The organism is Catenulispora yoronensis, from assembly GCF_039531695.1.
In the GTDB taxonomy this organism is placed as follows: domain Bacteria; phylum Actinomycetota; class Actinomycetes; order Streptomycetales; family Catenulisporaceae; genus Catenulispora; species Catenulispora yoronensis.
Genome location: NZ_BAAAQN010000005.1, coordinates 230037 through 287707, shown reverse-complemented (window position 1 = coordinate 287707; position 57671 = coordinate 230037). Strand labels below are relative to the sequence as shown.

The following is a 57671-nucleotide window of genomic DNA, read 5'->3' as shown; positions in this document are numbered from 1 at the left end:
AGGGCGCGCCGGTTGCTGAGCACGAAGGTCTCGATGGCGGTGATCTTCATGGCCGGCGGCCCCATCCCGTGTCCTCGTGCACTGATTCGCTCGGGGTGAACCGGAGCAGGTGCTCGGCGAGCGTGGTGTCGATCAGCGGCGCGTTCCCGTCGAACGGCCGGCGGCGCGGCACGTCGGGCGCGTACTCGTCGAGCAGCCGCCGGGTGGGCCGGTCCAGCAGGGTGTCCGCGGCGCTCAGGCCGATGACGTGCGCGCCGACGAGCGGCGCCCGGAGCGCGGCCTCGATCGCGCGCACCGCGTCGGTCATCGTCAGGTAGGCCCAGCCGGTGCGGACCATGCTTTTGGGATCGGCCTCGGCCACGCGCTTCTCCTGCCGCAGCACCGGCAGGGTCTTGACCAGCGGGAAGCGCAGGGCGACGACCTGCATGCCCCAGGTGCGGGAAGCCATCTGCGCGGTCAGCTCATCAGAGCGTTTCGACAGCGAATAGGGGTCCGCGATGTCGTAGGGCAGGTCCTCGTCCAACGGGAAGTACGCGGGCAGCGGCGTGTGCGGGTTCAGGCCGTAGCCGGGCGCGTGGATGCTGCTGGCGATCACCGCGCGGTGGATCGACGCCTCGCCGGCCTGGGACAGGACGTTGAAGGTGGAGGCGACGTTGTTGCGGTAGACCTCGTACGGGGTCCCGAGCGAGGGGTGGGCCAGCGCGGCCAGGTGCACCACGGCGTCGCAGCCCGTGAGCGCGTCGGCGACGGTGTCGACGTCGGCGGCGTCGCCGACCACGGTCCGGTCCGCCGGCGGCGGATCGGAGTCGGCGGGCAGCACCAAGGCCGTGACCGTGAAGCCGCGCTGCCGCAGATACGGCACGGCGGCCTGGCCGATGCCGCCCGCCGCGCCGGTCACCAGGACCCGGGACCAGCGGGTCGTCCTCGTCATCGCAAGACGTCCTTTCCGCTGTGCAGCACCAGTTCCGCGGCGCTGGGCAGCCCCTCCCAGTCGCCGTCGGAGGCGACGGAGAACCCGGCGACCCGCACCGCCTGGTCGATCTGCTGCTCGGCGTCGTGGCCGGCGAGGAAGGCGGCGAGGAACCCGGCCGCGAACGCGTCGCCCGCGCCGACCGTGTCGACCACGCGCACCGCGATCGCGTCGCGCCGGAACCGGCCGTCCGGGCAGGACAGCAGGCTCCCGTCGGCGCCGGACTTGATGACGACCGTCGGCGGGCCCGCCGCGTGCAGGGCCTTGGCCATGTCGGCCGGGTCCTGAAGACCGGTCAGCAGCGCCGCTTCGTCGGCGGTGGCGAACACGATGTCGGCGGCCGCGATCAGCGGCCGGGCCAGCTGCGCGAACTCCTCCGGCGTCGCCAGCGCGGAGCGGTAGTTGAGGTCGACGGAGACCGGCACCCCGGCCGCGCGCGCCAGCTCCACCGCGTGCGTCACGGCCTCGGCCGGTCCGGGCCCCAGGCACAGCAGGATGCCGGTCACGTGCAGCAGCGAGGCGGCGGCCACCAGGGTGCCGTCGACGTCGGCGGCCGACAGTCCGACGCCCGCGGCGTCCTTGCGGTAGTACCAGATCCGGGTGGTGCCGCTGGTGCGCTGCTCGGACAGGATCAGGCCGGTCGGCCGGTCCGGGTCGACGCGGACCCGGGCCTGGACGCCCTCGGCGCGCAGTTCGCGGCGGATCATGTCGGCCAGGGCGTCCGGCCCCAGGTGCCCGATCCAGGTCGCCGGGATCCCGAGCCGGCGCATGCCGATCGCCACGTTCGTCTCGGCGCCGGCGAAGCTCAGGCCCAGGCGGGCGCCGTGTTCCAGCGGCCGTTCGGTGCGGCTGCGGATGACGGCCATGGTCTGGCCGATGGTGACCAGCCCGAGGCCCCTCATTTCACCGCTCCCGAGGTCATGCCGGAGACGACCTGCCGCTGGAAGATCAGGAACAGCACGAACAGCGGCAGCACGCCGAGCAGCGCGGCCGGGAAGAGTTGGGTGGGCTGCAAGGTGTGGGGGTCGGCGAAGGAGTAGGCGTTGGCCATGACGGTGCTCTTGCCGGGGTCCTGGAGGAAGACCAGTGGGATGACCAAGTTGTTCCAGACTTGAAGCGAGACGAAGGTGAGCAGTGTCCCGGTGACGGGGCGCATCAGCGGAAAGATGATGGTGAAGAAGGTGCGCAGCGGTCCGCAGCCGTCGATGGCCGCGGCCTCCTCCAGCTCGGCGGGGATCTGCCGCACGAAGCTGGTGTAGAAGAAGACTGATACCGGCAGGTTGAGCGCGGTGTAGATGACGACCAGCCCGAAGCGGCTGTCGAGCAGGTGCAGGTCACGGATCAGCAGATACAGCGGGCCGATGATCACGAACACCGGGACGGTGAGCCCGAGGATGAACATCCGGTACATCGCAGTGCTCAGACGCGAGGTGATCCGGGCCAGCGGATAGGCCGCCATCGAGCCGACCACCGAGATCGCCAGGCAGGAGAAGACGGTCAGCAGCACGGCGTTCCAGGCGCTGGAGAAGTAGTGGATCTCCTGGACCGAGGTCTTGTAGTTGTCCAGGGTGAGATGGCGCGGCAGGCCCAGCGGGTCGGCGGCGATGTCGCCGGCGGTCCGGAACGAGGCGAGCAGCGTGAACAGGAACGGGCCGACGTAGACCAGGGCCGCGACGACGAGCAGGATCTCGATCAGCCGGCGCCGGGTGCGCCGCCGGATTCTCGGGCGGTCGCCGCCGCTCACCACGACGTCGGCGCCCAAAACCCGGGCCGGGGGCACGGACGGATGCCGCGTGGTGCTCATATCGCTGCTCATATCGCGCGCTCCCGTCGGCGCAGCAGCGATCCCGCCGCGCTGGAGACCACCAGGACGAGCACGAGCAGCACGACCGCCGCGGCGGCGCCCTGGCCGAAGTCGGTCCGAGTGAAGATGTCCCGGTAGATGAGCATGGTCAGGGTGCTGGTGGAGCCCATCGGGCCGCCGCCGGTCAGCACGAAGGGGAAGTCGAAGACGCCCAGGGTGCCGATCAGGCTGAGCGTCACGTTCACCGTGAGCGCGGGCGCCAGCATCGGCCACTCGATGCCGCGGAACCGCTGCCAGCCGTTGGCGCCGTCGATCGCGGCGGCGTCCAGCGCGTCCTGCGGGATGCCGGCGTATCCGGCGAGGAAGATCACGCAGGAGTAGCCGACGAACATCCAGATGTTGACCGCGGCGACCGCGAACAGCGCGATCGACGGATCGCCGAGCCAGACCTGCTGGAGGCGGCCCAGGCCGATATCGCCGAGGAAGGCGTTGATCCCGCCGTCCGGCCGGTAGAGGTAGGACCAGATGAACGAGGCCATGACCGGCGAGATCAGGGCGGGGAGCAGCAGGATGTTGCTGACCACGCGGCGCACGCGCGGGCGCCGGGCCAGGATCGAGGCGGCCAGCAGGCCCAGGCCGGTCTGGACGACGAGCACGACGGCCGCGTACAGCACCGTGTGCTTGAGGGCGTCGACGACCTGGGGATCGTCGAACAGCTTCCGGTACTGCTCGGTCCCCACGAAGTTCGAGCTCGGGCCGCCGGTGTTGTCGGTGAAGCTGAGCAGGACTCCGCGGACCAGGGGATAGAGGATGAAGGTGCCGTAGATGGCCGTGGCCGGCAGCAGGAACAAGACCCAGGTACGACGGCTGCGCTGGAGCAAAGTGCTGTCCTTTCGGGGCGTGGCGGGCGGCCCGGCGCGGGGCCGCCCGCCACCGCGGTGGTGCGCGGGGCTCAGGATCCGGGGGCGGCGGCCTTCTGGAACGCCTGCAAGGTGGCGTTCACGTCGCTCTTGCCGAGCAGGAAGCCCTGCAGCGCGGACCGGATCTGGGTCTCCGGGGCGTTCAGCAGCCAGGTGTTGATCGGCATCAGCGTGAACTTGCCCGAGGCGAAGGTGGAGGCCATGGTCGCCAGGAAGGGGCTGGTGCCGCCGGCGCCGCCGAACGGGCTGATGGCCGCCTCGGCCTGCACATAGGGCGCCAGGTTCTCCGACTTCGCCCAGAAGTCCAGATACGCCTTCGCGGCGTCGGAGACCTTGGTCTTGGCGTTGACCGACCACATCGTCCCGGGGAAGACCAGGGCGCTCGGCGCCACCCCGGCCTCGCCGCCGGGCCACGGGATGAAGGCCAGCTTGAAGCCGCCCTTCTGGATCGCCGCGGCCTGCCACGAGCCGCCCGCGTAGAACGCGGACTTGCCGGCCAGGAAGTCGGGCTCGCCGGTGGTGACCTCGTCGGTGCCGACCGAGCCCTTCAGATCCACCAGGCCGCGGGTGCCCAGCGCCTGGATCTGCTCCAGCGGCTTCTGGAACGACTGCGGGAAGGTGACCTTGCCGGCCATGAACTGCTGGTCCCAGTCCGGCGTCTGGCCGTAGACCGTGGTGGCCGCCGACAACAGCATGACGAACTCGGCCATGTAGCCCTGGGCGTCGGGCAGCGAGTAGCCGGGCAGGCCCTTGGCCTTCAGCTTCGCCAGGTCGTCGAGGAAGGTCGGGAAGTCGGTCGGGGCGCTGTCGATCCCGGCCTTGGCCAGGATGTCCAAGTTGGTGTAGATACCCACCGGGCTCAGCTCCATCGGCGCGGCCAGCACCTTGCCCTGGTAGCTGACGAACGGCTTCAGGTTGGCCGGGACGCCGGAGGTCCAGCCCTGCTGCGTCAGGTCCGCGAGGTACCCGGACTTGCCCCAGGTCTGGACCTTCTGCGGGTCGACCATGATGACGTCCGCGGCGTCGCCGGCGATCAGCTGGGACTGGAGTTTCTGCAGGTAGACGTCGTTCGGCGGGACGAAGCTGTAGTCCAGCTTGATGTTCGGGTGCGCGGCCTGGAAGGCGGCGTTCACCTGGGCCACGTTGGCCGGCTCGGCGCCGCCGCCCTTCCAGCCCTCGACCTTCAGGGTCACGGTCCCGGAGGACCCGCCCGAGGAGGACGACGAGGACGAACCGGAACCGCACCCCGCCAGAACACCCACGGCGAGGGCCGCCGAGGTCAGCGCGCAGAGTGCGCGGTTGAGATGTCTCATACCAGGATCCTTCGGGTAGAATCGGCGTTAGGAAACCGGTTAACTGGCCGCGAACGCTAGCTCGATCCCTGATACGGTGTCAAGGAATTTCGCGGCGACCAGGCAAAGGGGTAGCGGTGCCACCAGAACCCGGCAAAGGGGCGCAGAACGGCCTCCACGGGAGTCGCGCACGGCTGGCCGACGTGGCCCGCGCGGCGGGGGTGTCCAAGGCCGCCGCGTCCAAGGTCCTCAACAGCGATCCGGACTTCTCAGCCCGCCCCGAGACCCGGCTGCGGATCATGGAGGCCGCGCAGGCGCTCGGCTACCGGCCGCACGTCGCGGCCCGGGCGCTGGCGACGTCGCACGCGCGCACCGTGGCCCTGCTGGTGCCGAAGCTGACCAACATGACCTACGTGACCATCGCCCGCGGGGCCTTCGAGCGGGCCCGGGAGCGGGACTACGTCTCGGTGATGTCGGAGGACTACGACGAGTACTCGGCCATGGCCGCCTTCCGCGACCTGGTGGACGTCGGCCGGGTGGACGGGCTGATCGTGGCCTCGGCCCGGCCCGACCACACGTTGATCGGCGCCCTGTCGGAGTCGCGGATCCCGCATGTGTTCCTCAACCGCGCGGTCGCCGGGTCGGGGCGCAACGTGGTCATGGACGTCGCGAAGTCGAGCCGCCTGGCGGTGCGGCACTTCGCCGAGCTGGGCCACCGGTACGTGGCGCATGTGGCCGGGCCCCGAGGCATCGCGCCGAGCGACGAGCGGGCGCGGGCCTTCCTGGAATACGCCCCGGAATTCGGGCTCGAAGTGTGCCAGGTGGAGCACGTCGAATTCTCGGAAGCCGGCGGCGCCGCGGGCGCGGCCGCCATTCTCGAAGCCGGCCGGGCGACCGCCATCTATGCCAGTTCCCTGGCTCAGGCGATCGGTGCCATGCACGGTGCCCGGGAGGCCGGGCGGCGAATTCCCGAGGACGTCTCGATCATCGGCAACGACGATTTCCCGATCGCCGCATACCTCTCGCCGCCGCTGACGACGGTAGCTATGCCGCTGCGCGAGCTGGGACGGTTTGGGGCGGACGCGATCATCGATCAGCTTGAGGGAAAGCATCCGGTCGATCTGGTGATTCCGACGGAGCCGACGCTCGCGGTTCGTTCGTCGACGGCTCCGCCTTCGTAGGATTTCGGTTTTTTATCTCTTCAGCCGTTGCGCATTGCGAACGGGTTGTAGACCGGCGCTGTGGAGGACAAGGAATTCGAGTAGCCGACAGCGTGCACTATCGACGCGCCGGGCGTGGTCGTAACTCCGGAGAGAGTGGTCGGCAAGCCGGGAGCGTTCGGGCTGGGGACGATGCTCCAGGTGCTGCCGTTCCAGTGCAGCGTCAACGACTGGCGCTGGGTCGTGCCGGGGATGACGCTGTCGCCGACCGCCCAGACGCTGTTGGCGGCGTTGGCAGTGGTCACGGCATGGAGCAGCGGGTCGGTACCCGTGTTGGGACTCGGGACCTTGGTCCACACAGTGCCGTTCCAGTGCTCGATCAGGGTGCTGTAACTACCGGTCGTGCCGATGACGCCGGCGGTACCGACGGCCCACACGTCAGTCGGGCTGTTCGCCTTGAGCCCGTAGAGGTTGTCGACCGCGTTGACGTTGCTGCTGCCGACAGTGGGCATGGGGACGAGGCTCCAGGCGCTGCCGTTCCAGTGCACCGAGTACGGCTCGTACTGGTAGGCGTTGGCGCCGATCTGCTCCAGGGCCGAGCCGGTCATCCACACGTCGTCGGGACCGTCGGCGGAGATCGCGGTGAGGGCGCCGCCCATGTTGTTGTTGTCGGGCTGCGGCGGCGAGAAGTTGGTCCACGCGGTGCCGTCCCAGTGCGCGGCCTGGCCGTCGTGGGTCCAGGTGCCGAAGGCGTAGGCGTCGGTCGGGCTGATGTCGGCGACGCCGACGACCGTGGTGCTTCCCAGGACGCTGATGCTGACCGGGCTCCAGGCACTCCCGTTCCAGTGCAGGGCCAACGGATTGAACTGATAGCGCTGCTGCCGCATCTGCCCCACGGCCCAGGCGTCGTTCGGCCCGCTGGCGCTCACCGCGTCGAGGCCGGCGGTCGGGAAGGCGATGGCCGGCGCGGTCGCCTGGGTCCAGGCGGAGCCGTTCCAGTGGTCGATCAGGACCTTGGAGCCGAGGTTGGTGGTGGCGGCGCCGCCCTGGCTGCCGACGGCCCAGGCGTCGGCGTCGGCGGTCGAGGCGGCGGCGACCAGGAAGGCGTTCTGGCCTTGCGGTGGTGCGCTGACGGCTGTCCAGCCGGTGGCCGTCGGGGCCGCGTCGGCGGACGCTGGGGCCGCTGGGGCCACTGTGGCCGCTGTGGCCGCTGTGGCCGCGCCGGCCGGGATCGCTGAAGCGGCCGGAACCGCGGCGAGCACCAGCGCGGCGGCGATGGCGATGCCTCCGCCGATTTTCGAACCGTGCATCGTTCCCCCTTGCGAGTGGTGGCTTCTGGGGGCAACGGTGGGGGTTCGAGGTCGGTTCGACGGATCACGCAGGGACGCGGCAGTCTGGCTTGATATCAGCGGCGCAGGAGGGCGCAGACGAAGTCCTCCTGGATACCGCGCATCTTGTCGAACAGCTGCGGGTTGGTTTTCGGAGTGAGCGTCTCGTTGACAGAGAACGTGAGCGAGCGGCTGCCGTCCGCGGTGGCGAGGGCGAGCTGCGTGTAGCCCAGCGTGTTGCCGGTGTGGCCGTACACCACGCCGCAGCGGGTCGTGTAGCGGAAGATCGCCAGTCCGGCGGCGTTGGTGCCGGGGCCGGGCGGCTCGGAACTGCCCGCGACCACTTTCTGCTGCTCCTTGCGGATCGACCGGGAGAGCAGCTCAGGGCCCGCATACGCCTTGATGAAGGTGTCGAGGTCGTTCGGCGTCGACACGATTCCGCCCGACGCCCAGGCTCCGGAGGCGCCCACCTCCGTGCTGACGTCCTCGGGCGCGCCGGTCGGCGGGACGGCGTAGCCGTGCAGGAAGGGCTTGGGCAGTGCGTAGCCCGAGGGCAAGCTGGTCCGACGCAGGCCGAGGCGGCCGGTGACGAGGCTCTTGAGCAAGTCCTCGTAACGGCGGCCGGTCGCCGCCTCCGCCATGAGCGCGACGGCGACGTTGTCCGAATTCGAGTACTGGTATCGGGTGCCCGGGGCGAACAGCAGCGGCCGGTCGGCGACGAAGGTCAGCAACGAGTGCGGGGCGAAGTAGCGCCGGGGATCGGCCTGCAACAGCTTGATGAACGCGTCCGAGCCGGAGTAGTCGGGCAGGCCGCTGGTGTGCTGCAACAGCTCACGGAGGGTGACGGCGCCCCAGGCGGCGGGCAGGTGCGGCAGCCGGTACGCGATGGTGTCGTCCAGACGCAGGGTGCCCCGGTCCACCAGCCGCAGGGCCACCGCGCCGCTGAAAGCCTTGGCGACGCTGGCGATCCGCATGTGATCGTTCGCGCTCGGACGGCGCGGGTCGATCACCGCGAGGCCGGAGTGGTAGACCGTCCGACGGCCCTGCCGGTCGAGGACGACGATGGCGCCGGGCGGGCCGCCCTTGACCGCGGTGAGCGAGTCCAGTTCCAACTGCAAGCGGTTGCCTGAGGCTGCCGCCGGGCTCGCGGTCGCTGGGGGCGCTGCGGTCACTGGGGTCATCGCAGGCGCTGGGGCCGTCGCCGCCGTCGCCGCGACGGATGTGAGCAGGCAGGCCACGACCGCGGTCGCGCACGCCAGGCTGGAACGCAGTTTGCCGGCCATCGGCGGGACCTCCCGGGTCTGCATATGTCAATGCATGGAGACCTAGCCCCGCCGCCCGGATGCCAAACCCGCCGCCGCCGACAACCAGCCATTCGGGCTAGCGCGGGAGCGGGAAGGATGCTCAGGCCAGCGCGTCGGCCTCAAGTTCGACGACCTGCGCCGGCCCGGCCCGGAACGCCGGGCTGGCGGCGTCGGCGGCGACCATGTGCGGGGTGGCGTCGTGCGCCGCCAGCGCGTCGCGCGACTCCCACAGCTCCACGAGCACGAACCGGTCCGGGTCTCCGACGACCCGGTGCAGGTCGTACTGCAGACAGCCCGGCTCCGCACGGACGATCGGCGCGAGGTTCTCGTAGGCGTCGATCTGTTCCTGGGCGTGGCCGGGCTGGGTGGTGATGAGGATGTGGAGTCGTATGGGTTGTGACATGCGCGCGAGCGTAGATCATCCGCTCCGGTCGACGCGGCGGAGTCCACGCTCCGCGTGCTCCGCGTGCTCCGCGTGTTCAGCGCGGCGCGGCGCCTGAGGATGGGCCTCAGGCGGTGCGCCTCCGGGCTCCACTGCGCAGCAGCACCCAGGCGGCCAGCGCCGCGACGGCGAGCAGGCCGGCGCCGCAGCGCAAGGCCAGGTGCAGGGCGTCAGTGAACGAAGTATCGACCGTCGTACGCAGCGCGGCCGGCAGCGACTTGCTCGCCGCGATGCCTCCAGCACCACCCCGAGTCACCGCGCCGGTGACCTCGTGGCGCTGCCCGGCGTCGACCCCGAGATCGGTGAGGCGCGTCCGGAGCAGCCCGGTCATCCGGCTGGTGAGGATGGCGCCGAGCACCGCGATGCCGACGACCCCGCCGAGCTCACGCATGGTGTTGGTGACCGCCGACGCCATACCCGCCTTCGCAGCCGGGACCCGTTCCAGGACCGCGACCGAGACAGGCGCGAAGGACATGCCCATGCCGAGTCCGACGATCGGCAGTGTCCAGACATACTGCGTGTAGTGCGCGCCGACGCCGTAGAGCGAGAGTCCGGCGAGCGACGTCGCACACAGCGTCAGCCCGGTGACGAGCGCGGGCCGCGGGCCCAGCTTGCCGGTGATGGCGCCGGCGAACGGCGCGGCCAGGATGATGGCGCAGGTCGCGGGCAGCGAGCCGACGCCGGCCCGGGTCGGGGACCAGCCGTAGACGTCCTGCATGAGCAGCGGCAGGAAGAACAGCGCGCCGAACATGCCGAAGCTGACCATGAATCCGCTCATCAGGGCCCCGGCAACGACGGGGTCGCGGAAGAAGGACAAGTCGAGCATCGGCGCCCGGCGGCGGGCCTCGACGACGAGGAAGGCGATCAGGGCGAGCAGCGCGGCGGCGCCGGCGCCGAGCACCCGGGGGCTGGTCCAGCCCGCGTCCGGCCCCTCGATGAGCGCGAACACCATGGCGCCGAGCCCGAGCGCGCCCAGAAGCTGGCCGGCGATGTCGAACCGCTCGCGGCCGTCGTGGAACTCCGGCAGCACGCGCAGGCCGACGACCAGGGCCAGCACCCCGATCGGCACGTTGATCCAGAAGACGCTGGACCAGCCGAAGGCGTCCACCAACGGGCCGCCGATGGCCGGGCCGAGGGCCAGCCCGAGGCCGGAGATGCCGGACCACAGGCCGATGGCGCGGGCGCGCTCCCCGGGCTCGGGGAAGGTGTTGCGGATGATCGACAGACTGCCCGGGGTGAGCAGCGCCGCGCCGACGCCCTGGAGCATGCGGGCCGCGATGAGCTCGCCGATCGAGCCGGAGAGCGCGCAGAGCATCGAACCGAGCGTGAAGCCGACTATGCCGGTCAGGAAGACCCGCTTGCGGCCGAGCCGGTCGCCAAGCGTCCCGCCGGTGAGCAGGAGGGCCGCGTACACGAGGCTGTAGCCCTCGACGACCCATTGCAGACCGGTGAAGCCCGCGTGCAGCTCCGCACCGATGTTCGGCAGGGCTGTGTTGACCACGACATTGTCAAGCATGGCCATGAAGAGGGTGATGCACAACGTACCGAGAATCAGGGCTTTGGCACGCGCGGTACGGGGCTCGTGCTCGACGGCGCCGGCCGCCCCCTGGTCGGCGACAAGCGCCGTGGCTGTCCGACCGGAGTCGGCTCGCAGTCCTTGCTCATGTTGCTGCGCCATGACGTCGAAGCTCCAGACTAACGTCGTTAGGGACCATCTAACGCCGTTAGGGTATCCCTAACGGCGTTAGACTACAAACCTCGATGAGATGATGCAGCACAGGACGCCGACCGCCGGACAAAAGGCCCGGCGCCGACGACGACAGGCGACGAGGAGAGACCCCAGGTGGCTTCAGCACGAAAGGGTGCGCGACCAAGAACACCGGCCATCACCCGGGAAGCCCTGATCACCGCCGGCCTGGCCGTCCTCACCCGCGAAGGCTTCGACGCCCTGTCCATGCGCAAAGTGGCGGCCGAACTCGGCGTCCAGGCAGCCTCGCTCTACTGGCACGTCCAGGACAAGGAAGAACTCCTCGACCTCCTGGCCGACAGCCTCCTGTGGGACGCCCGCAAACTCAAAACCGACGGCGACTGGGCCGAGAACCTCCGCGCCATGGCCCACGCCTACCGCTGCCACATGAACACCCACCGCGACTCCGCCCGCGTCCTGGCCGGCCGCATCGTCCCAGGCCCCAACCTCCTCTACGTCCTGGACACCGCCCTGGGCTGGCTCCGCACCGCCGGCTTCTCCAACGCCGACGCCGCTTACGCGACACGCATGCTGGCCACCTACGTCCAAGGCTTCGTCCTCCAGGAGCAACTCCCCCGCTCCTCCCTAGGCCCCCACGGCGCCACCCCGGAGGCCATCGGCGAAGCCGTCACCGAAGCCTTCCGATCAGCACCGGTGGATCAGTACCCGAACGTGGTAGCCCTGGCCGACTTCGTCGGAAGCGGCAGCGCGGACGACCAGTTCGCGTACGGGGTCGACCGGCTGATCGAGGGGCTGCGGACGCGGTTGGTGGGTGGGGGGTAACGCGGGTCGGTCCGCGGGCTCAGCCCTTCAGGAGCCCTGGAATGAGCAGGACAGCCGTCAAAAGGAACACTCCGCTCAGCACGATCGAGATGCGGTAGGGCTTCCTTACCTGCGACTCCTCATCGTGCAGCAACGCGGACCGTTCGGCCGGCGTCAGTGTGTTGTCGATCACCGATCCGGCCGCCCGGTCCGCACTCTCGGCAAGCTGCGCCGCGTGGGCCATGAACGCGGCGTCGACCACCCAGATGACGGAGTCGAGAACGGTCGGCGCCCTGGCCGGATTCGGTGTGCCGGACAGGCCGGTGAGGAGGTTGATACCAGCACCGGCGGCCAGGCCGGAAGTGAAGTTCAAGAGCGACGGGGACAGCACGCTCACAGCTCCCGGGACCGCAGGCTGTGGCCTTCGAAGACCTCGGCCCAGAGCCGATCGACCAGGGTGGCCGCGGCGGGGGAGAACGAATTCTCAGCAAGCTGCGCTTCGACCTCGTCCCGCAGGTTCTTACGGTCGAGCCATTTGGCGAGCTGGTCCTCGATGAGCTCGCGCGTTCGGGCGTGGTTCCTGCCCCGGAGCGCAGCCTCGCGACTGGTGATGTTGGCCGTGATCTCTCTGCCGAGACGTTCCAAACGCCCGGTGAGCACCCGCCGTGCTTCTGTATCGAATGGTTCGGGCGTGACGACCACCGTCAGCTCCGTCGCCGAGGTGAGCGTCACGCGATCGATCTTCTCGATGGCATCCTTTTGAGCGGGGCCGGCTATTCGGGCCGACGGTTCGAAGTCCTGCAACAAGGCCTCCAGCTCACGCTGGACGATACTCTGCACGATCCACACCACCTGTTCGGCGACATACGGGATCTTGACGCTCTCCTCCGTGCCCGGGCTCCCTCCCCCACCCCCGTTCCCGACCCACGTCAGCAGGTCGACGATCACTGGATAGATCTCGCGGCGATCCGGCCCGGCCAGCATGATGGCCTCGGCCGCGGCGGCGCAGTCGATCTCTCGGCCCGGCAGGCGCCACTCCGGCATCTGCTCTTTGAGGTAGCTGTATCCGGAACGGATACAGTCGTCACTCGTCCGAACCCCCGCACGCAGCAAGGCCGTCATGCACATCGCCGTCGTGAGGACGTCGCTGTTCCAGGTCCCGGTACCGCTGTGCCACCTGCCCCCGAACGGGCCGACGCTGCTGAACGAATCACGCAGCCAGTTGCAGGCCCGCTCGACGGTCCCGCCAGGGGTGTGCCAGCTGTCGTCGCGCAGGTGCAACAGACCGCTGAGCACACGCGCAGTCAGCCATGGGACCCGCTCCGGGTAGAACGCGCCGTTGGGAAGCTGAGCCTTGCTGGCCATGTCCCTCAGTGAATCGGCGCGGCCCTGGTCCGGCACGATAGCGGTGTTCTCGAAGGTCAAAAGGACACCCAGCAGCCAGGTCCGGTAGAAACGGTCCATGTCGATGCTCTCCGCCGACTGCCTATCACGGCTGTTCCCCTGCGTCAGCATCGCCTCGTCCTCAGCGATCATGGCGTCGCGGATGTGCACGAAGTCGTCGCTGTCCGGAGAGGGCTGAGGGCCGAGGTTGTTCGGCAGATTCGACAGCGAGTCAAACCCCCACTGGCGTCGAACGTACTCAGCGCTTGCCTTCCAAGCTTCGCGCTCATCGGTCAGTGCGAGGGCGGCGGCGGCGAACGCCGCCGAGGCTATGTTGCCGCCCCAGGAGGGATCCCGCTTCACGGACTGGTCCCGGAGAAAGTGAATCAGTGCCCGGCGATGCGGCCAGACCTTGGCCAGGATCCGGTCCTCGCGTTGATTCGTGCGTCGGTTGTTCACCAGGTCGAGCTTCTCCAGGGTCGCCTGCACGGCGGACTTGCCAGAGCGGCGAAGATATTTGAAAGCCAGCTTCGACGGCCGCTCAAAAGGCTGATCCGGATCGTCGTCCCAGTGCCTGACCGCGTAGCGGACGATGGCGGCGGCCTTCGAGGGATGCCCGATGGACAACACTTCGTCGCTGTAGCTGATCAGCTTCATCGACATCAGTTCCTGAACCGGTGCGGCAAGACCCTCCGTCACGCAATACATCCGGTACACGCCGATCTCGAAGGCACCGAGGCTGGCGAACCAGTAGAGCGTCCGACGCGTCTCGGGTTCCGTGACCTGATCGGCATGTGTCACGGCCGCGATGGTCTCCGCGAGTTCGTCGTCGCTCGGCAATCGCCCGAACTGTTGGAAATACTTGAGAGCCGACTTCGCCAACAGCACATCGCCGCCCGACAGCTGGTCGATCTCAGTGGCCACCAGATCGGTCTGCTGGCTCTCGGCAAGCAGCATATGAATCACCTCGCTTCCCCAGACCGCGATGCGGGAGAAGGCGATCGGCAGCTCCATGACGAGGTCGTACGCGGACGGCCAACAAGTGGCCAGTGTGCGGATCGGCATGTTCAGGCCGTCACGCAGTCGCGTAATCAGATCGAAGATGGCGCGGGTCGCGGTGACGTTGGCCTGGAGATTGTCGATCACGACCAGATACCCGCGCGAGCTGGGCGCTTTAAGGAAAGCCAACAGTGTGGCCTCAGCGTTGTCGAACGCCTCCGTCAGATCCAGCCAGATCACATGATCCTCGTGATGCGACTTCCGACGCCGGGCCGCGGCGAAGATGCTCAGTGTCTTGCCGGATGCCGGCGGCCCCATGACCAGAACATCCTCGGCGCCGGCAAGCCTCTCGACGATCGTCTCGTCACGGTCGGTGCTCACGTAGCCGTCGATGTCCCGGATGAGGTCCCGCGGCATGGAGCCGGTTCCGACGTACCCGAAGGGGATCCACTCCTCGTCGTCCCAATGTGCCGTGCCCGTGAAGCTGGAGGCGACGGCGGCGAGCAGGGACGGCTCGAAATCCCTGCGGGACCGCGCCCACTCGGCGAGCTCCGGCAACGGCCGGCTGACGGTCCAGCCACGGCCGCTGGGAGCCCGGACGGAGAAGACGACCATGCCGGCCTGGAGCTCCCCGTGCACCGTCAGCGCGGGCAGTCCGACGATCCCGCTTTTCTGTTCCTGGACGACCTGCCGAATCACGATCTCCGCCGCGGCTGACGAATCGTCTCGGGCCAGCGCACTAAGCAGTTCCGACTGCCAGGTCATCGGCTTTGACCTCATCCCCCTGCGATATGCGCCCGTGAACTGGAGATCTCCCCGTGATCTATTGGCGGACTACCCAGGGGTCACGATCCATACACGCTCGCAATCGATATGAGACCTCTGCGATGTGTACCCTGTTCGAGGCGTCGATATCTGGCCGCCGGAGACGGCGCTAGCGCAATCGCTTTGCCTCAACACGCAGATATGACACTGGATACAGTTCACCCTGAACCTCTGCCCGCTCGTGCGTCAGGACTTCGAAGCCGCCTTCGGCGAAGGCTTCCATCACGGCGTGTTCGTCACCAAGGTCCTCGCTGCGCATGCGGCGTGCGTAGGCCTCGGCAGCTCGCACGATCCAGCCCTGTTCCGCGGCCAAAGCCTTTGGCAGATCTTGCGCATTACGGCACGCACGCGCAACAAAATCAGCGATGTCACCAGCAGGATCAGCTCTGAGATCATCGGTACCGTGCAGGCGGACGGTCGTGACCACGACTCCGTCGGCGGCGAGTAAGGCTCGCCAAAGTTCAAGGACCTTCGCGGTCTGTGCGGAACTGAATCGAGTAAGAAAGGCATCCGAGGCAATGACGTCGAACGAGGCGTCCTGCATGGGGTGCGTGAACAGATCGACAGCCCCGGCCTTGATATCCGCCGCCATGCGCCCGGCGAACCAACGGCAGGCCTGTACAGGGGTCGGGCATCGATCGATCATCGTGACGTCGACAGCGCCTGGCTCGCCCGCGCTATGCCAGATTTGCTCCAACATGGAGTAGTCCGCCGCGCCCGAGACGAGTACACGCGGCGCGCCGCCGCGTACGGCCTCATAACCTTTACGCAGTGCCTTGTCATAGAAGTCACGATGCCAAGCAGGCGAGCTGACCAGGGAGCACAGCCGTAGGTATTGCCAGGCCCCGTGGTACCAGGCGCACGACTCTCCACCCGGGCTCTCCGGCCAGCAGAGTGTCGACGCATCGCGCGCACTCAGCGGGGCCGACTCCGCGAGCAGGGAGAGCAGGCGATCTTCTCTGGCTCGATCCCTTGCCTCGTCGAAGAATTCGGTCATCGCCGGGGCTACTTCCGCAGCGCCGCGACGACCAGATGGCCACCGCTGTCGACTTCGTGCTCGATGGCCCAGCCAGCCGCCGCGAGAATGGCCTCGACGTCGCTGATCACGAACCTGCGGGACACGAAGCATCGAATCGGCCGCCCCGGCACCAGCTTTGTATCGTCGAGAACAACGTCACGTGTGACGTTGATGGTGCCGACGACCGCGTCGTCGACGACGTCAAGGGTGAGACGGATCGCGTCGAGCGGTACTCCGGCCATGGCGAAGATCTCCAGGACGGCCGCCTGGAAGACTTCTGTTTCATAGGGAGCAAGCATCAGGGAGTCGTCCTGGGGGCGGCTCGCGAGCGTGACACTCATCAAGAGCATATCGCCGACACGGGCGCTGAAGGCAATGTTCGCCAACACTGAAATCGGGTCTTCGACGTTCCCGAGTGTGTTTCCCAGAAGGCACAAGGTGACCGGCTCATCGTCATCACGCCAATTTTCGATCGCGGCGGTCGGCCCTTCCTCGATGTCCCACACTTCTCCCCTCAGGCTGAGGTCGGAAGCGCATCCGGCGCGGATCTGTGACAACGCGATGTCAAGCAGGGTTCTACTGAAGTCGACGGCCAAGTACCTACCGGCAGGCCGGTCGACAGTGAGGCCGCGGAGGAAACTATCGCTATGCACTCCGTTGCCGGGACCGATCTCCACGATCCGCAAAGGCCGATCGACGTCGCCGACGGCTCTCCGCCATACCGAGACTTCGTTCCGGACTTGACCGATGACCTGCTGGTATCCCGTCGAGCGGGCCAGTCGGTCGTGGGTGAGCGCAGCACTTCCGGTGTAAGCGAACTTCAGCGGTACGTAACCTGATTCGAGACACTCCGCGAGCTGGTGGCGATGCTCCGGACTCTCGAAGAACGAATTAGCTGAAGTAGCTGCCACTGGTATGCCCTTTCCCTTTCTGCGATCCCTCCTCGCCGTCGCGGCTCGGCCTGCGGTCAGACGTGATCGAATCGTGGTGTCGCTACGGGTGGGGCGCCCGTTGACGCTGTCGTCCGAGTCGCCTCAGGGTATCGCGAGTGGCTGAGAGTTGAGGATCGAACAATAAGGTCCAGTAGTCAAACGCGACTTTCGGCGCGCTCAATAGCGCGAATATGTGATCATGCACCAGCGCATTCGCCCTGGTAATCACGCCGCTGACATGCGTCGGCCGGGCACCGGTTGGATCGCCCGATGCCCGGCCGACGCCCGCACGACACCGTCGGCGCGACGAGTGCGTACCGTCCTATAACTCTTGCGTGTGACGGACGCGGCGCCAGATCGTCCGCGAGTGCCGTGCCTACTTGGCACGATTCGACACGACAGCTCGCAGACGACCACCTCACCACCGTGCAGGGAGAGGAGGCGTTCCCATCATGACACAGATAGCAGAATTTCTTCAATGACTAGACTGCACTGGCCCCGCCCGCGAGATCGGCAGCGATGGCCGTCCAGTTCGCCGCCAGGTGCTGAGCAGCTTCGGCGAGGGTGTCCAGGCAGTGGGTCGGCATGCCGGCGCGGATCGTTTGCCACTGGGTCTGGATGTTGCATTGCACGTCCAGCAGGCGGAGTACGGCCTTGCCCAGGTCCGAGTAGCGCAGTGACGGGTCTTTGCGCAGGCGTTCCAGCAGGGAGCTGAGTTGTTGTGGGGCGGGTTGGGGTCTCGAGGTGCTGGTGGGTGGTGGATAGACCGGTTCCTTCTCGGTGAAGAGGCGGAGCCGGACGTTGTAGGCCGTCGAGAGCGAGATGCCGGTCTTGCGGGCGACCTCGCGCAGCGAGATGTTCGGGTTCTGGGTCAGCAGCTCTACTGCCGCTTTGCGTCCGCTCTCCGTGGTGAGCGGCCTTGACCGGCCGTCCTGGCCGATGCGGGCTGCCGTCTGGTCGGTGAGGGTCAGGTTGCGGCGTAGTGTGCCGACGGTTTTGGCTGCCAGGCCTACTGATGCGGCGATCGCGCGGTCGGAGAGGTGGGGATGCGAGCCGATGATCCGGGCGGCGGCTGCGCGGCGTTCGGGGAGGCTCAGTGGTAGGCCGTGTGCCACGTTGGCGCGGACGCCGAGGCGGAAGGCTTCTTTGAGGCTTCCGGAAAAGAGGATGGCGTCGATCTCGGGCCGGCCTCTGAGTTTGGCCGCCGCCACGCGGTGCATGCCGTCGATGATCCGCATCGTCGGGTGATGCACCATGATCGGGGGCAACGGCCCTTCCACCTGGGCGAGCACGTGGGCGTGTGCGATGTCGACGCCGCTGCTCCGAGGCGAGTCGGCGTCATGCAGATCACTGATTCGCACGGTGATCACTCGCGGATCGCCCAGGAACCCGCCGGGCACGGCGTCCAGCGACCGGTGGTGGGAAAGCGGGACCAGGTCCTTGGGGCGGGCACGGGTCGGCACCGTCATGAAAACCCCTCTGCCAGAACGGGCTGCGGCCATACGGATTCCGGCTCCTGTCGGGCCGGTCGCCGGATGCCGAAACCATCCCGCCGAGGGTTCACAAGTCGGCTCCAGACAGCCTCCAAAGCCGTACCTCAGCAGCCGATCGCGCCGATTGAGGACCCTGATGCGGGTGGCAGAATCAGCACATGGACTTCCAACTGCTGGGCGACTTCCAGGCGGTTCACGACGACGCTGCCCTGGACCTCGGCGGCCGACGTCGTCAGGCAGTGCTCGCAGTGCTGCTGCTCAACGCCGGCCGGACCGTCTCCCGGCAGCAGATCGCCCAGTGGGCCTGGCCGGCCGATCCGCCAGGCTCCTCGGGGAACCTGCTCGCGAACTACGTCTCCGGACTGCGCCAAGCCCTGCGCCCGGCCGGATCGCTGATACGCCTGACGGCCCGGCCCCCGGGATTCCTTGCCGAACTCGACCCGGAGCTGATCGACGCCCATCGCTTCACCGAGCTGGTCCGCAAGGCCCACGGCGACCTGAACGGCAACGAGCCCCAGGCCGCCACGGCACGACTGCGCCAGGCCTTGGGCTTGTGGCGGGGCACGGCCCTGAGCGGCCTGGACACCCCTTACCTCGAAGGGCAACGCACCGAGCTGGAGAACGCCCGCAGATCCGCCGCCAGGCTGCTGGCCCGCGTCCATCTCGACAACGGGCAGCCCGACCAAGCCATCGATCTGTTGCGTCCGCTGGTGACCGAGGATTCCGGAAGCGAGTCGGCGGCAGTGCTACTCGTCCGGGCACTCACCGCCGTCGGGGACAGCTCCGCCGCGGCCGACTTGGCGCTGCACACCATCCGCAGGCTGCACAGCGAGGGCCGCGAACCCGGCCAGGCACTCAAGCAAGCTCAGAGCGACGCCCTTGGCGGAGGGAAAAGCAGCAACGGAGACACCGGCAGCCGCCCGCCCGGCGCAGCCGGGACCCGGCTCAACCAGCTCCCCTTCGACACCAGAGCCTTCACCGGACGCGACCACGAGCTCGCCCAACTGCTGGAGCTGGCCGACCAGCCCGGACCGGACGGCGCGCCCGGCACAGTGGTCATCTCAGCCATCGACGGCATGGGCGGCGTCGGCAAGACCGCCCTGGCCCTGCACGTCGCCCACATCCTCACCCGACGCTTCCCCGACGGCCAACTCTTCGTCGACCTGCACGGCGTCCACGAACGCACACCCCGCGACCCCGGCGACGTCCTGGCCGAATTCCTCCAAGCCTTCGGCACACCGCCCGGCGGCATCCCCGCCGAGACCGCCGCCCGCGCCGCCGCTTTCCGCGACCGCCTGGCCGGCACCAGCACCTTGCTGGTCCTGGACAACGCCAGCAGCGAGGATCAGATCAGACCACTGCTACCCGGCACGGCGGGATGCCTGGTCCTGATCACCAGCCGCCTGCGCCTCAAAGGCTTGGACGACGCCTACCCCCTGAACCTCGACGTCCTACCGACCGCGGACGCCATCGCCCTGTTCCGCAGCATCGCCACTCCCAGCCGTACCGCCGCAAACGACCCTTTGCTGGAGGAGATCGTCACGCTGTGCGGCCACCTACCCTTGGCCTTGCGAATCGCCGCCGCGCTCCTGCGCGGTCGACGCACTTGGACCCTGCAACACCTCGCCGCCCGACTCCGCACCACTCGCGCCAACCTGACCGGGTTCTCCGACGGCGACCGGGACCTCGCGTCAGTATTCGATCTCTCCTACCAAGCTCTCGACAGCGATCGTCAGATCATGTTCCGGTATCTGGGTCTGGTCCCCGGCCCGGATGTCGACGCCTACGCCGCCGCCGCACTGCTGGACGTCGATATCGACACGGCCGACCAGCTCCTGCAAGACCTCGTCGACCACAATCTCCTGGCCGAGATCGCTCCCGGCCGCTACCGTCTCCACGACCTGCTTCGCCTGCACGCCCGCACGACCGCCAACGCCGTCGACAACGCCGGGCACCGTGAAGCGGCCGTGGATCGGCTCCTGCACTACTACGCCCACACCGCCCAGGCTGCTTCCGCACGCATCGGACGTGTGCCTCGACAAGCCCACGACGGCCCGGCGCCCGCCTGCGCCCCCGACCTGGCCGAACCCGACCTCGCGCGGGCCTGGCTGCGTACCGAGCGTCCCAATCTCGACGCCGCCTGGGACCACGCCCACGCCGTCCAGCTCGACCACCACATCACCGCCCTGGCCACCGGCCTGGCGGAGTCGTTCCGCCACGACGGTCCTTGGACCCGCGCCCAGCTGGTCCACCAGGTCGCCGAGACCGTCGCTCGCAGCGGACCTTCCGTCGTTCATGCCAATGCCCTGACAGACCTAGGACGCGGACGGCGCCTTGCTGGCGACTATCGAGGAGCGGGCGAGGCGCTCGCACCGGCGCTGGAGATCTATCAGCGGATCGGCAATCAGCTCGGCGAGGCGGTCGCCCTCAGTGAACTCGGAGAAGCGCGGTATCTCACTGGGGACTATCTGAGAGCTGCGGAAGTCCAGGAACCGGCCCTGGAGATCTACCGGCGGATCGGCAACCGCCTCGGTGAGGCCACTGCCCTGAACGGCGTGGGACGGCTGCGTTTTGAGACCGGAGACATGTCGGGGGCGGCGGACGCCCAGGAGCAGGCTTTGGCGATCTATCGCGAGCTCGGCAACCGTTATGGGGAGGCGGCCGCGCAAACCAACCTCGGCGAGGTGCGGTATCAGACCGGAGACTATCCGGAGGCGGCCGAGGCTCTGGAACGCGCCCTGGAGATCTTCCGTCAGCTCGAAAATCGCCACGGGGAGGCCATCAACCTGACCGAGCTGGGACATGTGCGCGCTCAGATCGGCGACTTCTCAGGGGGTATCGACGCTCTGGAACTGGCCCTGGAGATCTTTCGTCAGCTCGGCAGCCGCCTCGGCGAGGCCGCATCGCTGAACAACCTGGGACGGGTACGGCACATGACCGGCGACTACTTGGGAGCGGCGGCGGCGCAGGAGCAGTCGTTGGAGATCTACCGGCAGATTGGCAGCCGGGGCAACGAGGGCTGGGCGTTGAACTCGTACGCGGCGAGTATCGCAGCACTCGGTGATCTTCCTCGCGCGCTCACGCTCTATCAGCAGGCTCTGGCGATCAATCGCGAGTTGAACATGCTTGCCGATGAAGCTATTTCCCTGGAAGGGATCGCAGACCACTACCTCACCGCTGACGAAAGTTCGCAGGGCATCACGTTTCTTAACGAGGCACTGGAGATCTATCGGCGTCTAGGCATGCGCGCGCACATCGACCGTGTCCAAGCCCGGCTGTCCGAGCCTGGAACACAGTAGCTGGAGCTGAAGCCGTACGTAGCTGTAGTGGTTCCTGTAGTGGTAGCTGGAGCTGGAGCCCGTCGGGTCAGTGGCCGGCGTTCGGGTGGTAAACGGTGAGCTGGCCGTAGGCCGACAGAGCGCTGGCCGGGTCGCCTGGCTGGTCTCGAAGGACGATGTCCAGGAAAGCGAGGGTGGCTCCGGCGACGACTCGTGGACTCTTGCTGCGGCCCAGGGAGCCGACTATCGAGGGCACAGGCGGCAGATACAGCGGGCCGTCCATGAAGGTGAGGTGTGCGGCGCCGGGGATCGTGAGGCGATAGCTCGTCGCGGTGCTGGAGTTGAGCGCGTCGGTGAGTCTGGATACGTAGCGCGGGTCGGTCCCCGAGGTGATGGCCTGAGTGAGGGCGAGCGTCGGCTGATCGAGGGATGGCGAGGCGGGGCCGTGCGGGAAGCCGTCGAGATCGATGACGGCCTCGAAGCGGCGGTCCTGTCGGGCGGCCTGGAGGGCGGCGGCTCCGCCCATGGAGTGGCCGGTCACCGCGACTCGGCCGGTGTCCAGGCGTCCGGTCAGCGGATCGGCGATCTCGCCTCCGTCCAGGCTGCCCAGTTGAGTGAGGACGAAGCTGAGGTCGGCCGCCCGAATCGCGGTCCAGCCGGCCGCCAGCTTCTCGTCCTTGTCCGCGTCGCCACTGGACGCTGTCGCGCTCTTGATTACTCGGCCATCGGTGAGGACGACGGCGGCGGAGTCGTAGGGATGATCGAGGGCTGCGACGACGTATCCGTGGCTGGCGAGTTCCTCTGCCCAGGCGGTGTTTTGGGTGCGCACTCCGCCAGATCCGGGCGAGAACAGGACGACAGGGAACCGTGCGCTCCCGGCGGCTACGGGGGCGTTGAAGACTGAGTGGGTGCGAGCTTGCGAGACGTCGTCGACCAGGAACGCGGGCAGACCGACTCCTTGAGCGAGAGCGTCGGAGACGATGCGCGCCTCATGCTCTGTGCGGCCGAGGTATTGGGCACGCGGCGCGCCTGCGGGGCTTTTCTGTGCGGGGTACCAGAGCTGCACGACGACGGTGCGGTGGTCGTTCGGGTCGGAGGTGAAGGTCTCGGGGCGGTGCGGGTCGGTCCACTGCACTACGCGGGTGCCGACCGCGAAGGTGCCCGACAGTTCGGGGAACGTGGGTATGGGGAAGGCCCAGGCAGCCACCGGGCTGGTGGCGATGATTCCGACGCAGGCCACTGATCCCGGTAGCGCCAGCCACCAACAGGCTCGCCACGCCGGCCGGCCGCTTCGGCGTCGCAGCAGCGGCGTGAGTGCAAACAGCAGCGAGAATGCCGCGCCTATCAGGACCGGCAGCATCTGCCAGCGGAACCCCACGACGCCCAGGACGATCGTGGAGAGCGCGAAGACCGCTGCCGCCGCGATCGTGACGCGGGGGCGGGGAGCCGGGGGAAGCCAGCGTGCCACCACCAGTGCGACGGCGGCCAGCAAGGCCAGGATTTCCAGAGGGGACATGTACAGTCCCGCGATGATCTCGGTCACGTGGCCATCGTCGGTGGCGGGGGTGGGTTGCCACATCGATCCCGGGTCGCCGTCGAGTTTGCCACTGGGGTGGCAAACGAGCAGGCCGGGGTGGGGGGCGGGTTGCGACCACGGGTGGTGGGTGGGCTCCTCCTGGGGTCGCATGGGGGCGTGGTGGGATCAGACGGTGGGCTCATGTGGGTTGTGGGGTGTGCGGCGTACGGTGGTTGGGTGGCGGGTCGGCTGAGCTGGGTGGTCGGTTCGGCTGGGTTGGGTTCGGCTCGGCTCGGCTCGGCTCGGCTCGGCTCGGCTCGGCTGGGTTCGGCTCGGCTCGGCTCCAGCGAGCTTTACGCGGTGGTGGTCCCGCGCGGGGGCACTGTGAGGATGAATCGACAGGAACGTGCAATGACCGAGGTGGCCGCTGACCGGGCCCGGATGCGGTGGGCGATGGCGACTACATGGCTGGCGAAGTACGTCGGCCTGGGCTGCGCACGTGCGGCGCGGCCATTGAGAGCCGCTGCGCGCTGGGGTTCACGGCAGCCGCCGGTGGTGTGGGACCTGCTTTTGGCGACGCTTCTTCTGGTGAACGTCATGGCCACGCGCATATCGCGAGAACTGCCGGTGGCCATGGTTCTTACGGTTGCTCTTGCACTGCCGCTGGTGTGGCGTCGCCGTGCTCCGTTGATGGTTTTCGGCGTTGTGGCGGTTGTTGCCTCCGTCCAGTTGCTGGTGAACCTTCAGCTGCCGGCCGACATCGCCTTGCTGGTGGCGTTATACAGCGTCGCCGCGAGCTCCAGGCGGAGGGTCACGCTTGTCGCCGGCGCCATTGTGGAGGTCGGGTTGCTTCTGGCCTGCCTGCGCTGGGAGACGGAGGGCGGGTTCCTGACGCTCTTTGTCACGGTCACCGCGATGGCCGTCGCCGCTGCCGTTCTCGGTATGAATGTGCGGACCACGCGTGCCTACCTCGCGACGCTGGAGGACCGGGCCGCACGCCAGAAGCAAGAGCAGGAGCAGCAGGCGCGCTTGGCCGTCGCTGAGGAGCGGACACGTATTACCAGGGAGATGCACGACATCGTCACCCACAACCTTTCGGTCATGGTCGCGCTCACTGATGCTGCTGTGTACGCGCAGCATCGGTCGCCGGACAAGGCGACCTCCGCCATGCTTCAGATCTCGGAGACGGGGCGGCAGGCTCTGACCGATATGCGGCGCTCTTTGGGGATTCTGCGCGCCGACGAGCCCGAAGCCGTACGCCACCCGCTGCCGGGCATCGCGCAGCTGCAAGACCTGTCCGATCACATGTGCGCCGCCGGGCTGCCCACGCGCCTCGAAGTGCACGGGGATCACACTCACATTCCGGCTACGGCGCAGCTGACGGTCTATCGACTGGTGCAGGAAGCCTTGACCAACACTCTCAAGCACACACCCGTCGGCACGCGGGCGGAGGTTCGGGTGGAGTGCTCGGCTGGGGCCGTCGAGGTGGACGTCAGCGACAGCGGCCCATCCTCGCCAATCGCCGGGAATGCGTTGCCTGGGCACGGTATCTCCGGCATGCGCGAGCGTGCGGCTGCGTACGGTGGGCGGTTGCGGGCCGGGCCGCTTCGGGGTGGTGGTTGGGGAGTTCAGACGCGGCTTGAGCTTGGCAGCGTCGGCGATGTGGGCGAGAGCGGCGGCGCTTGCATCGCTGGCAGGGTTGGCATCGGCTTTGTGGATGAGGTTTCAGCATGACGATCCGCATCCTCATCGTCGACGACGAAGCGTTGCTCCGTATGGCTTTCAGCACCGTTCTTGAGTCCCAACCCGATATGGCTCCGGTCGGCGAAGCGGCCGACGGCGCCGAGGCCGTCCGCCTTGCCAGAGAACTGCGACCCGACGTCGTGCTCATGGACGTCCGCATGCCGGGGACCGACGGAATCGAGGCGACGCGGCAGGTCATCCAGATCTCCCCGCAGAGCAGAGTACTGATTCTCACCACCTTCGATCTCGACGAATACGCCTTCGACGGCCTCCGAGCCGGCGCCTCGGGCTTTCTGCTGAAGAACACAAGACCCGAGGAACTGCTCACGGCGATACGAAACGTCGCGGCAGGCGACGCCGTAGTCTCACCGCGGATAACCCGCCGCCTGCTGGAGAACTTCTGCGCACACGTCCCCGACGCCAACAGCAGTACCGAACACGACGCGCGACTGAACCAACTCAGCGCCCGCGAGCGCGAGGTACTCGTCCACGTAGGCCGCGGCCTGTCCAACACCGAGATCGCAGCCGCCCTGAACCTCGCTGAGGCAACCGTGAAGTCCCATCTGGGACGGATCCTGCAAAAGCTTGAACTCCGCGACCGGGTACAAGTCGTAATCTTCGCCTACGAGAGCCGTCTCGTGCAGCCGAGCTAGCGCGTGAACTTAAGGTGACATGGGTCCACAAACAAGCTGGTCAGGGGCCGGGACCGCGTCTCGCGGTCGACGAAGCACGACACGGGCCATCCCGGTTCCCCGTATTCGAACCCACATTAACCGCCGCCGAGATCTCTGAGGTCGAGCACCAATGCGGCGTGGCACTCCCGGACGGATATCGAAGCTTCCTGATGGAGGTCGGAAGCGGAGGCCCAGGCCCCGCCCCCTTCGTCGAAACAGAGGACTGGCCAGCCAGACAGCAAGAAATCCTCCGCACCGCCGGACACGAACCAACCCACCCCGGACCCCAGCAACGACCACCTAGCCGACTTCGCCCAAGCATTCGCAGACCAAGGCACCAACACCTGGCTCCCCACCCGCGCCCGCGGCGCAATCCACATCAGCAACAACGGCTGCGGAATGACCACCTGGCTCATCCTCATCGGCCCCCACCGCGGAGAACTCCGCCACCGCGACTGCGGCACCAACCCGCCCTTCGAGCCACACTGTGACGCAGCCGGCAACCGCCACAACCTTCGGAGCTGGTACCTGGACTGGCTGGAAAGGAACGAGGCGGAGGTAGCGATGTGATGGATGACCCTCGTGCGGAGTTTGGTACGGAGGTGCGAAACATTCAGGGCGCGAATCCGTACTCGACCGGGCGCATCCGACGGCGATGAGCCGGCTGCCGACCTTGTGGTAAGTGGTGCGCTTGCGGGGCGTGGCCGTCCCTACCGGCGATGACGACTTGGTCACCGCCGTCGGGATCCGTCAGCATAAGACTTGTTCTGCCGTTAATATCTGCGCGGAGTTCGATGCCCGTCATCGCCAGCGCGTCGAAGGCACATATTCAGTGACCAGGAGAGTTTTCTCGCCGCGCGCGATGGAAGCTGTCTACAGCCTCCTGGAGTGCAGCCTGAAGGCCGGCGAGTGCCATCCTTCTTCGTTCGCGCACAACGTCGCGGGGGTCCCTGGTGTAATCGATCTCTTCAAAAACTCTCCACGCCTCATAGACAAGTCGAGTCTGCTCCATTGGAATTTCACGAAGGTGTGCAGACTTTACCATCTCCCAGCCTGCAGATTTCACGTTCCCCAGGTACCAAATATCATATTCCGCCTCCGCTGACACGAAGCGCCCGACCGCAGCACGCGTCTCAAAGTCAAGGTATTCGCAGGACAAGAGCCGGATTGAAATGTTCACTTCGGGGTACGGAGTGGGTTTTTGAATGTCGAGAGGCGCTTCCCATTCGTCGGGCATATCCCTTAACCACTCCCACTCTCGCGGCAAACCCATCGAGAACTTCCCCTCTGTCGACAAAAGCCTTTATCCAAACTGCTCGAAAAACCATGCCTGCGCGGCACGCGGAGTTGTCGGAACACCCTCAACGCCACCCGCACGCAGCACGTTCGCACAGTACGTCACACAACTTTGAGTTCTCAAGCTGTAACTCGGATAAGTCCCTGCCGCCGTCTTCTCCATCATGACTTCCGCATAGGCTAGAGCACCGTCTGCATTAGGAAGAGGAATCTTGATGTTAAATGTTTGGTCCGGATCAAGCCTCGTCGCCGGATTGAATACCTCTACCCCGGCACGAGGGTCCTTCACGCTGCCGAACTGGTGCGTGGGGAGCACCTCACCCGAGTCACTCCTGACTGTAATGAGTGCGTGATCCGGCACGCCGTTAACGATAGTCAAATGAACGGTCGCCTCCCCGCCACAGTTGTGCACCAATACCGGCGTGCCGCCCGCGACCACATAGTACGTGTGCAACCCGTCAATCGTGAGGTCGTAGGTGACCATCGCGGATGTGTAGTTGTGTACCGCGGCTACGGTAGCTGGTGTTGAGTCGTCCGACTGGAGGCGGTCGCCGGGCTTGAGCTGGGACGCGTTGGTGAAGCGGCCGGTGGTGGCGTCCCAGTAGGGGTGATTCTGGGTGCCTGTGATGATCTTTGGGCCGGAGGGTGTGGTGATGGTCAGGTCGGTGAAGTCGGTGTCTGTGAGGGTCTTGTGGACTTCGTCGACCTTGTGGTGCTCTGTGGCGCCGTCGGGTTGGGCGTTTTCGATCTCGTCGCCGGCCTTGACGTCCTCGATCGATTTCGTCAGGCCGTCAGCCATCAGGACGCGTGTACCGGGTGCGAAGCTGTGGGTGCAGGCTTCGGCGGGTTTGGTGATGAGGCGCTTGGCCGCGGCGCGGAGGCCGCCCTCCAGGAGATCCGCGTCCTTGGCCTTGCCTGCCGGGGAGAAGGTGGAGGCGATGTCGAGGAAGGTCGACACTGAGTTCATCTGGCGCTGCGAGGCTATGTGGTGCGAAACGATGAAGTTGTCGTAAGCCGACTCGGGCGAGATGGTTTGGGTCTCGACCTGCCCGGAGGGGGCGTTGGCGCCGCCGCTGGTGATGGTGTGGTCCACCGTCGCGGTCGCGCCGGCTGAGACGATTTTGTTGACGGGTGTGAGCTGGAAGGCCGTATTTGCCTGGTGGACCACCCAGTGGCCGGCGCCAGCGACGAACTCCCCGAAGCTTCCTTGTTCTTCGCCTGGCGGGTGGTACACGTTCCAGCCGGCGCTGCTCTCACCGGCGTACCTCAGGCCGGATGGGTCGCTGTTGTCGACAGGGTCGTTCCCCGCGTAGGAGTACCCTCCGATGGCTTGCGGATCGGCAGGCTGGAACTGCGGGTCAATCGAGATGAAGCGACCGGTCACCGGATCGTATTTGCGTGCCCCGATGTCGACGAGCGCGGTTGAGGCGTCAGTGGTTTTGCCAAGGAAGGTGTGGTCGTCGGTCCAGGCGGGAGAGGTTGTCTGGGTGGCCGGGGTGCCGCGGGTTTCGCCGAAGGGCTTGATGTACCGGCGGGCGATGACCTTGCCGGTGGCGGCGTTGATCGTGGTGCCGCCGGTGCCTTGGTTGTTGTTGACTTGGTAGGTGATGGCGCCGGTGCTGGTGACGATGATGCCTGGGGCGCCTGGGTAGTTGTAGTACCGGTTGGCGGTGACGGTGTTGGTCCCGGCCAGGTGGATCTCGGTGGTGCCCACGTACAGGGTGGTGCCTGCTGTGGTCCCGCCGGTGTCGCGCCGGATCAGTTGGTTGCCGTCGGCGTCGTAGAGGTAGTCGGCGGTGGTGCCGTTGTTATTGTCGACGTGCTTGAGGCGGCCTTCGGCGTCCCAGGTCAGCTGCTGGCCGAGGGCGGTGCCGTTCGGTCGCAGTGTGGTGTTGCCGGCGCCATCGTAGGAGTAGCCCTCGGTGCCGGTCGCGGCGCCGGACTTGGTGATCTGGCCGAGCAGGTGCGGGCCGGTGCCGGGGTTCGTGGCGCCGCCGATGTTGGTGGCGCCCGGTGCGGCGTAGGAGGAGGTGCGGGTGATGTTGTTGGCGGTGATGCCAGCCGGGTCGTGGTCGGTGACGGACGTGCGGTTGCCGCTTTGGGCATCGCTACCGGTATAGGTGTAGGACTGCCAGTACCGGGCCGGGCCACCGATCTGTGTCCTCGAGCTGGCGTCAGTGGGCGCATTGTTGGCGGTGGAGGAGGCGCAGGAGCCCAGGGCGCTGGTGGCGGTGGTGGGGCTGTTCGGGTTGGTGGTCGCCGACGGCGACTGGTCACCGGAATCGGACCAGGCATTGGTCAGGCGGCTGGCGTAGTCGTAGGTGTAACACTGGATGTCCCGCTGCGCCGGACCGGGGTTGTAGGACCCTGACACCGACCAGTTCTGGAGGTCGGCGGTAGAGGTCAGGCGGCCTGCGGCGTCGTAGGCGTAGGAGACCTCATCGATGCTGTAAGTGTTCAGCTGCGTCGGATTGACCGTGCTCTGACCGGCCGTGGTGTCGACGAACGTGTTGGTGACGCGGCCAGTTCCGGCGTCGTACAAGTTCTGCTGCACGATCTGGAACGGGTAGTCGCCCAGCGTCGTGGACAAGATCTTGCCGTCACGGTCGTAGGTGGTGGCAGCCAGGTAGTCGGCGTTGCCACCGGTGGCCATGAGGAGCCCGAACCGGTTGTAGGAGTTGTAGACCGTCTCCGGGCCGATCCCGGCGTTCGGAACGCTGGGTGTGTCGTAGTGGTCGATCAGACCAGTCTGAGACGTGTAGTAGTTGCTCGTCTGGTAGGTCCCGGCCAGCAGTCCCTCACTGGCGGGGATGACGGTCTTGGCGCCCAGCGGCCGGTAGTCGACGTCGTAGCCGGTGACCTGCTGTGTATAGGCGTTGCCGTTGGCTATGCGGGTCGAGGCATCCGGCTCACCCTTGTTCCCAGCCGGGTCGAAGGTCCACGCGGCCAGCTTCGCCGCGCCGTTGCCAGTCGCTTGGGCGCCCGCAGTGGCCACCGCGCCGACCGAGTGGTCGGCGGCGATACCGCCGTCGTACTCCCCCGTCCTGCGATTGAGCACGTCGTAGGTGTAGCCCAGCACGTGGCCCCGGCCGTCGGCGGTGGCCAACAGCAGGCCGGCGTTGTCGGAGTAGCTGGTGGAGGTTCCAGCGTCCGGGTCGGTTTTGATCACCTGGTGACCCAGCAGGTCGCTGGTGGTGGTCGTCCAGACGTTGTGGGCGGTGGCGTCGGTGACCGTGCTCGCGGTGCCCTCGGTGCCGCCCGGGTTGTAGGCGAACCCGTAGCTGGTGACGTCCGCGTCGTTGGCGTTGCCGGTCGGGCTCAGCGGGCTGTTCTTGTACGTCCACAAGGAAGTGGTGCGGCCACGGACATCCGTGAACGTCGACGTCGCCGACGAAGGCCCGACGCCGTTGCTCCCGGGACCGACCACATCGGTGCGGTCCACACCCGGGTAGGAGGTGGTCGTGACCATGCCGGCGATGGTCGAGCCGTTGTGCTTCTGCGTGACCGTGATCGGTCGGGACATGCCGTCGTAGGTGGTGACGGTCTGGGCCGGAAGGTTGTCGTTCCAGGAGGCCCACACTCCGGTCGGGATCGTGGCGCCCTGGTCGAAGTAGGGCAGGTTGGTCTCCATGACCCGGCCGAGCGTGTCGTACCGGGTGTTGACGATCATCCGGCCGTGCGACTCGTCCACCGCCGGCGACTGGGTCTGCACCACGTCGCCGAAGCCGTCGACGATGTTGAAGGTGGCCGCATAGCTGCCGTCCTCCAGCAGAGTCTCGGTCTCCGCGTAGCCGTTGGGCTGCGCCGGCTGCGTAGTGGTGGCCAGGTGCGGAGTCGTGCCGTTGAGCAGGTAGGTGAACCGGATATTGGGCAAGGTCCTGTTCGTCGTCCACGGGCGGTCCGGCTTCCACACCCCCTTCAACCGGCCCATCCCGTCGAGCATCTCAGTGGTGAGATGCCCGTTGACGTCCGTGGACGTCTCCGGGATGCCACGGCCCTGATCCAGGGTCGTCGTGGCGGCCCAGCCCGCCGGGTTGGTGACTTTGTAGCTGGAGGGGAGCGCGCCGCTGGACGGCGTGTAGTCGGTGTGAGTGGTGTGTTGATCCGCGTCGGTGACCGAGGTGACGCGGCCGTAGCTGCCGTCGAAGGTGGCGCCGGCCGTCGCCCAGGACTCGGCGTAGGTGCCGGTGGCCGGGTCTGTCAGATGAATGGAGCCGGCCGTCCTCACGGTGGTCGGATCGCCCGGCCCCGGCAGTTCGCTGGTGTTCGGAGACCCGTCGAACAGCGTCACCGTGTCGGAGACCAGGTTGGAGTCGGTGAGCTTCACTCCGTACACGCAGGGTCCCAGCAACTTCGTGCTCTGCCACGGGATGGCGGTGCGCTGGGTATTTGCAGCTTGCAGCGCGTAGCCCGTCACGGAGCACAGCTCTTGCACCGTGCCATCGCCCTTGTCGTCGGTCATCAACAGCCGACCGTTGCCGCCCGACGAGCCGATGACCGGGTTGGGCAGGGTGTTGTCATAGTCGTAGTCGACCTCGCTGCGCCGGGTGCCGGTGCTGACCTTCTGATAGGTGACCGTCTTCGAGGTGTGTGAGAAATGCGCACGCTGCGTCGGCAATCCCGAACCGCGGTCATGCGCGGCGGTGACCATGTTCCCCGGGTCTGGGCCACCAGTGTGCAGATTCACCGCGCTCGACGGACCCGAACTGGTCGGGTCGACCGGCACGTTCACCACGTCGGAAACCACATTGCTGCTGCCGGACGAGGCGTAGGTCTGCGTCTCCAACACCTGCCCCGCCAGGGAATTGTCATCGCGCAAGCCGGGAACGCCGGGCGCGAAGACATCACCATGGCCGTCCACGACCCATACGTGCTTGTTGGCGTCCTGGAACGGATAGGTGGCGTTGCCGTCTTGATCCATGCCCCGGAAGTACGTGGCCACCTGCTTGGTGTTGCTGTTGTCGATCTCGCTGCCGACAACTGTCTGCACCTGTGCGTAGCCCCGGAACTGGTCGAACGTCCGGTACTGGGTTTCAGTCTGTTCGGAGTCGTTGGTGTGCCACACCGGCGTGCCCAGATAGGTGTAGCTCACCCGGCGCGCAGCGGCCAACAGCGTGTCGTCATAACGCATCACGGACGTCACGGTGTACTTGTTGAACCAGTCCAGGACCGGTGTGGTGCCGCCGGGGATCGTCCAATACTCCGGGTAGCACAGCGTGGAGTTCGCCGTGATCGTCGGCGCGGTCGGACCCGGGCACAGGGTACTCGGATCCGAGTAGGACACGTCGACCTCGGAGCCGGTGGTGTCCGTGATCGCGGCCAGGCGCAGCCGGTTGTAGTCCGAGGCGTTGTTGGTCGCGTTGAACGAGTGGGTCGCGGCCCGATTCGGGAGGAACTGGCCGTAGGTGTAGACGGTCGGATCGTCGGCTTGGGCCGTGGTGCCGTCCTGGTTCACCACCCAGCCGCTGTGCTTGATCCCGGCCAGCCACAATGTCGGCTGATTGCCTGCCGTGGAGGGGTCGGGAACCGCGTTGAACTGGTGCATCAACGTGTACTGATCCACGCGGCGGTAGGCGGATCCGGTCCAGACGTTCGTCGTCACCGAGTCCAGCCGCTCGGTGTTGAAGAACGAAGGTATGTAGTTCACGCACTTGGCGCCGCCGGCCGTCCCGTCCTTCGTACCGGCCGAAGTGCACGCCTGGTCCCAGGGCGTGTCCACGAACGACGGCGCGTTCGCCGCGTTGATGCCGGTCTGCGCCAAGCCACCGGAAACCGGCACGGTGCCCACAGGGCAGCGGCTGTCATGCCCGGCCTGGGTGGTGTCGCTGATGCACCGCGCCACCGGGTTGAACGTCACGGAGGCGGCGGGGTGCACTGCGGTGTTGTAGTAATCGTTGCTGCGCCAGCCGTAGTCGATCTGCCGCAAGAAGCCGCCGGCCTGGTATTCGGTCGGGCTGTTCGACGTCCCGCGCAGGTAGAAGTTCTCCTCGCGGGCGTAGGTGTAGCGCGTCAGGTTGTGGTGCGGGTCGACGACGAAGTCCAGGTTCCAGCGCCATCCGGTCCGACAGTCAGCGGCCACCGCCGTCGTGGGACTCGCGCACTTCGAACCGGCCGGGCTTCCGGTACCGAACACCGGCACGCCCCACGCCGAGAAGGTGGGCGGTTCATTGGGGCTGTTCGTGCCCTCATCGGCCTGCGGCAGTCGGTTCGCGCCGAAGTAGTACTCGGTGCCGTCGGTCGTGGTCAGCTTCCAATAGGCGCCGCCATCACCGGCGTTGCCGTTGGTCGCACCCGTCAGCTGCTCGACCCGCGTGCCGTCGTCACCGGCGATCCGCCAGGCTCCCGTCGCGTCGTCGCGGACCAGCTCGCCGCTGTGCCCTGGCAACGACAACGTCGCGTTCGGGATGCCCCAGCACTCGTCGGCGGAGGCGGGGAAACCGGCCTTGGAACACGGTTTGTACGAGCGCTCGATGAAGCCCGGGTTGTAGTCCCAGCCGTCGCCGACCCACGAGCCCTGCGCGTTGGAGGCCGCCGTACGGCCATCGACGCTGGCCGAGTTGTAGGCCAAGGCGACGGAGGGCGCCGCGCCGCCCAGCGAGGCCGGTGTCGTGATCGGATAGGTGTAGGCGAACGAGCCCTCGTTGCCCGCGCCGTTCCAGGTGTCCGAGGGCGTCAACGACGTCGCGGTGTAGGAGCCGTTCATCCCCGACGGAGTGGAGCTCGCCGCCAACACCAACGCCGCGGACGCAGCCTTCGATGAAACGGAGGCCGCAGCCGGAATCTGCACCGTTGCCACCAGCTTGTGATGCTGGCGATCGTTGGTGAACGGCACCGGTGTCTGCTGACGGCAGGACGGATCGTCGGGGGTGGTCAGCGAACAGGCCGGAAGCGCCACCAGCGCCATACGGTCGGCGAAGTCGCCGCCGAAAGCTGTCGCGAAGCTGGAGTAGTCCACCGCGACTGTCGCGGGCGCGGCAGCCGCACCGCTGTCTGCGCGCACCGCGGTCACGATCATGCCCGCGACACCGGCCTGCTGCGCCGCGTCGTGCGAGGTAACGCTCAGCGTCACCTTGGCGGCGGGCGCTGCCTGCGGTGGCGACGCGCCGGACCCTGTCGCAGTGCGGGTTGCGTTTGCGTCTGCGGTATCGCTGGGTGCTGCGATGCTGACCGGCATCCCGGCGATCGCGGCCAAACCTGCGGCGGCGTCGATGGCTCCGCCGGCAGCAAACGCCTTCGCCGGCGCGACAGCCGCAGGGGCCAAGGCCACAGTCGCGGTCGCAGCCACCGGCCACGCCGGAGCTGGCGCGACGTAGCCCGGCAGGCTCTGCGGCGTGGAACGCTTCGTCGCCAACCCGCCCTGCGACGGCACCGCGACTTCCTTCACCACCGGTCGCGGCTGCCAGATCTTGCCCTTGTGCCCGTGGCCCGTCGCATCGGCCGCCGGCGCCGACATCAACGGCAGCGCCATGGCGATTGCGGTCGCCGCGGCAGTCCACGTCGCGATGGCGCGTACTCGTCTGACTCGACGCGCCGAGTCCGTCGACGCCATTGAACGCCAAGTCTTCATGAGACCCCCGAAAATCGCACACCTGACGAACGCCGACACTCCATGCGGCGGCAGCAGCGGCACCGTATTCGAGCCCTGGGATGATGTCGATGGACCGACTTCGGTGGTTCTCAGTTTTGATTACGACTCAATGACGAGCCATAGTAAGATCGCCACCTAGCGTGACGGGCGAGGCGTCGACTGGCATCGGATGGTGCCGAAATGTCTGACTCATCGCTGCCGATTCTCACGGCAGGGAGTTACTCAGGCGACGCTGTTCATAACGTTTCGATTAACTTGCCGACGTTGACCCAGAGTTCTGCGACTTCTAAGGTCCGCTGGCGCGCAGTTCACGCGTACTCCCTACACCAATGCGGGGGAAGGCGTTTCAATGCACCATGCCTTGATAAGACGCAGGCAGGACAGAAGACTGCTGGCGTCGGCACTCATCGCCGGGCTGACCGGCTCGCTCCTACTCACTGGCGGCCAAGCCTGGGCTCAGACCGCCACGGCTCCGCCGTCGCCGCACTCGACTCCGTCGCCTTCGGCGGCCGACTCCACGTCGGCGGACGGCAAGAGCCCCACCGCCACCAAGCCCGGAACCAACAGCCCGAGCAAGGAGACCAGTACCAGGCCGGTACAGAAGCTTCCCACTGGATCGCCGGAGAAGCTGGCGGCGCAGAAGGACCTCGCCGACGCCACTGCGAAGGCCAAGGCGACCGGCAAGGCAGCTCCGGTCGACTCGCAGACCACTATCTACGCAACCACTGTGGCCAACCCTGATGGCTCGTTCACCTCGACCGAGAACATCGCGCCGCAGCGGGTCAAGCAGAACAACGCCTGGGTCCCGGTCGACACCACCCTGAAGCAGGCAGCCGACGGCACCTGGCAGACCAAGGCCTCCGTGTTCGGCGTCACCATCTCCGGCGGCGGCACCGCCCCACTGGCCGTCGAAGACGACCGTTCCGGGCATGTGCTGACCATTACCTGGCCCACCGCACTACCCAAGCCGCAGGTCAGCGGCAGCACCGCCACCTACCCGGCGATCCTTCCGGGCGTGGATCTGAAGCTGACCGCCACCGCCTACGGCGTCAGCGACGTTCTGGTCATCCACGACGCCAAAGCCGCCGCCAACCCGGCGCTGAAGACGCTGCACCTGGGCATGTCCAGCCCCGGACTGACGGTAACGGCCACCGAGTCCGGCGGGCTGAAGGCCACCGACAAGGACGGCAAGGACCGCTTCACCGGCAGCACGCCGATGATGTGGGACTCCGCGACGGCACCGGCCGCCAAAGCCGCCGGCACGCCGGATCAGAGCTCGAACACGGCAGCCCCGGACACCAACGACATCACCAAATCCCCAGCCATGACCTCGCATCTGGCCAAGATGCCGATCACGGCTGGCGGCAACGGCGTCGACTTCCGCCCCGACGCCACAATGCTCGGCGACCCCGGCACCGTCTACCCGGTGTATCTGGACCCGGACATCACTCCGGTGTACTCCAATGAGCGCGCCGAGATCTGGCAGTGCGGGGACACCGAATACATCAACGGCGCCGGCCAGACGGGCAGCCTCACGATGCGGGTGGGCTGGAACTCCTGCGGCGGGCTAGTGCGCGGCATGCTCCAGTTCGACTCCCGCCAACTGTGGACTGTGGAGAACGTGCCCGAGGACATCGACTGGGCCAACATCAGCATCCTCAATCAGTTCCAGTGCACGCCTGTGACGGTGTACCGCACCGGACCGATCCAAAGCGGCGTCACCTGGAGCAACCAGGGCAGCAAGGCCATCTGGTCCGGCAACGGCGCCGGCCCCATCCCGGGCGGCTCCCTGGGCTGTCCTTCCAACAACAAGGACCAGACCTGGACCTTCAGCGACCTCCAGCAGGCTCGCGACGCCGCCTCCCACGACTGGTCCACCATCACCCTGGGCTTCCAGGCCACCAACGAAGCCAACCACTCGACCGCCAACTACATGGCCTACTACGCCTCCAGTACCGGCTACTGGGGCACCGGCGAGCCCAAGCTGACCGCTCACTGGTGGGCATCACCGACCCTGGCCAGCTACAGCGCCGACACCGCGCCGATCGGCAACCACAGCGACACCACCCCGATCTGCGGATCCGGCTCGAACGGCACCCACTACCTGCCGATCACCAGCACCCCCATCAACCTGCACCTCGGAGTCACCGACCAGGACGCCGGACATCCGCTCACCCTCGGCTACGAACTCCAGCGGTACGACGGCACCGACATCACACCGCCCAACGGCTGGAACGAGACCATCTCGTACGACACCCCCGGCGTGGTGAAAAACTTTGACGTCCCCTTGGCCTACAACTTCACCGACGGCCAGAGCTACCGCGTCATCCCCTACGTCGGCGACCCCCTCACCGGCGTGAGCTACTACCCACTTCCCACCTACCCCGGCGCAGCAGGGTGCTACTTCACCGCAGCCACATCCCCACCCAACCAACCCACCTTCAGCACCACCACCTACCAGCGCACCGGCCAGCACCTGGCCTCCTACCCCACCGTCGGCACCGGCGGCACCCTCACTGTCAACGCCACCGCACCGAACACTCCGATCGTCCGCTTCGACTGGGCCCTGAACACCGCCTCCACCAACGAAGGCGATGGCCACTGCACCAGGGCCGGCAACAACTGCGGGTCGGTCAACGCCGGGAACACCACAAACACCAGCGCCACCATCTCGATCCCGGCTGGTGCCGGTAATGGTGAGCACTGGGGCAACAACTACATCTACGTCAGTGCTGTTGACGCTGCTGGCAACGTCTCGGCCTATGCCCGCTTCGACTTCTTCGAGGCACAGGCCTTCCAGCCGGTGTCGTTCGGGAACGTCACCGGTGACGGCACGCCGAACATCATGTCCACCGACAGTGCCGGGAACCTGGTCATCTATCCGGCCAACCGCGACATGTCCAAGAGCACTGACCCGAACGCGACCGCGGCCGCTAATGCCATTCAGGTCGCGCCGGCCAACACTGCGCCTAATGGCAGTTCGTGGACCAGTGCTCTGTACACCCACCGGGGTGCGGAGGTTGTTCAGCCGACTGATGACCTGTTTGCCTTCGATCACACCGGTGATGGGGCCGGTCACATGTACTACTACCGCAACGCCCAGACCGCATCAGCGTCCACGCAGCCCGGCTACCACCCGCCGGACACCGTCAACGCCTACAGCCAGACCCAGCAGATCCAGGTTCAGCGGCCCACCTGTGCTCCGGCGACTGGTCCTCAGTGTGCCGGCTACAACCAGACCAGCTGGAACGACGTCAAGAAGGTCATCTCGCTCGGGCCGGTGAACGGCGGCTGCGACATCGTCCATCCGACCATCGCCTGCAAGACCAACCTGATCACGGTCGAGACCGATGGGCACAGTCCGGCGCGGGTGTGGCTGTTCACCCCGGCCGGTGTCGGGCAGCTGCGCAGCCCGGTCCTGCTGTCCACCTCGACGCCGACGTGGGACTGGGCCTCGGACCGCCTGACGCTCATCGCTCCCGGCAACGCCTCGCACCACCCGGCTCCGACCGGGGCGCCGGCGGCCGGTGGCATGCCGGACCTGTGGGCCGACTACGACGGCACGCTGTGGCAGTTCACCAACCACTCCGACACCGGCGTGCTTGGCGCGGGGCTGGGCGACCTCAGCGCCAAGACCCGGCTCGGCAGCACCGACCAGTTCCGTGCCTACGACTGGGTCTCCTCCGCCGGCGACCTTGACGGGGACGGCAATCCCGATCTGTGGACCATGGCCAACGGGCGCCTGGACGTTCTGTTCGGGCCGCTCACCGGCACCATCGATCTGTCCGAGCAGTCGCAGACCACTGCCACGCTGATGGAATGGGGCGCCAGCCTCGGCGTCACCAGCCTGCAAGGCAGCAAGGTCACTCCCGGGTCGGTCGGGCAGGTCGTCTCCGACATCACTGGTGGGGCCGGCGGCCAGATGTGCTTGGACAACGCGTACGGCACGCAGAGCAACGGCAATGTCGTCGACATCTACCAGTGCAACGGCACCCGGCCGCAGAAGTGGAAGTTCGCCGCCGACGGCACGATCCGGACGTTGGACGGCTCGGGTGCGACCACCATGTGCCTGGACACCGGCGGGCCGGCTGTTCAGGGCTCGAAGATCATCATCTACACCTGCACGAACAACGACGTCTGGCAGAACTGGCGCACCATCCCGTCCCCGTCCGCACCCGGCCACTTCTGGATCTACAGCCCGGCCACCGGCATGTGTCTGGACGACACCGGCCTGTCCAACGCCAACCTGACCCAGTTCCAGAGCTGGCCCTGCCTGGACAACACTCATGCGCCGGCACCGCAGCAGACCTTCGCGCTGCCCGGCACCACCAGCCAGTCCCAGGTCATCGAGGCCGAGGACCTCGGCGCACCGTGGGGCAGCAACAGCGGCGGCACCCCTCAGGTGCAGTCCCACTGCTGCGGCGGATCCTGGTCCAACGGCGCCCAGCTGATGCTCGCCAACACCACCGTCGGCTCCACGATGACCATCAACTACGACCTGGCCGCGGGCGCGACCTACCAGGTCGCGCCGATCATGACCAAAGCAGCCGACTACGGCACCGTCACGGTGACCGTGGACGGCGCCAACACCCCTCTGCCCACCGTTTTCGACGGATATCAGAGCTCGGGGGTCTCCACGACGCAGGTGCCGTTCGGCACGGCCACCCTGGCCGCCGGCCTCCACAGCTTCACGTTCAAGGTCGTGGGCACCAGCCCGAACAGCGTCAACGCCCGCTACAACCTCGGCATCGACAAACTCGTCCTCATCCCGACCGGCAGCTCGGCACCGAGCCCGGCGCTGAACGCGCCGACCACCGGACTCATCCGCGTGCCGGTCGCCGCGGACGCCAGCGGCACCTACCCCGGCGCCGCCCCGATCACCGGCTACACCTTCGACTTCGGTGACGGCACCGCCGCCGTCCAGCAGTCGGCGGCCACGGCCACCCACACCTACCTCATCGCAGGCACCTACCAGATCACGGCGACCGTCTCCGACGGCACCAACACCATCACCACCACCTCGGCCATCACGGTCGCCAACGGCTCGACCAACGAGTGGAAACTCAACGACGTCAGCGGAACCACCGCACCGGACTCGGGCAACGGCCCCGGCAAGAACGGCACGCTGAGCACGCCCGGTGTCACCGCCAACCCGGCCGGATACGCGAGCTTCGCGAGCAGCGGCGGCACCATCTCCACCAGCGCGCCCACCGTGGACACCACCAAGAGCTTCTCGGTGTCCGCATGGGTCAACCTCGCCGCCACCAACACCGGATACCAATCCATGGTGGTGCAGCGCGGCACCCTGCACTCCGCGTTCTACCTGGAATACAACGGCACCACCTGGCAATTCGCCCGCGCTCTGGCTGACACCCCGGGTATCAGCCCGGCCCGGATCACGGCGACCGCACCGGCGGTCGCCAAAACGTGGACGCACCTGACCGGCACCTACGACGTCATCCAGGGCACGATGGCGTTCTACGTCAACGGCCAACTCGTCGGCACCGCGACCGACACCACCCCGATGGCCTCCACCGGCCCCCTCGTCATCGGCGAGGGCTTCGTCGACGGCGGGGCCAACAACTACTTCGACGGGAGCATCGCCGACGTCGCGGTCTACCAGCAAACCCTGACCCCCGACCAGACCCAATATCTCTACCAGAACAGCACCTTCGCCAAGCCGCCGGTCGCGGGCATGGCCGGATCCCTCGTCTCCGGGAACACGGACCCCAACAGCGCGGGCCGCCAGCTGTGCCTGGACGACCTCAACGGCAGCCTGGCCAACACAACCACCGTCATCGACGTCTACGACTGCAACGCCACCTGGCCGCAGCAGTGGTCCTTCGGCGCCGACGGCACCGTCCGCCTGATGGGCGCCAACCCCGCCAGCCCGCCCAACAAGTGCCTGGACACCGGCGGGTACAACACTCAGGGCTCGAAGGTCACCCTGTACGACTGCCAGGCCGGAAACCTCAACCAGGTGTGGAAGGTCCTCCCCTCCCCCACCAGCGCCGGACAGATATCGCTGCAGAACCCGCTGACCGGGCTGTGCCTGGACAACACGAACGGCGCCGTCAACAACACCAACCCCTTCCAGCTATGGAGCTGCCTGGACAATCCCAACCAGCACTTCACCGCACCCACCGCCGTCGGCGACGTGCAGCGGGCCGAAGCCGAGAGCATCTGGGGCAGCGCCACCGGCGGCACCATGGTCAAGCAGGGCGGCTGCTGCAACATCGCCTGGTCCAACAACGCGCAGGAGCAGTTCATCTCGACCGCTGCCGGCTCGACCATGACCCTGGACTACTACGTGCCCAACGCCGGGCTGTACCAGGTCACCCCGACCATGAGCAAGGCCGTCGACTTCGGGACCGTGGCGGTGGCCGTGGACGGAGCCGCACTCGCCACCACCATGGACGGCTACAACAGCACCCTCATCGCCACACCGTTCACCTTCGGCACCGTCAACCTGACAGCCGGAATACACCACTTCACCTTCAAGATCACCGGAACGAACGCGGCCTCCACCGGCAACAGGTACAACGCCGGGGTCGACGTGCTCAAGCTCGTTCCCACAGCGACATGACCGTCAAACGCTGGGACTGAACGGCTGATCAGGTAACGGGAGCGGGTCGACGCAACGACTGCGTCGGCCCGCTCGCGTGCCGATGACGTGTCGTCGGACTCTTGGAGCAGCCAGGGTGTTCGACTGGGGATATCCGCACTCGAACACGGTCGGCTTCAGGCCGCCACGACACGAGAGCCCTGGGAGTGATCCGCACCGCGCGCGGCCTCCGGCGACCGCGCCCATTCAGAGTGCTGATGGTGGTGGCAAAATCAGAGCATGGACTTCCAGCTGCTGGGCGAGTTCCGGGCGATGTGCGACGGTGCCGAGCTGGACCTTGGGGGGCGGCGCCGCCGGGCGGTGCTGGCGGTGCTGCTGCTCAACGCGGGGCGGACGGTTTCGCGGCAGCAGATCGCGGAGTGGGCGTGGCCTGGTGATCCGCCGGATTCGTCGGGGAATTTGATCGCCAACTATGTCTCCACGCTACGGCAGGGTTTGCGCCCGGCCGAGTCCTCGATTCGCCTGGTCGCCCGGCCGCCGGGATTCGCCGCGGAGGTGGAGCTGGATCTGGTCGACGCCCACCGGTTCGCCGGTCTGGTCCGCCGTGCCCGCGCCGACCTGGATGGCAGGGAGCCCCAGGCTGCCATTGCCGGGCTGCGGCAAGCGCTGGGGCTGTGGCGTGGCACTGCGCTGTACGGTTTGGAAACTCCGTACCTCGAACAACGTCGTGCCGAGTTGGAGAACGCGCGCAGGTCCGCCACGCTCCTGCTCGCCAGGACGTACCTTGACCAGGGTGAACCTGATCTGGCCGTCGACCTGCTGCGGGCGCTGCTGGCCGAGGACTCCGGTAGTGAGCCTTTCGCGACGCTGCTCGTCCAGGCGCTCACCGCGGCCGGCGACGGCACGGCTGCTGCCGATCTGGCCATGCAGACTATTCGAACCCTGCGTCGCGAAGGTCGCGAACCTGGCCAGGCACTGAAGCAAGCCCAGAGCGATGCCTTGAGTGGACACGCCGCAGGCGGTGCGAGCACCGTTCGTCGCACGCCCAGAGCAGCGGTCTCACGGCTCAAGCAGCTTCCGTTGGACACCAGGGCGTTCACGGGACGCGAGCACGAGCTCGCGCAGCTGCTGGACCTGGCGGAATCCTCGGAATCGGACGGTCCGCCGAGCACTGTGGTGATCTCCGCCATCGACGGTATGGGCGGTGTCGGCAAGACCGCTTTGGCGTTGCACGCCGCCCACACCCTCGCGCATCAGTTCCCTGACGGCCAGTTGTTCGCCGACCTGCAAGGCGTTCATGAGCGCACGCCCCGGGAACCGGGCGACGTCCTGGCCGACTTCCTTCACGCCTTCGGCCTGCCTCCCGGTGGAATTCCCGCCGAGACCTCGGCCCGGGCCGCTGTCTTCCGGGACCAGCTGGCCGGCACGCGCACTTTGGTCGTGCTGGACAACGCCGGCAGCGAGGAACAGATCCGGCCGCTGCTTCCGGGTACCGGCGGGTGCCTGGTCCTGATCACCAGCCGCCGACGCCTCAAAGGCTTGGACGACGCCTATCCCCTCAACCTCGATGTCCTGCCGACCGTGGATGCTGTCGCGTTGTTCCGCAGTGTCGCCACTCCGGGCCGCGCCCCCGCGGGGGATCCGCGCCTGGAGGAGATTGTGGAGTTGTGCGGGCACCTGCCGCTGGCTCTGAGGATCGCCGGCGCGCTTCTTCGCAGTCGGCGTACCTGGAACCTTCAGCACCTGGCGGCAAGGCTCCAAGCCAGCGGCGCCAACCTGACGGGGTTCTCCGACGGCGACCGGGACCTCGTATCAGTCTTCGATCTCTCCTACCAGGCCCTCGCGAGCGATCGCCAAGACCTGTTCCGCTACCTGGGCCTGGCCCCGGGCCCGGACATCGACACGTACGCCGCCGCCGCGCTGCTGGGCACCGACCTGGCCACGGCCGACGCCATCCTTCAGGACCTCACCGACCACAACCTTCTGACCGAGATCAGCCCCGGCCGCTTCCGCCTCCACGATCTGCTCCGCCGCTACGCCGTCACGATCGCCGGAACCGTCGACCCCGCCGACGCGCGCGAGGCGGCTCTGGACCGCCTCCTGAACTACTACGCCCACACCGCACGAATCGCCTCCGAGCCCATCGGACGCCTGCCGCAACCCGCGTCCGTCAGCCCGGCGCCCGCCCACGCCCCCGATCTGAGCGACGCCGACGCCGCTCGCGCCTGGCTGCGCACCGAGCGTCCGAATCTCGACGCCGCCTGGGATTACGCGCATACCAGCCACCTGGACCACCACACCGTCGCCCTGGCCGCCGGCCTGGCCGAATGTCTGCGCCATCACGGTCCCAGGCCTCGTGCTCTGCGAATTCACCAGGCCGCTGAGACAGTCGCACGCACCGGGTCGCCCGGAGCTCACGCCAACGCCTTGACCGACTTGGGCCGGGGGCAGCGTGCGGCGGGTGACTATCCGGGCGCGGTGGAGACCTTGGAACGAGCCCTGAGAATCCACCGGCAGATCGGCAACGGCCTCGGCGAGGCCGTCGCCCTCAACGAGTTCGGGGCAGTACAGCTTCTGACCGGAGACTATCTCGGCGCGGCGACGGCGTTCGAGCCGGCTCTGGAGATCTTCCGGCGGATCGGAAGCCGTCTCGGCGAGGCCACCGCGCTGAGCAGCTTGGGGCAGGTGCGATTCAAGACCGGCGACTTGCCAGGGGCGACAGACGCCCAAGAGCAAGCCCTGGAGATATACCGGCAGCTCGGAAACAGTTACGGCGAGGGCGCCGCCCTGACCAGCCTGGGCGAAGTGCGGTGCGTGAGCGGGGACCTGCCCGGAGCGGCGGACGCGCTGGAGCAGGGCCTGGAAAGCTTCCGACAGCTCGAAAACCGCAATGGTGAGGCCATCGTCCTCACCGGCCTGGGAGAGGTCCGGTCGCTGCTCGGCGACTGCCCCGGGGGAACGAACGCCCTGGAGCAGGCGTTGGAGATCTACCGGCAGCTGGGCAGCCGCCACGGCGAAGCCGCCGTCCTGAACAACCTGGGACGGGTACGGTATCTGGCCCGCGACTATCCGGGAGCCGCGGAGGTTCAGGAGCGAGCGCTACAGCTCTACCGTGAGATCGGCAGCTGCGGCGACGAGAGCTGGGCGCTGAACTCCTACGCCGCCACTGTCGCGGCGCTCGGCCATCGTGATCGCGCCCTCACGTTCTACCAGCGGGCCATGACCATCAGCCGAGAACTGAACCAGCCCGACGAGGAAGCCATCGCCCTGGAAGGAATCGCCGCCCACCACGCCGCCATGGGCGAATCCGCTCAGGAGCGCGAGTACTTGAACGAGGCTCTGGAGATCTACCGACGTCTAGGGATGATGAGCACGGACTGCGAGCGTGTTCAAGGCCTGCTTTCCAAGTTGGGGAGGAAGTAGCCACCCTCCCCTTGGGCTGGTCACTCCCCGGCGTGGTACCGATCGATCAGCAGCTGCGCCTCGGGCTCGTGCCCGGACAAGACACCGGCCTCCCGGATCTGCGCGGCGGTCAACGCCGGGGCCATGCCGTCGGCCTCCCGGAAACCGTCGGAGATCCCACGATCCAGAGTGCTGAGGAACCACCGCACCGCCTGGACGGGATCCCGCTCGATCAGCGGACTCCCGTCACGGTAGGTGGCACCGACCGTCAGGGCCGAGGGGATGTTGCCCAGTTCCGCCGCCTTGATGTGCCAGAGCCAGGCCTCCTCCGGCTTCCGCTGCCGGTCCAGCACCTCGGCATACTGGGCGCAGGCGTCGTTGTGGCACAGTTCGGCGGCCCGCCGCAGCCATTCGAGGTAGCTCTTGGCGTTGATCCGCACACCCCGGCCCTTGCTGTAGCACTGAGCGAGGTTGAAGGCGCTGACCGCGTCCCCGAGTTCCGCGCTCTGGCGGAACAGCTCAGCGGCCCTGGGCTCGTCCGCGGGCATCCCGAGGCCGTTGGCGAGCAAGTGGCCGAGGCCACGCATCCCCGCCGCGGAACCGCCGTCCACCGCTTCGACAAAGAGTTGCACGGCTTGCTCCGGCGCCCTGTCGTATTCCAGGAGCAAACCGCCCAGCAGAGCCTTCGCCTCGACGTCGCCGGCGGCCGCGGCTGCTTCAACCCTGGGACGTAGCGTCTGAACGTTCTCCCCGGCACTGCCGTAATAGCGACGCGCCATCCTGACATACCAATTGACCGCGGCGACCACATCGTCGACTGCCAATGCCATTTCCGCTTGCTCTGTCATCGCGGCACGATCCAGCCGCACGCAGAGATCGCGCCAATCAGCCCGGGACTCGCTCACCAGATGTACTTCCCCTCATCGCGGCCGATCGGCGAACACGCGGGATGGACCGACGGATTCAACGACCGACGGATTCAACGACCCGCCCCGGTCTGCACGGAAACGCCGACCGGGCGGTCCAGTAGGAACCACCCGGCCGGCACAGCCTATCAAGTCACCCTAGCATCGGCGTCAGTCCAGCAGCGCCCGCCAATGACCCCGGAACCACGACGGATAATCGTGCGTCTGATAGACACCGTCGGAGTTGAAGACGTGGATGAATACCGGGTCCGACACGATCGTCGGCATGCCTATGTGCTTGGCATAGGGCCCCATATTCATCACACATACATCGCACATCTCGCGGTCCACCGACTGTGAGGCTCCCGGCTGGAGCGCCGCCAGTTGCGGCTCGGCGTGCGACAGATGGAACGCGCCGTCGCCGGCGTTGTTGTCTTTGTAACGCGGAACCTGTGTGTAGGAACTGCCGTGGGCCGTGTACGTGTCGACCGGGGAGGACCGGGAGTATCCCTGCGGGTAGCTCGAGTCCCATCCGCTCTGGGTGAACGTCGTGGAGTCATGGGCGTAGGACGAAGTCCGCGAGGGCTTGTCCTTCGCCGGGTAGGCCACGTCGTCCGGATGCGGACCGGCCAGCAGCGCGGCCTTCGTCGGGCACATCGTGTTGTGCACGAGGACCGCGACGTCGCCGGCCACCACGAAGTAGGTGTGCAGCCCGTCGACGGTCAGGTCGTGCGTCACCATCGCCGAGGTGTAGTTGCGCACCGAGACCACCGTGACGACGGTGCCGTCCGCGGTCTGCAACTCGTCGCCGGGCTTCAGCTTCGAAGCGTCGGTGAACTCGCCGGTGGTGACGTCGTAGTACGGGTGGTTCTGCGTCCCCGTGATGGTCTCGGGGCCGTGTTCGGTCCGGACCGTGAGGTCGGTGAAGTCCTTGTCGTCGGGCGTCTCATGGACGACCTCGACGCGGTGCCCCTCCACTCCCCCGCCGGGCTCGGCGTTCGCGACCTGGTCGCCGACCTTGACGTCGGCGATCGGCTCCTTCGTCCCGTCGGCCATCAGGACCTTGGTGTCGCCGGAGAAGCTGTGGCAGCCCCCTCCGCCGGACCGGGAGGTGCCGTAGTCCTCGGTGCCGTCGCCGCCACCGGCGAACGCCGTCGCCGCCCGACCCGCGATCGCCACACCCGTGGCGATCGCCCCGGCCCCGGCCGCTTCCGCACTGGCCGAGACCACCACCCCGCCGGCCGCGACGGCGGCCGGGATCGCGATCTCGCCGATGGTCGTCGCGGTGGCGGCCGCTCCGGCCGCCGCGTTGAGGGCCGCCATGCCCGCGGCCACCGCCACCGGGGCGGCGACCACGGCGACGGTCACGACCGCGACCACCACGGTGACCGCGACGATGGCCTTGGCGTGCTTCTTGATCCAGGACGAGCCCCAGAACAGACCGGTGGGGTCCGTCTTGTTGACGGGGTCGTTGCCCGAATACGTGTAGCCGCCGATGTTCTGGGCGCCGTCGGAGCTGAAGACCGGGTCGCGGGAGATGAACCGTCCCGTGTCCGGTTCGTACTCCCGGGCCCCGATGGTGGTCAGCCCGGTGCTGCTGTCCGCGGTGCCGACGCCCAGCCAGCCCCGCTGGCCCGGCCAGGCGGCGGGTGCCGCGCCGCGGGTTCCGCCGTACGGGGTGTAGGAGCGGAAGGTCGCGGCGCTGGTGGTGGCGTCGACCGAGACGTCGCTGGACCCCTGGTGGTCCGGCATCAGATAGCTGAGATGCCCGGTGCCCGAGTCCACCGCGGCCACCACGTCGTCGCCGTGCTTGTAGTAGCGCGTGCCCGAGACGGTCCCGGCCACCGTGTCCAGCACCAGCTCGGTGTCGCCGATGAACAGCGTGGTCTTGCCGGGGTCCTTGCGCATCATCTGGTTGCCGTCGGCGTCGTACACGTAGTTCGTGACCTTGGCGCCGGCGGTGATGGACGTCAGACGGTTGCCCTCGTCCCAGTTCAGGGTCTGCGCGCCGGTCGCGGGCGTGGTGCGGCCGGTGGTGTTGCCGGCCGGGTCGTACCCGTAGCTCGCGGTGCCCGCGCCGGGGCCCGTGGTCGCGGTGCCGGCCAGGGTGTGCGGCTGGCCGGTGTTGTAGGTGTAGTTGGTGACGGTGTCGCCCCCGGTGGCACCGGGGACCGCGTGCTGGGTCTGCTGCTTGCGGTTGCCCGCGACGTCGTACGTCCAGTTGGTCCAGTACGGCGCCGCGGCCGCGCTGCCGACGGTGCCGTTTCCGGCGGCCGACGGGTCCGCCGCGCAGCTGTCGGTGGCGCTCCACGCCTGGGTCAGCTGGCTCAGGCCGTCGTACCGGAAGCACTGGGTGTCGTTGTTCAGCCCTTGTCGCAGATCACTGATCTTCGTGATCTGACCGCCCGTGTTGTACGAGTAGTCGATCTTGTCGATGGTCGGCGGCGCGGCCTGCTGGTCGATCCGGACCTCGGTCTCGCGGTGGGTCTGGTCGTCGAAGGCGTAGGTCTGCCAGACGGGGTTCGACGAAGGACCCTGGGTGTATTGCAGCGCCTCGCCGTACGGGGAGTACGTGGTCGCCGAGACGTAGTAGTTGTTGCCAGTGGTCGTCGCCGGGTTCGACAGACGGGTGTAGGTGGTCGTGACCGTTTCGGAGGCGAACGGACCGGCCGCGGGCTCGGTCACCGTCTGGATCTTGTTGGTGACCGGGGTGTAGCCGTAACTGGTGGTGTAGCTGCCGGACAGCGCGCCTTCGCCGGACGGGATGTCCGTGCGCACGCCGGTGGCCAGACCCGCGTTGTTGTAGCCGGTGGTGCTGGTGATGTACGCCTTGCCGTTCATGTAGCCGGCGGCGGCGGTCGGCTTGCCCTTCATCAGCGTGTCGTAGGTCCAGCGGGCGATCGCCGTGCCGGAGGTCGTCCCGACGTACTCGCCGAGCTTGCGGCCGAGGTTGTCGTACTTGTACGCCAGCACCTTGCCCCGCGAGTCCGTGGAGGTGAGCATCTCCCCGTCGTCGTCATAGGTGTAGGTGGTCTGGCCGGTGTCCGGGTCGGTCTGCGCCGTCTTGCGGCCGCGCAGGTCGTACGTGTACGTCCACGTATTCGTGCCGGTCGGGTCCGTCACGCGCGCCAGGTTCCCGGCGGGGTCGTACGCGTACTTCGTGCCCGCGCCGTTGATCTGGCCGGTCACCGTGTTCCCGGTGACCGTCGGCGCGGACAGGTACTGATCGACCTCGCGGTTGTTGCCGCGGACGTCGGTGATCGTCGTGGTCGCGGTGCCGCCGGCCGGCGGGATCACCGTGGTGCGGTCGCCGCCGTAGACGGTGGCGGTCTCCCAGGTGGCGTTCGCGTCGTGGTACTCGGTGTCTTTGACCGAGCGTCCCTGGCCGTCGAACGTGGTGATCGTCTGGTCCGGCACGGCCGAGTCGCCGACGTTGTAGATCGACGTGGCCGGCGCGCCGGTCGCGAAGTAGGAGTGGTTGGTCTTGATGACCCAGCCGTGGTTGTCGTAGACGGTGTCGCCGATGATCCGGCCGCCGCCCTCGGCGTCGTTCTGCGTCTGCCGCTGGCGCAGCAGCGCGTCATAGAGGACTTCCTGGACGACGTAGCTGTTGTCGTCGGCCAGGGACTGCGTGGTCACCACCGACGGTCCGGTGTTCGAGACCGAGTAGGTGTAGATCGTGTTCGGGGTCTGACCGCCGGACTTCGAACGGCCCGGGATCCACGCCTGGGTCAGCCGGCCCAGCGCGTCGAAGGTCGCGTCGTTGCGCAGCCCCGCGACGTCGATGGTCGCCGTCGTCAGGCCGCGCAGCGGCTCCATCACCGTGGTGGAGGAGCGGCTCAGCGGGTCGGTGGCCGTCAGTGTCGTCTCGACGACCTGCGTGACCGGACCGAGGGTGGCCGGGGTGTAGGCGGTCGCGGACGCCCGGCCCATCACGTCGGTCTTGGAGGTCCGGCGCCCGTAGGGGTCGAAGCCCGCGGCGGCGGTCACGTACGCGGTGATCCCGGCGACGCCGCCGGTGGTGCCGGACGCGGTGGCCACCGACGTCGGGTTGCCGACCGTGGGGGCGGCGCCCCAGGCCTGGTTGTCGTAGCTGGTCTTGGTGTCCGAGATCAGCGTGCCGTTCTGGTTCCCGCTCGGGCAGACCTCGGCGGTCTCGGTGAGCCGGGACACCAGCGTGAGCCAGGCGGTGCTGTTGGTGACGTAGCTGGTCCGGCTGCAATGCGGTGAGGAGCCGTCGCCCTGGTCGTCGACCTGGGTCGGCATGCCGAGGTTGTTGTAGGCGGTGCTGGTGACGGTGCGCGCCCAGCCGCCGGCCGCGAGCGCCTGCCGGCTGCGTTGCCTGGTCACCGAGGTCATCACGGCCACCAGCGGGTTCAAGCCGGTGCGGTTGCGGGTCGCGACCGGGGCCGAGACCGTGTAGTCGGAGACCGTGGCGTGGTCGATGGTGCCGCCGTCGGCGGTGTAGACGTCGCTCTCGAAGACGGAGCCGGCCAGCGCGTTCGCGTCGGCGACGCTCTCGTCGTTCTCCGTGTCCGAGATCTGCACCGAGCGCTTGCCGCTGGACAGCGTGTCGCCGTCCATGCCGCGGAAGTAGAGCGTCTCGGTGAGGGTGGTCGGGTTGATCCCCACCCGGGTCTGCACCTTGCCGTAGCCGCGGAACTCGCTGTAAGTCCGCTGACTTGCCTTGGACAACTCCGAGTCGTCGAAGTGCCAGGCCGCCGGGCCCAGGTAGGTGTAGCCGGTCACCTTGTTCGGCGCCCCGCCGGTCGGATCGGTCTCAGTGATCTGCTTGACCGTGTAGTGGTAGAAGTAGGACTTGATCGGGTCGGTCGCGCCCAGGGGGACCCAGTACTCCGGGAAGCAGTCCAGACCGTTCGTCTCGTCCGAGGCCGGCAGGTTGCTCGGAGAGCACGCCGGGGTGTTGTAGACCGCCTGGATCTGCTCGCCGGTCTCGGTGTCGACCTCGGACAGGCGCCACTTCTTGACGGCCGGCAGATAGCCGGGGGCCTGGCCGCTCACCGGAACCCGGTTGGCCATCATCTGCCCCAGGAACGACACGGCCGGGGTGCAGGTGGTGCCGTCGCTGCCGCAGTGCTGGATCGTGGCCAGCGCGAGGGCGAACGGGGTGCCGTCGCCGGTGTCGGGGTAGGACTGCGTCAGCTTGTAGACGTCGGCGTTCAGGTACGTCCCGCCGGAGTACACCTGCGTGGTGATCGTGGTGATGCGCTTGCGGGACCAGAAGGTGGGCGCGTAGTTCGAGCACGTCGCGCCCTGGTCGCAGTTCTGGTCCTGCGGGACGTCGTGCCAGTGGATCGCGTTCGCCGCGGTGAACTGCGAAGGGTCGCAGGAGAAACCGTTGCCGTTCTCGTTCGGGATGCAGCGCTCGGCCGGGGTGAACACGACCTTGTCGACCGCCGGGTTGGCGTAGACCGTGCCGTTGTCGTCGCGCAGACCGTATTCGATGTGGTCCAGCACACCGCCGCGGGTGTACTTCACGCTGGTGGTGCCGTTCGCCGCGTTGTTCGGCACGTAGTAGTTGGTCTCGGGCGTGTAGTAGTACATCGTGACGTTGCCGTGCATGTCCTCGACGTAGTCGAGGTTCCACCGCCAGGCCTGCTGGCACGACGCGTCCTTGAAGGTCGCGTTGTAGCACGGGTCCCCGGAGTGCGCGCCGTACACCGGCACGGTCCACGCCGAGTTCGTGTGGGTCTGGTTGGTGAAGCCCGGGCCGTGGTCGCGGCCGAAGTAGTACTGCGTACCGTCGGTCGTGGTGACCTTCCAGTACTCGCCGTTGTAGACGCCGTTGGAGGCGTTGGTCAGCAGCTGGATCCGCTCGCCGTTGTCGTCGGCCGGGTGCACCTGGCCGGTGACCGGGTCCCAGACCAGCGCCGAGGACTTCCCGCCCAGCGAGATGTTCAGGACCTGCCCGGCCCAGCACTGGTCCCCGGTCTGCTGCGCCTTCGGCAGGTCCGTGAAGTCCGAGCACGACTTGTAGGAGCGCTCGATGAATCCGCCCGCGCCGAGGTCGAACCCCTCGCCGATCGGCGAGGTCTGGTTGTTCGTGGAGTCGGTCCGGCCGTCCACGCTGCCGGAGTCGTAGGCCAGGCCGACGGTCGGCGCCTCGCCGGCGAACGGCTTCGGCGTGTCGATGGAGTACGACCAGGTGAAGTCGCCGGAGCTGGAGCCGGACTCCCACTGCGAGGAGGGCGAGAGCGAGGTCGCGGTGAAGGAGCCCGTCGATCCCGAGGCGTCGCCGGTCGCGGCGAGCACCACCGGTGCGGCGGACGACGCGGCCAGGGCGGCGGTTCGCGCTGTTCGCGGCGGCGACGCCGAGCTGTCGGAGGTCGGGGCGGCGGAGGCCGGAGTGGCGGAGGCCGGAGTGGCGGTGGAAGCCGGAGCGGCAGGGGCGGCTGGCGTGGCGGGGGAAGCCAGCGAGACATCGGCGGTCAGCGCGTGGGCCGACGGCGCGGCGACCTGTCCGGCCACGGGTGTCTGGATCCGGCAGGCTGCGATGTCGGGCGTCGTCAGCGCGCACGCCGGGAGCTGCACCAGGTGCAGGCGCGATCCGAAGTCGCCGCCGAACATCGACGCGAGCGCCGAGGTGTCCACGCCGACCGAGACGGAACCGTCCGAGGTGCCGGCCGGGGTGAGGGAGAACATCAGGCCATTGACACCAGCAGCCTGAGCGGCAGCGGGGTCGGCGACCGTCACCGAGACCTGATCGGCGGCCGTCGCGCGGCCGTCGGCCGGGGCGCCGAGCCGGATCGGCAGCGAACCGGCCTGGATCGAATCAGCCTGCGTGGAACCGGCTTGCGCCGCATTGTCAGAGCCTGGCGATCCCGCGCTCCGCAACGCCGTCTTCGCCGCCGCCCGCGGCACCGTCACCGTCGCGGTACCCGCGGCGATCCGGGACACCGGCGCGGTCGGCGCGGCCGTCGGCAGCGAGCCGAGGTGCGTCACGGCCCGGGTGGCCAGGGTCGTTCCCGGGACCGGCTTCTCCACCTGGGTCGAGGGCCGCTTGCCCTTGACCGTCGCGGCCGACGAGCTCGGCGGGTCGACCACCGACACCGCCAGCGCCACCGTCAGCACGGCGGCGGCACCGGATGTCAGCCGTCGCAGACGTCGGCGGCGAATTCCAGGACTGCCCAACCAGCGGCCCACAAGCCACTCCCTCCCCAAGATCACGCAAGTAGCTGAGGGAAGCTACCACCTGTATCCCGGCCCTGAGAAGGTCTTGACACAAGAAAGATCGAAAGCTCTGGAGCTGCGAGGTCAGGCCTCGCTAGATTGCTCGCGTCGTTTTTTGATCTTCCCAGGAGACATGATGCAAAGAACCGCCCGGATACGGGCACTGAGCGGCAGATCGGTCAGCCGCAGCCTCGCGGTGGCGACCGCCTGCACCCTGGCCGTCGGCCTCGGTCAGGTCCCCGCCCACGCCGCCGCACCGACGACGCAGGCAGCTCCGACAACGCAGACGGCCCCGACAACGCCGACTCCGGCACCGGACCCGTCGCAGCCCGCTTCGACAACGGCTTCCGGGTCGACTCGGCCCGAAACCGACCCGTACGGGCCCGAGACGCCGGTGTCCGACGCGTCCACCCCGGACCGGCTCGCCGCCGCCTCCGCCGCCGCGGCCAAGTCCGGCAAGCCGGTCCAGGTCGACGCCCTGATGTCGCAGACCTCGGCGACGGTGGCCAACCCGGACGGCAGCTTCACCACGTCGACCACCACGACCCCGACCCGGATCCGGCGAGGGGGGTCCTGGATCCCCGTCGACACCACGCTGAAGGCGAATGCGGACGGCACGCTGTCCCCGGCCGCGGTACCCAGCTCCGTGTCCCTGTCCGACGGCGGCACCGGGGCCCTGGCCACGCAGACCCAGGCCGGCATCACGTTCACCGTCTCCTGGCCCGGCACCCTGCCCAAGCCCGCGCTCGACGGCGACACCGCCACCTACTCCGAGGTGCTGCCCGGCGTCGACCTCAAGGTCACCGCCACCACGACCGGCGTCCGCCAGCAGGTGGTCGTCAAGGACCGGACGGCCGCGGCCAACCCCGCGCTGGCCGCGCTGGACTTCCCGGTCGCGGTCGCCGGCGGCACGGTGGCGACCGCCGCCGACGGCTCGCTGACCGTCTCCGACCCGGCCGGACGGCCGGTGCTCCACGGCGCCGCCCCCGCGATGTGGGACTCCTCCGGCAACCCGGTGGAGGCGGCCGCCGCCCCGGACCAGGCCCCGACCAGCGCCCGCCGGGCGCCGATGGGCCTGCGCGCGGCCGCGGCCCACAGCTCGGCGACCAAGGTCACCATGGTGCCGGACCGGAAGCTGATGACCGACCCGGCGGCGAAGTTCCCGATCATCCTGGACCCGGACACCTCGATCCAGGTCCTGGCGCACTACGACACGGTCTGGGACGTCGCCCCGAACAGCAACTACCTCGACAACGGGTCCTCGCTGCGGTCCGGCTACGTCTACGACAGCACCAACAGCCGGTACCAGACGAACCGGTCGTTCATGAACTTCGCCGGGCTGCGGAACGTGATCTCCGGCAAGAACATCAGGGCCGCGAGCCTGCTGCTGTACGACAGCTACTCCTCGTCCTGCACCGCGAGCTCGGTCGAGCTGTGGGCCACCGGCAGTATCGACGGCTCGACCACCTGGAAGCTCCAGCCGTCCTGGGCCTACCGCCTGGGCCCGGCCAAGACCTTCGCGCACGGGTACAACTCCAGCTGCCCCGGGGCGCAGGAGTCCTTCGACCCGACCCAGCAGGTGACCAACGCCGCCGCCAACGGCTGGGACGACATCACCATGGGGCTGAAGGCGACCAACGAGTCGGACGCCGCGGCCTGGAAGATCTTCGAGTCGGTCAAGCAGGGCCAGACCCCGAACCTGATCATCACCTGGACCTCCAACGCCGTCGCGCCCGCCTTGAAGTACGTGGCCTACGGCAACACCCAGGTGAACTGCGGCAACGGCTGGTTCGGGAAGGTCTCCGACATCAACGCCTCCCCGCTCCAGGTCAACGCCGACATCTTCGGCGACGCCCAGGGCAACTACGGCGGCGCCGACACCGTCCAGGTGTGGGCGAACGTCTCGGACAACCGCGGCCACTCCTGGTCCTCGGCGCCGGTCACGGTGCTCGGCAAGGGCATCGGCAGCCCCCAGAACTGGACGTCCTCCGGCGACCTCGCGGCGAACCAGAGCTGGATGCGGGCCGACGGCAACGCCATCACGGTCACCGTCAGCTCGAAGAACCTGATCAACCAGACCGCCACCTCCAGCCCGTGCACCTTCAACCTGGACGCGGTCTCCCCGGGCGTGCCGACGCTGGCATCCTGGGACTACCCGCGTGACGACTGGGGCCCGGACCTGGCCCACGGCGGCGCCTTCCACATCACGCCGGGCAATCCGGTCGGCAACCAGACCTGCTACCACATCGTCGCCGACGGCCAGGACGGCAACGGCGCCATGACCTACAACCAGTGCCCGACCGCGTGGGGCCAGGCGACCGGGTTCAGCTTCAACTGCCCCGGCTGCGCCTACAACCCCTTCAAGACGCCGGGCATGCACTGGCTGACGGCCGAGGCCTACTCCGTGGCCAACAACCGGTCCGGGCCATCAGCCCCCTACTATTTCTTCGTCTCGCCGAACGCGATCCAGACCAACAACGCCGTCGACCTGTCGCCGGGAACGGTCAACTCCACCGGCAAGACGGTGGGCACGCAGGCGATCACGGACGCCGACACGGGCGTCTCCTACACCCACGAGATGCTGTGGGGCGCGGAGAACGGCGCGCAGCTGACGCTCACCGACACGGTCGGCACCGGGATGCCCTCCGGCGCGGTGATGCCGCCGGGCACCGGGTACTTCGCCGTCGAGGGGGTGATGACGCGCGCCACCGACTACGGCAAGGTGACCTTGTCGATCGTCCCGGTCACCGATGACAGCGGCCACACGCCGGCCGATCAGACCCCGCAGATCCTGTCCCGCCCCTTTGACGGCTACCGGTCGAGCTGCTGCTCGGCTCCCGCCTTCGACTTCGGCGGCGCGACGCTGACCAAGGGCTGGACCTACAAGTTCGTGTTCACCGCCACCGGTACGAACCCGTCCAGCGTCTCGCCGTACTACAACATCGCGGTGGACCAGATCCGGCTGATTCCGCTGCACTTCACGTACAACGCCTCCGCCGACCCGAACGTCAACCTGGCGGCCTCGTTCAACAACATCGGCATCACCAGCGACGGTGCCGTCGCCGGCGGGCCGCAGGCCCTGGACTCCAACGGCTCCACCTTCGACAGCGCGAAGCTGGCCGCGGTCGGGTACGGCCGGGCCGCCAAGGTCACCGTGGCGGGTGTGCCGTACACGATGCCGGACAAGGACCCGAACACCCTGGACAACACGGTCGCGCAGGGCCAGACCATCGGTCTGGGCAGCGCCAAGGGCTCCGCGGTGGGGCTGCTCCTCACCTCGACCATGGGCGCCTCCCCGGCGATCTCCGGGACCATCCGCTACGCCGGTCTGTGCAACAACTCCGACCACCAGGACTACACCCTGGCCTCGATCCCCGACTGGGGCAACGCCACGGCGATCGCCGGCGAGCGGGCGGCGGTCACGGGACTCGGCGGCTTCGGCGGCGGAGCGGGGCGCGGCAACCGGCTCTACGCGGTGACCGTCCCGGTCGCGTGCCAGAACGTCCCGCTGGCCTCGATCGACCTGCCGGCGGTCAGCCCCGGGGTGTTCCCCAACATGGAGTCCTTGCACGTGTTCTCCATCGGGGTGCGGCCGGTGACCCAGGGCTCGTCGTGGACGTCCACCTGGGCCACGTCCCTGGACGCCACCGCGAGCGCCGGTGCAGGCACGATCCGCATGCCGGTCCACGCGACCCTCGCGGGCACCACGGTGCGCGTGCGGCTGGACAACCCGTACGCCACGGCGAGCGCGGTCGTCACGACGGCGAGCGTCGGCGTCCAGTCCTCGGGCGCGGCCACCACGGCGCCCCCGGTGGCGCTGAAGTTCGGGGGCCGGTCCTCGGTGACCATTCCGCCCGGCGGCCAGGTCTACAGCGATCCGGCCTCTCTCACCGTGCAGTCGGGTGTGTCCCTGCTGGTCAGCCTCAACCTGGCGAGCAGCGGCAGCTACGGCGCGCATGCCAAGACCCCGGCCACTATCTGGACGGCCAGTGGTGACGCCACCGGTTCCGCCGCGGCGTCCGGTTTCACCGCCGCCGCTCCGGGCACGGCCCAGAACCCGGGCTGGGTCCTGGTCGACGACGTCGAGATCACGCCGCCGGCCGGCAGCTTCAGCATGGGCACGCTGGCGGTGCTCGGCGACCAGATCGGCAACGGCGACGCCCTGCCCGCGGACGCCGGCCGGCTCAGCGACCGCCTCGGCGCGGACCTGGCCGACACCGCGGGCGTGGCGAACGTCAGCGTCTCCGGCAACAGCCTGCTGACCGACAAGGCGCCCGGCGCGGGCGGGCTGTCGGCGCTCAGCCGCCTGGACCGCGACGTGTGCGCGCTGCCGAATGTGGCCACGGTGGTGATCGAGGTCGGGGACAACGACCTGGCCGACGGCAAGGCCGACACCGACCTCGACGGGGCCGGCGGTCTGCCGGCTCTGATCCAGGCCGTCAAGGGCTGCGGGGCCACGCCGATCGTCGTCCCGGTGACGCCGTTCAGCGGCTCGGCGATCTGGAAGGCCGCCGGCGAACCGGGCTACTGGAACGGGGCGCGCGACTTCCTGGCCAACCGGCTCGACAAGTCGGTGCTGGTGGCGGACAACGGCGCGACCAGCGTCCTGTCCTCCGGTCCGAGCGCCGCCGCGACCGTTCTGGGCGCGGCCTTCGACAGCGGTGACAAGGTCAACCTGAACGCGGCCGGGACGACGACCCTGGCCGACACCATCGCGGCGGCCGCCAAATGGGCTGCCGCGCCCGACGGCATGACCGACCGGTTCACGCTGGCCGGGAACGCCGACGACTCGATCGACTACACCTTCGACGGCCAGGCCACCGACGTCGGCTGGATCACGAACGACCGCGGCACCCAGGCCGCGGCGCGGTTCAACGGATCGACGTCGAAGATCGTCATCCCGATCCCCGGCGGGCTGTCGGAGAACGGGCCGGTCGAGATCACGAACGGCTTCACCGTCGCGGCCTGGGTCAAGCTCGCCGCCGGCGCGAACACCGGCGGCAGCCAGACCGTCGTGGCGCAGAACGGCGACAACGAGCGGGGCTTCTTCCTCGGGTACGACCGGGGCACCCAGTCCTGGAAGTTCGACATGCAGCCGACCGACGGCGCCACGTTCAGCCCGGTCTCGGTGAAG

At 67.9% G+C, this 57671-nt stretch carries 31 protein-coding genes (2 of these 31 cut by a window edge); 11 read left to right on the top strand and 20 right to left on the bottom strand.

Annotation, left to right across the window (positions count from 1 at the left end):
• The 6 genes from dgoD to ABD481_RS06490 all read right to left on the bottom strand — a co-directional run.
• On the bottom strand, positions 1-50 hold the beginning of the coding sequence (gene dgoD / locus ABD481_RS06515) for a galactonate dehydratase (RefSeq protein WP_344664608.1). It extends 1096 nt beyond the left edge of the window; only the first 50 of its 1146 coding nucleotides appear in the window; the start codon lies at positions 48-50; the stop codon falls past the left edge of the window.
• The gene (locus ABD481_RS06510) at positions 47-931 is read right to left on the bottom strand and encodes an NAD-dependent epimerase/dehydratase family protein (protein ID WP_344664607.1); all 885 of its coding nucleotides are present in this window, start codon (positions 929-931) and stop codon (positions 47-49) included. The genes dgoD and ABD481_RS06510 overlap by 4 nt, the downstream gene beginning before the upstream one ends.
• Entirely contained in the window at positions 928-1872 is a 945-nt protein-coding gene (locus ABD481_RS06505) for a sugar kinase (protein ID WP_344664606.1), read from the bottom strand. The genes ABD481_RS06510 and ABD481_RS06505 overlap by 4 nt, the downstream gene beginning before the upstream one ends.
• Complete coding sequence (locus tag ABD481_RS06500) at positions 1869-2786, bottom strand: carbohydrate ABC transporter permease (RefSeq protein WP_344664605.1); 918 nt, start codon at positions 2784-2786, stop codon at positions 1869-1871. The genes ABD481_RS06505 and ABD481_RS06500 overlap by 4 nt, the downstream gene beginning before the upstream one ends.
• A complete protein-coding gene (locus tag ABD481_RS06495; protein ID WP_344664604.1) occupies positions 2783-3655 on the bottom strand; it encodes a carbohydrate ABC transporter permease in 873 nt (290 codons plus the stop codon). The genes ABD481_RS06500 and ABD481_RS06495 overlap by 4 nt, the downstream gene beginning before the upstream one ends.
• Positions 3656-3726: 71 nt before the next feature.
• Entirely contained in the window at positions 3727-5007 is a 1281-nt protein-coding gene (locus ABD481_RS06490) for an ABC transporter substrate-binding protein (RefSeq protein ID WP_344664603.1), read from the bottom strand.
• 116 nt (positions 5008-5123) lie between these two features.
• Between ABD481_RS06490 and ABD481_RS06485 the strand changes: the two genes are divergently transcribed.
• Positions 5124-6167, top strand: a complete 1044-nt coding sequence (locus ABD481_RS06485; RefSeq protein WP_344664602.1) for a LacI family DNA-binding transcriptional regulator — start codon at positions 5124-5126, stop codon at positions 6165-6167.
• Positions 6168-6187: 20 nt separating this feature from the next.
• On the opposite strand, the gene ABD481_RS06480 is transcribed toward ABD481_RS06485, so the two are convergent.
• From ABD481_RS06480 to ABD481_RS06465, 4 genes are all read right to left on the bottom strand, one after another.
• Entirely contained in the window at positions 6188-7456 is a 1269-nt protein-coding gene (locus tag ABD481_RS06480) for a hypothetical protein (protein WP_344664601.1), read from the bottom strand.
• Positions 7457-7551: 95 nt separating this feature from the next.
• Positions 7552-8781 carry a serine hydrolase domain-containing protein gene (locus ABD481_RS06475; RefSeq protein WP_344664600.1) on the bottom strand — a complete coding sequence of 410 codons (1230 nt, stop codon included), beginning with the start codon at positions 8779-8781 and terminating at the stop codon, positions 7552-7554.
• Between the two features lie 97 nt (positions 8782-8878).
• Positions 8879-9181 (bottom strand): putative quinol monooxygenase, encoded by a 303-nt coding sequence (locus ABD481_RS06470; protein ID WP_344664599.1) that lies wholly within the window; start codon positions 9179-9181, stop codon positions 8879-8881.
• Between the two features lie 106 nt (positions 9182-9287).
• Positions 9288-10898, bottom strand: a complete 1611-nt coding sequence (locus ABD481_RS06465) for an MFS transporter (RefSeq protein ID WP_344664598.1) — start codon at positions 10896-10898, stop codon at positions 9288-9290.
• Between the two features lie 165 nt (positions 10899-11063).
• On the opposite strand from ABD481_RS06465, the gene ABD481_RS06460 reads away from it, so the two are divergent.
• Positions 11064-11750: a TetR/AcrR family transcriptional regulator gene (locus ABD481_RS06460; RefSeq protein WP_344664597.1), complete on the top strand. Its 687-nt coding sequence runs from the start codon at positions 11064-11066 to the stop codon at positions 11748-11750.
• Between the two features lie 19 nt (positions 11751-11769).
• On the opposite strand, the gene ABD481_RS06455 is transcribed toward ABD481_RS06460, so the two are convergent.
• From ABD481_RS06455 to ABD481_RS06435, 5 genes are all read right to left on the bottom strand, one after another.
• On the bottom strand, positions 11770-12120 hold the full coding sequence (locus tag ABD481_RS06455) for a hypothetical protein (protein WP_344664596.1): 351 nt from the start codon (positions 12118-12120) through the stop codon (positions 11770-11772).
• 2 nt (positions 12121-12122) lie between these two features.
• Complete coding sequence (locus ABD481_RS06450; protein WP_344664595.1) at positions 12123-14876, bottom strand: hypothetical protein; 2754 nt, start codon at positions 14874-14876, stop codon at positions 12123-12125.
• Positions 14877-15045: 169 nt separating this feature from the next.
• Positions 15046-15933 (bottom strand): hypothetical protein, encoded by an 888-nt coding sequence (locus ABD481_RS06445; protein WP_344664594.1) that lies wholly within the window; start codon positions 15931-15933, stop codon positions 15046-15048.
• 8 nt (positions 15934-15941) lie between these two features.
• Entirely contained in the window at positions 15942-16865 is a 924-nt protein-coding gene (locus ABD481_RS06440) for an L-histidine N(alpha)-methyltransferase (RefSeq protein WP_344664593.1), read from the bottom strand.
• Positions 16866-17368: 503 nt separating this feature from the next.
• Positions 17369-18355: a winged helix-turn-helix transcriptional regulator gene (locus ABD481_RS06435; RefSeq protein WP_344664592.1), complete on the bottom strand. Its 987-nt coding sequence runs from the start codon at positions 18353-18355 to the stop codon at positions 17369-17371.
• 182 nt (positions 18356-18537) lie between these two features.
• Here ABD481_RS06435 and ABD481_RS06430 point away from each other — a divergent pair, with 182 nt between their 5' ends.
• Positions 18538-21678, top strand: a complete 3141-nt coding sequence (locus ABD481_RS06430; protein ID WP_344664591.1) for an AfsR/SARP family transcriptional regulator — start codon at positions 18538-18540, stop codon at positions 21676-21678.
• 67 nt (positions 21679-21745) lie between these two features.
• Here ABD481_RS06430 and ABD481_RS06425 read toward each other — a convergent pair whose 3' ends face one another.
• The gene (locus ABD481_RS06425; protein WP_344664590.1) at positions 21746-23236 is read right to left on the bottom strand and encodes an alpha/beta hydrolase family protein; all 1491 of its coding nucleotides are present in this window, start codon (positions 23234-23236) and stop codon (positions 21746-21748) included.
• A gap of 348 nt (positions 23237-23584) precedes the next feature.
• Here ABD481_RS06425 and ABD481_RS06420 point away from each other — a divergent pair, with 348 nt between their 5' ends.
• The 3 genes from ABD481_RS06420 to ABD481_RS06410 are packed head-to-tail and all read left to right on the top strand — an operon-like array spanning position 23585 to position 26081.
• Entirely contained in the window at positions 23585-24907 is a 1323-nt protein-coding gene (locus ABD481_RS06420; protein ID WP_344664589.1) for a sensor histidine kinase, read from the top strand.
• Complete coding sequence (locus tag ABD481_RS06415) at positions 24904-25569, top strand: response regulator (RefSeq protein ID WP_344664588.1); 666 nt, start codon at positions 24904-24906, stop codon at positions 25567-25569. Before ABD481_RS06420 ends, ABD481_RS06415 begins: the two co-directional genes overlap by 4 nt.
• Positions 25570-25583: 14 nt before the next feature.
• Positions 25584-26081 (top strand): SMI1/KNR4 family protein, encoded by a 498-nt coding sequence (locus ABD481_RS06410; RefSeq protein ID WP_344664587.1) that lies wholly within the window; start codon positions 25584-25586, stop codon positions 26079-26081.
• Between the two features lie 338 nt (positions 26082-26419).
• On the opposite strand, the gene ABD481_RS06405 is transcribed toward ABD481_RS06410, so the two are convergent.
• Together ABD481_RS06405 and ABD481_RS06400 are read right to left on the bottom strand one after the other, a co-directional pair.
• Positions 26420-26827, bottom strand: coding sequence for a hypothetical protein (locus ABD481_RS06405; protein ID WP_344664586.1), 408 nt, complete (start codon positions 26825-26827; stop codon positions 26420-26422).
• A gap of 66 nt (positions 26828-26893) precedes the next feature.
• Complete coding sequence (locus ABD481_RS06400; RefSeq protein ID WP_344664585.1) at positions 26894-33955, bottom strand: RHS repeat-associated core domain-containing protein; 7062 nt, start codon at positions 33953-33955, stop codon at positions 26894-26896.
• Positions 33956-34046: 91 nt separating this feature from the next.
• Between ABD481_RS06400 and ABD481_RS06395 the strand changes: the two genes are divergently transcribed.
• The 4 genes from ABD481_RS06395 (at position 34047) to ABD481_RS06380 (ending at position 44462) form a co-directional block, all read left to right on the top strand.
• Positions 34047-34199, top strand: coding sequence for a hypothetical protein (locus ABD481_RS06395; RefSeq protein WP_344664584.1), 153 nt, complete (start codon positions 34047-34049; stop codon positions 34197-34199).
• 18 nt (positions 34200-34217) lie between these two features.
• Positions 34218-34613: a hypothetical protein gene (locus ABD481_RS06390; protein ID WP_344664583.1), complete on the top strand. Its 396-nt coding sequence runs from the start codon at positions 34218-34220 to the stop codon at positions 34611-34613.
• Positions 34614-34835: 222 nt separating this feature from the next.
• Positions 34836-41060: a ricin-type beta-trefoil lectin domain protein gene (locus tag ABD481_RS06385; RefSeq protein ID WP_344664582.1), complete on the top strand. Its 6225-nt coding sequence runs from the start codon at positions 34836-34838 to the stop codon at positions 41058-41060.
• Positions 41061-41318: 258 nt separating this feature from the next.
• Complete coding sequence (locus ABD481_RS06380; protein ID WP_344664581.1) at positions 41319-44462, top strand: AfsR/SARP family transcriptional regulator; 3144 nt, start codon at positions 41319-41321, stop codon at positions 44460-44462.
• 20 nt (positions 44463-44482) lie between these two features.
• On the opposite strand, the gene ABD481_RS06375 is transcribed toward ABD481_RS06380, so the two are convergent.
• The gene (locus tag ABD481_RS06375; RefSeq protein ID WP_344664580.1) at positions 44483-45289 is read right to left on the bottom strand and encodes a tetratricopeptide repeat protein; all 807 of its coding nucleotides are present in this window, start codon (positions 45287-45289) and stop codon (positions 44483-44485) included.
• Positions 45290-45517: 228 nt separating this feature from the next.
• Positions 45518-52510, bottom strand: a complete 6993-nt coding sequence (locus tag ABD481_RS06370; RefSeq protein ID WP_344664579.1) for an RHS repeat-associated core domain-containing protein — start codon at positions 52508-52510, stop codon at positions 45518-45520.
• Between the two features lie 160 nt (positions 52511-52670).
• Here ABD481_RS06370 and ABD481_RS06365 point away from each other — a divergent pair, with 160 nt between their 5' ends.
• Positions 52671-57671, top strand: the 5' portion of a protein-coding gene (locus ABD481_RS06365) for a carbohydrate binding domain-containing protein (RefSeq protein ID WP_344664578.1). The gene runs 1419 nt beyond the window's last position; only the first 5001 of its 6420 coding nucleotides appear in the window; the start codon lies at positions 52671-52673; the stop codon falls past the right edge of the window.

What these genes read in the sequence shown, in the direction of transcription:
- ABD481_RS06445 (WP_344664594.1), bottom strand. Translation starts at nt 15,933, where the DNA reads ATGACCGAATTCTTCGACGAGGCAAGGGATCGAGCCAGAGAAGATCGC.
- ABD481_RS06395 (WP_344664584.1), top strand. Translation starts at nt 34,047, where the DNA reads ATGCTGACCGGCATCCCGGCGATCGCGGCCAAACCTGCGGCGGCGTCG.
- ABD481_RS06430 (WP_344664591.1), top strand. Translation starts at nt 18,538, where the DNA reads ATGGACTTCCAACTGCTGGGCGACTTCCAGGCGGTTCACGACGACGCT.
- ABD481_RS06480 (WP_344664601.1), bottom strand. Translation starts at nt 7,456, where the DNA reads ATGCACGGTTCGAAAATCGGCGGAGGCATCGCCATCGCCGCCGCGCTG.
- ABD481_RS06425 (WP_344664590.1), bottom strand. Translation starts at nt 23,236, where the DNA reads ATGTGGCAACCCACCCCCGCCACCGACGATGGCCACGTGACCGAGATC.
- ABD481_RS06415 (WP_344664588.1), top strand. Translation starts at nt 24,904, where the DNA reads ATGACGATCCGCATCCTCATCGTCGACGACGAAGCGTTGCTCCGTATG.
- ABD481_RS06420 (WP_344664589.1), top strand. Translation starts at nt 23,585, where the DNA reads ATGACCGAGGTGGCCGCTGACCGGGCCCGGATGCGGTGGGCGATGGCG.
- ABD481_RS06450 (WP_344664595.1), bottom strand. Translation starts at nt 14,876, where the DNA reads ATGACCTGGCAGTCGGAACTGCTTAGTGCGCTGGCCCGAGACGATTCG.
- ABD481_RS06375 (WP_344664580.1), bottom strand. Translation starts at nt 45,289, where the DNA reads ATGACAGAGCAAGCGGAAATGGCATTGGCAGTCGACGATGTGGTCGCC.
- ABD481_RS06435 (WP_344664592.1), bottom strand. Translation starts at nt 18,355, where the DNA reads ATGACGGTGCCGACCCGTGCCCGCCCCAAGGACCTGGTCCCGCTTTCC.
- ABD481_RS06475 (WP_344664600.1), bottom strand. Translation starts at nt 8,781, where the DNA reads ATGCAGACCCGGGAGGTCCCGCCGATGGCCGGCAAACTGCGTTCCAGC.
- ABD481_RS06500 (WP_344664605.1), bottom strand. Translation starts at nt 2,786, where the DNA reads ATGAGCAGCGATATGAGCACCACGCGGCATCCGTCCGTGCCCCCGGCC.
- ABD481_RS06380 (WP_344664581.1), top strand. Translation starts at nt 41,319, where the DNA reads ATGGACTTCCAGCTGCTGGGCGAGTTCCGGGCGATGTGCGACGGTGCC.
- ABD481_RS06490 (WP_344664603.1), bottom strand. Translation starts at nt 5,007, where the DNA reads ATGAGACATCTCAACCGCGCACTCTGCGCGCTGACCTCGGCGGCCCTC.
- ABD481_RS06405 (WP_344664586.1), bottom strand. Translation starts at nt 26,827, where the DNA reads ATGCCCGACGAATGGGAAGCGCCTCTCGACATTCAAAAACCCACTCCG.
- ABD481_RS06470 (WP_344664599.1), bottom strand. Translation starts at nt 9,181, where the DNA reads ATGTCACAACCCATACGACTCCACATCCTCATCACCACCCAGCCCGGC.
- ABD481_RS06510 (WP_344664607.1), bottom strand. Translation starts at nt 931, where the DNA reads ATGACGAGGACGACCCGCTGGTCCCGGGTCCTGGTGACCGGCGCGGCG.
- ABD481_RS06505 (WP_344664606.1), bottom strand. Translation starts at nt 1,872, where the DNA reads ATGAGGGGCCTCGGGCTGGTCACCATCGGCCAGACCATGGCCGTCATC.
- ABD481_RS06465 (WP_344664598.1), bottom strand. Translation starts at nt 10,898, where the DNA reads ATGGCGCAGCAACATGAGCAAGGACTGCGAGCCGACTCCGGTCGGACA.